Source organism: Porphyromonas canoris (assembly GCF_000769115.1).
GTDB lineage: Bacteria > Bacteroidota > Bacteroidia > Bacteroidales > Porphyromonadaceae > Porphyromonas_A > Porphyromonas_A canoris.
Genome location: NZ_JQZV01000013.1, coordinates 922,742 through 980,412, shown reverse-complemented (window position 1 = coordinate 980,412; position 57,671 = coordinate 922,742). Strand labels below are relative to the sequence as shown.

The window sequence follows — 57,671 nt, the reverse complement described above, 5'->3', positions numbered from 1 at the left end:
CTCCTTTGGTCTATTATACCCGGAGCCGGGCAGCTTTACAACAGACAGTACTGGAAACTTCCCATAATAGCCACAGCATATACGGCTTGCTATTATGCAATATCATGGAATCATGCCAACTTAACAGACTATGCTACTGCATATTCAGAGTTTAGAAGTCCTAATCCGATGGAGCATTCCACTTGGAAAGACTTTGTTCCTTTTGGACAAGATCCCGAAACATACATAACGAATCCTTCTCTCAAAACCTCTTTGGAGAACAACTTAAAACGAGGGCGAGACTTTTTTCGCCGTAATAGGGACTTGAGTATTATTGTTGCTGCTGCAGTCTATGCTTTGGTTATGGTCGATGCTTATGTAGATGCCGAGTTGTTCACATTTGATATTAGTCCGGACATTTCAATGTCTGTCCAGCCGACCGTTCAAAGACATGCTTTTTTGCCGCAGCAGTCTCTTGGCGTTGGCTTGGCATTTAGTTTTTAGTTTTCTCCAATCCTAAATCTTGTTTCAATGATTAGACCAAGATATTTACTTTTTATCAGCTTATTTTTCTTTTCGTATCTCTCTTCCAAGGCAATAGAGAGTTCGTTGGACTCTCTTGAGATTGTTACGGTGGAGGCAGATCTTGGATTATTACCGGAGAATTTAGATGAAAAAGTAGATAGTCTGATCTCTCAGAGATATACCGATTATTATAAAATTGGTAAGCCTAATACCGCATCAAAAAATCAGGTCTATCCTTCTTATCTCGCAGACTCTGTTTACATAAACCGATTGGCAGCCCTGCCAAGCAGAATACCATTGAGCTATAATAGCGTTGTCCGGGAGTGTATAGAGCTATATGTCAATAGAAGAAGGGCTTTAGTTTCCACCATGTTGCCAAAGACCGGGTTATATTTCCCCATGATAGAGGAAGTCTTCGACAAGCACAACCTGCCCCATGAACTGAAGTATCTTGCTATTGTAGAGAGCAACCTTAATCCGTTTGTCGTGTCAAGGATGGGCGCAACAGGTTTGTGGCAGTTTATGCTGAATACCGGAAAGGTTTATGGTCTTGACATCAACAGCCTGATAGATGAGCGCAGAGATCCTCGTCTTGCCACAGAAGCTGCCGCTCGTTATTTCAAGGATATGTACGAGATCTACCAAGACTGGCTGGTTGTTATCGCTTCGTACAATTGCGGTCCCGGCAATGTGAATAAAGCGATACGAAGAGCCGGAGGAAAGAGAAAATTTTGGGACATCTTTCCGTATTTACCCAGAGAAACTCGTGCTTACGTCCCCCTGTTCATAGCCGCTTACTATACGATGGAGTATTACAAGTCTCACGGTATAGAACCTCAAACGATGGATGTGGTATTGGCTACGGACACTATACATATCCGAACGAAAAGGACCTTCGAAGAGATCAGCCTCCTTTCCGGCGAGCCTGTGGACGTTATCAAATCTCTCAATCCCAAGTACAAGCACAACATTGTTCCCGGTACTTATACTACGCAGGTGCTCACTCTCCCTACTCAGGCGGCTTTGACCTTCTCTTTCAAAAGGGACTCATTGAATGCCCTGGCTCCTTTTGCAGGTAAGGGCGAGGAAGTAAAAGAGGTCGAATATAAGGAGATTTACCACACCGTAAGGAAGAGGGAGACATTTGCTTCTATCTCCCGAAAGTACGAAGTAACGGTAAGCGAGATCAAAGAGTGGAATGCCGGCATCTCTTCTCTGCGGGTCGGAACAAAGCTGCTTATAAGACTGCCTAAAGACACAGATGCCTCAAACATCACCGTAGCCGGCATAGACACCACAGAGCCACAGAAAAACAAAAAACAGCGTTCGCGTGTAACAACGGGATCGGCAAAGCGATATTATACAGTAAAGAAAGGAGATACTCTCGGAGGGATAGCCGCTAAATACAAGGGAGTAACCGTAACATCTCTCAAGCGAGCCAACGGACTCAGGAGTAACAACATCAAAATAGGTCAGAAACTAATCATTCCTTAAGAATAAAGAAGGAGCAACTACTGTTTTTAGAACGATTATTGTATGAACAAAATTCTGAAAAAAGAGTTTCTCTCTCCCCGTGTCGTCCGATTTGAAGTGGAAGCGCCCCGGATTGCGAGGTCGCGCAAAGCCGGGCACTTTGTGATTCTTCGTGTCGGAGAAAAGGGAGAAAGAATACCTTTGACCATTGCCGGAGCAGATCCGGAAGCAGGAACCATCACACTTGTGGTACAGAATGTAGGTCGCAGCTCGAAGAAGCTGTGCGAGTTGTCGGAGGGCGACTATATCCAAGACCTGGTCGGGCCTTTGGGGCAAGCCACTCACATAGAAAAGTTTGGCACCGTTGTTTGTGCCGGAGGGGGAGTGGGCGTTGCTCCGCTGTTCCCCATTGTTCAGGCGATGCACGAAGCCGGGAACAGGGTCATCGTCGTGCTGGCTGCCCGTTACAAGGAGCTTATCATCATGGAAGAGCTCATGCGCCGGCACTCGGACGAAGTGATCATCATGACGGACGACGGCTCGTACGGACAGAAAGGGCTTGTAACCGAGGGCGTCGAGCAGGTGATTCTGAGAGAGAAGGTAGACCTTTGCGTAACGATCGGGCCTGCCATCATGATGAAGTTCGTATCGCTTCTGACCAAGAAGTACAACGTCCCCACCATGGCATCGCTCAACACCATCATGGTAGACGGCACGGGGATGTGCGGAGCTTGCAGAGTAACCGTGGGCGGAAAGACACGCTTTGTATGCGTGGACGGGCCGGAGTTTGATGCTCATCAGGTAGACTTTGATGAGATGTTGCTTCGTCAGGGAGCTTACAGGGAGTATGAACAGGAGTTGAACAGCAGAGAAGATTAAGCCCTATGCCAACCGAAAAAGAGCAAATAGCAGAACGTCGGGCAGAAGAGTGGAGAGAGCTGTTGCGCAAGAGCGTCAAGGCGAAAGACCGTATCGCGACTCCTCGTGTCGTGATGCCCGCGTTGGATCCCGACATCCGGAACAAGAACAACGAAGAGGTCAATCTCGGGCTCTCTCACGAGCAGGCCGGACAGGAGTCGGTGCGCTGTCTCGACTGTGTGGATCCCACCTGCATGAACGGCTGTCCCGTGAGGATTCAGATCCCGACCTTCATCAAAAACATCGAGCGTGGGGAAGTGCTCGAAGCCGCTCGCGTTCTGCGGGAGACCACGGCTCTCCCCGGCGTTTGCGGACGTGTCTGTCCGCAGGAGAAGCAGTGCGAGTCTCAATGCTTCTACACCCTCAAGCTCAAGAAAGAGCCTGTGGCGATAGGCTACCTGGAGCGTTACGCGGCGGACTTCGAGCGCGAGCATACGCTACGCCGGCCTGCCGAAAAAGCCCCCCTTCCGAAGGGCAACGGCATCAAGGTTGCGGTTGTGGGCAGCGGACCGGCAGGGCTTTCGTTTGCCGGCGACATGGCAAAGTACGGCTACGACGTCACGGTCTTCGAGGCACTTCATGAGATCGGAGGGGTGTTGAAGTACGGCATCCCGGAGTTTCGCCTGCCCAACGACATTGTGGAGTTTGAGATCCGCAAGCTCCGCGAGCTGGGAGTAAAGTTTGAGACCAACTGCATCGTGGGCAAGACGCTCTCCTACGAAGATCTTCACCGGGAGGGCTTCAAGGGATTGTTCATCGGCAGCGGGGCAGGACTTCCGCGCTTCATGGGCATTCCCGGAGAGAACCTCGTGGGCGTCATGTCCAGCAACGAATACCTCACCCGCGTCAATCTCATGGGAGCTTTCTCCCGAACGAGCGAAACCCCCGTATCGAGAGGGCTCAGCGTTGCCGTCATCGGAGGGGGCAACACCGCCATGGACTCCGTCCGCACGGCTCTCCGTCTGGGAGCCAAGCGAGCCATGATCATCTACCGGAGAGGTCTGGACGAAATGCCTGCCCGTCTCGAAGAAGTACACCACGCACAGGAAGAGGGAGTCGAATTTCTCACCCTTCACAACCCCATCGCCTACAAAGGGGACGAAAAAGGACGCCTCACCTCCATCCTGCTCCAGAGGATGGAGCTTGGCGAGCCGGACGCATCCGGGCGCAGATCCCCCGTGCCCATCGAGGGCGACGTGGTCGAAATAGACGTGGACGAAGCCATCGTCAGCGTGGGTGTCTCTCCCAATCCGCTCATCCCTAAGAGCATACAGGGGCTCACCATCACCCGACACGGCACCATCGTCGTGAGCGAAAACAACCAAGCCGACATCCCCGACATCTTTGCCGGCGGAGACATCGTGCGTGGAGGAGCCACCGTGATCCTTGCCATGGGAGACGGCAGAAACGCAGCCAAAGGCATGCACGACTATCTGACCCGAACCTACATGGCGCATTGACGAGACCCGAAATACCGATTCTCGAAGTCCCATACTCTCCCGAAGAGTGTGGGACTTCTTTTTCCCCCCTCCCTCCCATTCTGTCCCTGAAAAGGGAATACCCAACATCTTCTTCCGCAAGGAAAAAAATTTCTGTGCGCATGAAAAAAAATTTACGTGCGCACGAAAAAAAATTTACGTGCGCATGAAAAAAAATTTCTGTGCGCACGAAAAAAAATTTCTGTGCGCACGAAAAAAAATTTACGTGCGCACGAAAAAAAATTTCTGTGCGCATGAAAAAAAATTTCTGTGCGCATGAAAAAAAATTTCTGTGCGCATGAAAAAAAATTTCTGTACGCATGAAAAAAAAATTTCTGTGCGCATGAAAAAAAATTTACGTGCGCATGAAAAAAAATTTCTGTGCGCACGAAAAAAAATTTCTGTGCGCACGAAAAAAAACCTCTGTGCGCACGTAAAAAAAACTGCTTGGGCAAGGAAAAAAAATTGTGTGGCCAAGAAAAAAAATTTTTGTGGCCAAGAAAAAATATTTTTGTGGCCAAGAAAAAAAATTTTCTTGGCCAAGAAATTTTCGCCAAATCCTCAAGGAATATAATTTGCTGTTAAACAGGAGATTACATTTTTACGATTAAGGTTGAAATAGTCGAGCCGAAAGTCGGCCTCAAAATGGGAGAAAAAGCCTCTGTTTTTCCGCTTTTTTTCGCTGTTTTCTGCCCCGATTTTCAATGCCCGGAACGCTTTGTCGGACCCTTTTTGTTCGTACTCTTTTCTTCATGAGAGTGCAGGGGGGAAGAGGCCGGGCGGTAACAATCCGGAGAAAAGCTCTCAACTCTCCGGGCGTTTGCCGCCTGTTTCGGGAGCTTGCACCCGTAACGAAAGCAACGCCGATACGTATCGTACCGACGTTGCTTTTACTTGTTTATCTGTCTGTCCCCTATTGATTTGCGGCAAACGATGCGGAGCCGTGGGGGAGAAGTGATGGCAGACGGGCTGTTCGTCCCGCCGTCATCCCATGATGATCCCCACGGTGAGCTGCGCGGCAATCACTCTGGCGAACATCGTGAGGGGGTAAACCGTGACGTAAGACACCGCAATGGTGTCGCCTTTTACGAGGGTGGAGGCGTAGTCGAGAGCTATGGGATTGGCCATGCTGCCGCATACAACTCCCGCCGTGTGGCTGAAGGAGAGCTTGAACCACTTCATGCAGATGTAGCCGATGATGAGGGGAGGCAGGACGGTGACGGCAGTGCCGAGAGCCATCCATATCAGTCCGGGACCTTGCGAAAGGGTCGCGAAGAAACCTTCTCCCGAACTGAGCCCGAGCGCAGCCATGAAAAGCACGATGCCGAAGGTGCGTATCATCAGATTGGCGCTGGAGGTGATGTAGGTGTTCAGGTGGAGCCTTACTCCGTAGGCACTCATCAGAATACCGGCAATGAGCGGACCTCCGGCGATTCCCATCTTGATCGGCGTGGAGATACCCGGTATCACGATCGGAATGGCTCCCAGCACGCACCCCAGCAGCATCCCTATAAAAAGGGTTACAAGGTAGGGTGTGTCCAGCTCTTTCAGCTCGTTGCCCATCATCCGGGAAAGCTCCTTGAGGTCGCTTTCTTTGCCCACGACGGAGAGCCTGTCGCCCATCTGCAGGCGGAGAGACGGAGAGGGGAGCAGCGTGATGCCTGCGCGGATGACGGAGGTTACGTTGATGTTCATCCTGCTTCTGAGGTCTAAGGATGCCAGACGTACGCCGTTGATCTCCTGTCTGGTTATGATGATTCTGCGAGATGCGAGCGATTCGTTGGCGGCTTCCCAGTCTATCACTTCTTCTCCGGGCCGGACTCCTTTTGCCTCTTCACCCAAAAGAAGCAGTATCTTGGGATGGTGTTCCTCTTCGCTCACGACAAGGACGTGATCGCCCGGCTGCAGCTCCGTGTCCGACTTGGGCATCATAAACCGTCCTTCCCTCCAGATCCGCGAGACCAGCATGGGTACGGTGTTGAGCGTCATGAGCTCCCTGATGGTTTTGCCTGCAACGGCGCTGTTGGTTATGAGGTACTCTTTGGTGATTGTCTTGACGGTGTCGTCTTCTTCTGCCGATGCTCCGGAACGAGGCACCTGCGTCTTGAGAATGGCTATGACGATAAAAACGCCGATCACCCCGAAAGGATAAGCTATCGCAGTGGCCATAGCCATCTCGGCAAGCGTCTTCGAGAGCACTTCCTGAGATGCTCCCTGATGTACCAATACTCCGCTGACGGCTTCCTGAGATGCCCCCAAGACCGGCATGTTGGTTACGGCTCCACTCAATACTCCCATCAGATGAGGGAGAGATTGGTTGGAGATAAGATAAAGAACCACTATCACCACAATACTCAGAACAATGATGGCTGTAGCCCAGAGATTGAGCACGATGCCTCTCTTCTTCAGAGACTCGATGAAGGCCGGACCGACCTGAAGCCCCAGCGTATAGACATAAAGGATAAGCCCGACGTTGATGGTAAAGGCAAGGATCTCAGAGTCCACTCTCAGCCCGAAGTGCGAGCAGATGATACCGATGAAGAATACCATCGAAAGCCCTAAAGACACCCCCTTGAAGCTGAACTTCCCTAAATACATCCCTATGCCGCTGACAAGGAATAAGGCTACTACTGCCTGTAAGATGGAAGGTTCGGTGAGAAAAGATATGATTTCGTCTGTCCACATATTATATATATACTACAACTTGTCTGTAAGATCTTTATTGTTGCTCTTTGGGTCTGTGATAATAGACGGCAGAGTGCGCCGGAGCACTCTCGGCATACTCTGTGGTATATGCCGTTACGGTGATCTGTATAAGCGTATCCTCCGGTATGTTGCCAAGAGGAATGGTGAGATTTTTTTCTTTTATCCCGATACGCGAAAGGTATTCGGCGGTTTCCGTCCGGACATCATTCCCATCCATGGAGATATAGATGTTGAATGTGGGAGAGTCTTTCCCTGCATAGCTCCACTCTGCCACCAGTGTATCTCCGTGCAGAGAGAAGTCCGTAATCTCCGGGACAGACTCCGGTGCTGCCGGATTGGATGATCTGAGCGGAAGAAGAGCCGGGCGAGTGAATGCTTCTTGGCGCAGATAGTTCCAAAGACCATACTTATTGTCAAACAGCTGCTCGGCTCTGAAGAAACAGATTCCTCCCACTCCGGACTCGGCTCGGCAGCTGTCAATCTGTTGTTTGAGATCTGTGTAGTCCCATCCGCCCTGACTTTTGAGCATCTTGTATGATGCAAGCCCGGCTACCATCTTCCCATCCATCTCTCTGTTCCACTTCTTGAGGTGATAGAAGAAGTCTTCTCCCTTAAAATACATCATCGGGACTACAAAGTCTATCTTCCCCGAACGCTTCCATGCCACGGGATCTTGATGGACAGACTCTTTTGCCGTCCATACATGTCCGTTGTTCTTCACACCATTGCTATACTTCCCGATAGGTGATGCACTGACTTGAATGTGCGGCTTTACGCTTTTCACTCTGTCATATATCATGGAGACTGTCCTGTGAATATTCTCCTCTCGCCATGCGGAGTGGGAAAGATTGCTTTTGGATCTTTTGTAGGAACGTTGGTCATTCAGCTTCTCAGCTCTTTCGGGATACCTGATATAGTCCAGGTGGATACCATCTATATCGTAGTTGGAAGCAAGCTCTTCTGCCAGATCTGCAAGAAATCTTCGAGCATGTTCCGAGGCCGGATCCATATAGATCTCTCCGTTGTGGCGAATGGTGTGAGCCCTGTACCTTTTTATGTAGGAGTCTTTCGGTGCGTGTCTGAATTCGGAGACATTTGCCATTTTAAGGGTAACCATCCAGGCATGACATTCCATCCCTCTGTCATGACACCCCTGTATGACATAAGCAAGAGGATCATAGCTTTTATCTTGCGACATTGCAGCCCTGAAAGGCAGCATGACCGGCTCAAACTTACTCTTGTAAATGACATCTCCCCGCCCTCTTACCTGTATAAATACGGTGTTGAAATGTGCAGACCGGAGGCTGTCGAGCATACAATCTATCTCTTGTCGTTGTAATACCGCTGTCCGAGTTTTCGGCCAATCCAGACCGTAAAGTGTCGTCAGCCAAACTGCACGCATCTCTCTTTTTGGGTACAGACTTGGTGGTTGTTCCGCAAAAGAAGGAAGCATTGTGCTTAAAACAAGGATAGCAATAAGGAGTAGAGGTCTTCCGGTCCTTATTGCCATTCTTATAAAAGTGGTGCTATTCATGGATTGTCTGATATTAGCTTGTAAAATGGATGTGGTCTATAAGCCGCACTTCGCCGCAATAGACTGTAATACATCCTACCGGTACCCGACTCTCTTCCCAGCATTTGATATCTTCGAGACTCTCTCCATCCACGATAGAGAAGTATTCCACTTTCAAGTGAGGAGTTTGGTCTATTTGCTCGATCACGGCTTTATACACCTCTTCCACAGAAGCCCCTTTGCGAAACAGCTCTACACCATGTCTAAGAGCTTTGTAGATGAATGGCGCAGATCGGCGTTCGTCTTCATTGAGCCGGGTATTGCGAGAACTCATTGCAAGTCCATCCTTTTCTCTTACTATTTCACAAGGGATGATCTCAATAGATACATCCGGCATGAGAGAGAGCATTCGGCGAATAACGGCAATCTGTTGAAAATCTTTTTCTCCAAAGTATGCTTTATCCGGCTCGACTATTCTGAAAAGTTTGGAAACCACCTCCGCAACTCCGGCAAAGTGTCCGGGACGATGCTTACCTTCCATAACCTCTGCCACTCGTCCAAGATCGAAAGGAGATTGGCGAGGTTCATCTTTAGGATATATCTCTTCCACAGTCGGAGCAAAAACATAGTCTGCTCCTGCTTCGAAGAGCAGTCTTAGATCTCTGTCAAGATCTCTCGGATAGGTCTCAAAATCTCTTGCGTTGTTAAACTGCGTAGGGTTCAGGAAGACACTGACTACCGTAATATCATTTTCGCTGATGGAGCGTTTGACCAAACTGATGTGTCCGTCATGAAGAGCACCCATTGTAGGAACAAATCCTATCTTTTTCGTCTGTTTTCTCTCTTCTGAAAGTTTCTCTTTTAGAAGCTTTATATTGTCTATTGTTACCATTCGGTGTTCGTTCTGATTATGTTTTTATTATGTCCGCAAAGTTACCCAAATAAATAGGATTTTATTCCTAAAACTCTGTCATTTGTCATATAAGAATGACGTTTTAGCGGATGATATATGACATTTTAAGATGTTATATGTTACTTTTGGCTTGGTATGTCTGCCGTTTTCTGCAGTCAGGACACTTGGGTTATGCTTTTGATTGTACTTTATCGTTCACAATAGCAAATAGTACAAAACCTAAAAAAACATATATCATGAACTGGAACAATATGACTATCAAGTCGCAAGAGATTATCCAAAAAGCCATAATGCTTGCGCAACAAGAGCATCAACAATCCATTGATCCCCTGCATATCCTTCTTGCCATAATGGAGGAAGCCGGGCATCTCTCCGGATACATATTTCCAAAGATCGGAATAGATCCGGAGACTCTCAAGAAACGAATTAAGGATAAGATAGCTTCTCTCCCTCGCGTTACAGGGGGAGCTTCGGAGCCCTATCTCTCTTCAGCTTCAAATGCAGTGCTTTCCCATGCCTCTCAACTTGCAACGGATTTCAAAGACCAATACGTTGCGGTAGAACACTTACTGCTTGCCATCCTTCAGAAAGGAGCGGATGCGGCACATCTGTTAAAGGATATGGGAGCTACGGAGCAAGCACTTAAAACAGCAATTATGGAGCTGAGAAAGGGAAGTAATATTACCTCTCAATCTTCGGATGACAACTACGATGCACTCGGCAAGTATGCTCAAAATCTCACAGAGAAAGCTCGAAGCGGTAAGCTGGATCCGGTTATCGGTCGGGATGAAGAGATACGAAGAGTGTTGCAGATCCTTTCAAGAAGAACGAAAAATAACCCTATCCTGATAGGAGAACCGGGGGTAGGGAAGACTGCCGTAGCCGAAGGGCTTGCTCACCGTATCGTTAGAGGAGATGTCCCGGAGAATCTAAAAACCAAAGAGGTATATTCTCTCGACATGGGTGCTTTGATAGCCGGAGCAAAATACAAGGGAGAGTTTGAAGAGCGTCTCAAAGGAGTGGTGAATGAAGTCTCTAAATCGGAAGGGAATATCATTCTTTTCATAGACGAGATTCACACTCTTGTGGGAGCCGGAAAGAGTGAAGGGGCGATGGATGCCGCTAATATTCTGAAGCCTGCTCTTGCTCGTGGCGAACTGCATGCGATAGGAGCAACGACGCTCAACGAGTATCAAAAATATTTTGAGAAAGACAAAGCTCTCGAAAGACGCTTCCAAATCGTAATGGTAGAAGAACCTGATGAGTTGAGTACTATCTCTATCCTGCGAGGAATAAAGGAGAAGTACGAAAATCATCATAAGATCAGAATAAAAGATGATGCCATCATAGCTGCCGTAAAACTATCTTCTCGTTATATAACAGACAGATTTTTACCGGACAAGGCAATAGATTTGATGGATGAAGCATCTGCCCGATTGAGAATGCAGATAGACTCTTTGCCGGAAGAGTTGGATGAAATCTCCAGAAAGATAAAGCAACTGGAGATAGAGCGTGAAGCCATAAAGCTCGACAACGATGAGCTCAAGATGAAAGCCATACTTGCAGAAATTGCATCTTTGAAGGAGGACGAGATGCAGTTGAGAGCACGTTGGCAGAAAGAGAAAGAGCAGATCGGAATCATCCAAGCCAACAAGGCGGAGATCGAAGAGCTTAACTACCTTGCGGATAAAGCAGAACGCGAGGGCGATTATGGTAAGGTCGCCGAAATAAGATATGGGAAAATAGAGACCAAGAAGAAGCAGATAGCGGAGGCAGAACAGGAACTGATCAAAATACAAGGAGATAACGCAATGGTCAAAGAAGTGGTGGATCAGGACGATATAGCCGATGTTGTCTCCAAATGGACCAATATTCCTGTAAGCAAGATGATGTCATCGGAGAAAGAGAAGCTGCTGCACTTGGAAGAGGAGCTGCACAAAAGAGTGGTGGGACAAGAAGAAGCTATCTCTGCCATCGCTAATGCCGTGAGACGTTCGAGAGCAGGGCTTCAAGATCCTAAGCGACCTATCGGCTCTTTCATCTTCTTGGGAACGACTGGTGTGGGTAAGACAGAAGTGGCAAAAGCTTTGGCAGAACTGCTGTTTGATGACGAAAACATGATGACACGCATAGATATGAGTGAATATCAAGAAAAGTTTTCTGCAACTCGTCTTATAGGAGCACCTCCGGGATACGTCGGATACGATGAAGGAGGACAGCTCACAGAGTCTATAAGAAGAAAACCTTACTCCGTGATACTCTTCGATGAGATAGAGAAAGCACATCCGGAAGTGTTCAATATCCTGCTTCAAGTCTTGGATGACGGACGACTGACAGACAACAAAGGACGTACCGTGAACTTCAAGAATACTATTATCATCATGACTTCTAATCTCGGATCCGATATTATCCGAGAAAGCATGGAAGAGTATGAACGTACCGGATCGGACAGAGTCTTGAAAGAGAGCAAAGAGAAAGTGTTGGCGCTTTTGAAGAGAACGATACGACCGGAGCTTCTAAACCGTATAGATGAAACAATAGTGTTTGCTCCTCTATCGCAGGAAGAGATATTTAAGATCGTCAGACTGCAACTTGAAGGAATACGGAAGATGCTCGAAGAAAATATGATAAAGATAGACTTCTCTGAAGAAGCCGTGAAAGAACTTGCTTTGGAGGGATATGATCCGCAGTTTGGAGCAAGACCCGTGAAGAGAGTGATCAAGAGAAGAGTTCTGAACGAGCTTTCCAAAGCATTGTTGAGCAACAGTTTAAGCACAGACAAAACCATTCTTGTGGATTATAAGGAGGGAGAATACGTTTTTCTTCAATCATAATTGTAACAAATGAGTTGTTGTCTTGCTTGACAGGGGAATAGAAAGAAAGCCCGGCACGAAAGTCAATGCCTGATCTCAACAAGTGATTTGGCAAGATGCTTGTCTCTTGAAATAAAATACGTTGAACCTGTTCGCAAATCTTCATGAACAGATTAAAGAGTTTCACTAAAAGCTTAAACATCTTCGAGTCGAGGCATGATTTGCGAGCTTCAAGGTTTGGTTTCTGTAAATCAGGGTGTGATTTTCACCAATCACGCCTTGATTTATAGTTTTTATCCCGTTTAGCAAAAGATTTGAACATGGTCAATTCTTTTCTTTAATAGGTTCTCGACAAGATTCAAACTCAAAATTTCATCATTGAGAACAGATCTCAGCTATCGGGCATTACTTTTACCTCACTGTCCAGATTGTTGAAACGACATTGAATAGCTATCTTTGTGAAGATATATTGATAAGAAAATGAAGTATATTCAGTACAAGTTTGAAATATCCTTTTCGAGTGAAGCGAAAGATATAGAGCGGTCTCTGATATTCGATCTTCTCTCCCAATTCCTTGCCGATGGAGGTTTTGAAAGTTTTGAACAGACGGACGAAGGCTCATTGTTGGCTTATGCTCCAAAATCTTCTTCTCTTTCGGAGGCGGTGGAGGATGCCCTCGGAGCTTTGCCGATAGATGGATTTGAAATATCTTATTCATCGGAAGAGATGGAGGATAAAAACTGGAATGAGGAGTGGGAAAAGAACTTTTTCTCTCCCATTACTGTGGCAGACTGCTACATCCGTGCTTCATTTCATACTCCATACAGCGGGACGGCTCCTTGTACAGAACTACTCATACAACCTCAGATGGCATTCGGAACGGGACATCACAGCACTACGTCCGGAATGATCTCCTTACTGAGTGAAGAGGACTTGAATGGCAAAAGTGTCTTGGATATGGGGTGTGGTACCGGGATATTGGCTATCTATACTGCTCTCAAAGGGGCTGAAAACATTACTGCAATAGACATAGATGAGTGGTGCTATCGGAATACTTTGGATAATGCCCGTCTCAACAATGTTGATAAGATTGTTGTACAGCATGGCGATGCACAACTATTGAAAGAGTCCGCCCCGGTAGATATTTTCATTGCCAATATCAACAGAAATATTATCATGGAAGATCTTTCCCTTTATATCTCTACCATAAAACCGGGTGGAGCAATCTTCCTAAGTGGATTCTATAAACAGGATGTGCCCATGATAGAAAAAGCGCTTTCCGAACATGGATTTGGGATAAGAAAGCAGATTGTAAACAATGAATGGTGCGCACTCATGGCTGCACGAAATAACTAATGACGCAAAAGATACAACAGATATGGATGATAAGTATAAGCTGATAGCCCTGGATTTGGATGGTACTCTTACCAATGACCAAAAAGAGATCTCCAAAGACACACTAAAGTATATCATAGGCATACAACAGGCAGGGCTCAAAATAGCTCTTGCTTCGGGGCGTCCCACACATGGTGTTTCTCACATCGCAAGACAGTTGAAGCTGGATGAGTTTGGAGGTTATATGCTTTCGTATAATGGCGGAAAGATCATCAGATGTTCCGATGGTAAGATCTTGGCTAACCACTGTTTGGATCTGGATCTGATCCCTGTATTGTACCAATACGCAAAGGATGCGGGGCAGTCGATTTTAACTTATACATTTGATGCTGTCATAACTGAAGATGCGGATCATGAGCTGGTAAAGCATGAATCTTTCCTTAATGGCAATATGCCTATCCGAAAGGTAACGGATTTTGTGGAAGCAGTGGTAAAACCACCTCACAAGGTTGCCATAATCGGAGAGAAGGAACCATTGGATAAGATATTTGCAGAGCTTGTTCAGATTTTAGGGCAACGAATCAATATATACAGGTCGGCAGAGACCTATCTCGAAATAGTTCCGGCTCAAATAGATAAAGGTAAAGCCCTCTCTTTTCTTTTGAGCGAACTCAACATGACACCTAAACAGCTCATCGCGGTAGGGGATAGCTACAACGATCTTTCCATGATCCAGCTTGCCGGTTTTGGTGTTGCCATGGGCAATGCAACGGAAGCAGTCAAGCAGTGTGCGCACTATATTACGAAAAGTAATAATGAAGACGGCGTTGCGCATCTTATTCAAAAGGTATTCTTTCATGCGGAAGACAAGAAAACCATAGACCTTGAGTACTTCAACTCACTCATGCAAAACACTCTGATGAGTACGCTCGGCATCAAGTGTACCCACCTGTCGGAAGGAAGAGTGGAAGCGACCATGCCGGTGGATATTCGTACCCGTCAGCCGATGGGAATCCTTCATGGGGGTGCAACGCTTGCTTTTGCGGAAACACTTGCAGGATACGGGTCTGTTTTTCTCTGTGATGAAAATGAAATACAGGTCGGTATGCAGGTAAGCGGCAACCATATATCATCCGCTCACGAAGGGGATGTGGTAAGAGGAATAGCTACCATAGTGCACAAGGGTAGAAGCTCTCACGTCTGGAATGTGGATGTTATGACCGGAACGGATAAGATTATCTCTTCTATTCGAGTAGTCAATAGCATCATAAAGCGGAGATAGTAAAGTGTAGATGTGCAGAGAATAATTGCTATTTTTGTACCTCTTAAAACATAGAAAAAAGTAACATAAAGACGATGAATAAGGATATTGCAAGTAAATATGATCCCTCATTGGTGGAGGATAAGTGGTATAAATACTGGATGGAAAATAAGATATTTTCCTCCAAACCGGACGCTCGTGAACCATACACGATAGTGATGCCTCCTCCCAATGTAACGGGTGTATTGCATATGGGACACATGTTGAACAACTCCATTCAGGATATTCTTATTCGACGTGCAAGAATGATGGGAAAGAACGCTCTATGGGTTCCCGGAACAGACCATGCCTCTATCGCCACCGAAGCAAAAGTGGTAAATAAACTGGCAGAAGAGGGTATCAAAAAGAGCGAACTTACAAGAGAACAATTCCTTGATCATGCTTGGGAGTGGACACATAAGCATGGAGGCATTATCATGGAGCAGCTCAAGAAGCTGGGTGCTTCTTGTGATTGGGACAGAACAGCCTTTACAATGGATGAAAATCGCTCTCAAAGTGTGATAGATGTCTTTGTCGATCTGTACAACAAAGGCTATATCTATCGTGGAGTGAGAATGGTCAACTGGGATCCCAAAGCTCTTACGGCACTGTCCGATGAGGAGGTAATCTACAAAGAAGAGCAGAGCAAACTTTACTACTTGAAGTATGAAGTGGTAGAGGAACCGGGAAAATACATCATAGTTGCCACCACTCGTCCGGAAACTATACTTGGAGATACTGCTGTTTGTGTACACCCGGAAGATGAAAGATACAGCTATCTGAAAGATAAGCATGTACGTATTCCTCTTGTAAATCGGGAGATACCGATAATCATGGACGAGTATGTCGAGAGAGAATTTGGTACAGGATGTTTGAAAGTAACGCCTGCGCATGATGTAAATGACTATATGTTGGGAGAGAAATATGCTCTTCCCTCCATAGATATATTCAATGACAATGGTACTTTGAACGAACATGGGCTTCAGTACAAGGGTATGGACAGGTTCGATGTAAGAAAGCAGATTGCAAAAGATCTTGCCATGGCCGGATTGATGGAGAAAGAAGAGGCATATGTTAATAAGGTCGGATGCTCAGAGCGAACACAAGTACCTATCGAGCCAAAACTTTCGATGCAGTGGTTCCTTGATATGAAGCGATTGGCTCAACCGGCTATCGAGGCTGTCAAACAGGATGATGTTCTTCTTGTACCTGCCAAATTCAAGAACACATACTTCCATTGGATGGAGAACATAAAGGATTGGTGCATCTCTCGTCAGCTTTGGTGGGGGCATCGTATCCCTGCTTACTTCTTGCCTCAAGGCGGTTTCGTTGTTGCATCATCTAAGGAAGAGGCTTTAGTCTTAGCACGTGAAAAGAGTCAGGACAATACGCTTACCCTTGAAGATCTAAGACAAGAAGAAGATTGTTTGGACACTTGGTTCTCTTCGTGGTTATGGCCTATATCGGTTTTTGGAAGCGTTATTAACCCGACGGAAAAAGAGAGAAAAGAGTTGGAGTATTACTATCCAACCTCCGACCTGGTTACCGGTCCGGACATCCTGTTTTTCTGGGTCGCACGTATGATTATGGCGGGTTATGAATACACCGGAAAGCGTCCGTTTGGTCATGTTTACCTTACCGGAATTGTGCGCGATGCTCAAGGACGAAAGATGTCAAAGTCTTTAGGCAACTCTCCTGATCCGTTGGATCTTATTGCAAAATATGGTGCGGATGGAGTGCGTATGGGACTCATGACTGCGGCTTCTGCTGGTAATGATATTCTTTTTGACGAGTCGCTTTGCGAGCAAGGGCGTAACTTCAACAATAAGATATGGAATGCCTTCCGTCTTGTTTGCGGATGGGATGTAGCGGTTGCACAAAAGCCGACAGATGCAAGTATTGCAGCCGTAAACTGGTTCCGTAATCGCCTTTCGGAAGTATCCGTAGAGCTGGCAGATCATTTTGATAAATACAGGCTGAGCGATGCTATGTTGCTTCTGTATAAACTCTTTTGGGATGACTTCTCTGCTTGTTATCTCGAACTGGTAAAGCCTGCTTACGGCTCTCCCATAGATGCTGAAACCAAACAAGCAACCTTGGACTTTTTCTCCATTTTGATGCAGTTGCTCCATCCTTTCATGCCATTTATCACAGAAGAGTTATGGCAACTCGTGGAAGAAAGAAAAGAGGGAGACAGCATCATGAAGCATCCTTTGAAGATAGATTTTACCTTTGATGCTACTCTCCTTAAAGAGGTCGAGATGGCTCGTGAACTTATCAGTCAGATCCGAAATCTAAGGGTAAAAAACAACATTTCACCTAAAGAGGCTTTATCTCTTTACGCGACACAAGCCGTTCTAAGCACGGAAGCCGTATCCATTGTTTGCCGTTTGGCAAATATCGAAAAGTATGAAGTCGGAGATAGAGAAGCCAATCCCAATGATGCTTCAATCATGATAGGCACAGCGACATTTGCCATTCCGATGGGAGGGTTTATAGATACCGAAGAGGAGCTAAAGAAGCTTCATGAGGAGGTGGCATACTACGAGAAATTTTTGCTATCGGTGAATAAAAAGCTGGAGAACGAAAAGTTTGTTGCCAATGCACCGGAACAAGTGGTGGCTTTTGAGCGAAAAAAACAGTCCGATGCCACTGAAAAATTGGAGACATTGCGCGAACGTATTGCGATGTTAGGCAAGTAAACAGAGAGAATCAATATTTCCAAATCCATTTTAATCTACACATGTTTCAGAAACTATCCCAGGCAGTAGAAGAGCTATTCAAAGAAGGACGAAAGGTATTATCGCAATCTCCGGAAGCTTCAACTCACGCAATTTTTCTCAAGCACGTTCTTCCGGAAAATGAGTTGCTCCTGTTGAACGACGAACATGAGCGCTTGGCTAAAATCCCATACGAAAGCCGGCAATTCAATGCCATGAATAAGGTCATAAAAGAGGCGGTAAAAAGGCTTCGGGATAAGGGGTTCTTCTATCAAGACTGTTTCAAAATCCCATTTTCCGTATCCATGATAGGGGAGGAGAATGAAGTGGAAAACACGTTTCTGCAATGGGATAGTGAGGTTATAAATCTGAGCACGCCGCTCATGCCCAACCTGAATAAAGAGCTGAATGAGTTTTTACGCTCTTTGGAGTTGGACTGTTAGCATTTAGTCCCGGCACATACTGATTTTAGTCGGAAAGCAAAGGATATCAATAAAAAGCCCTGTCTTGGAGGTTGGAATCCGAGACAGGGCTTTTTACATACACTATTGACCATTGCAAACATCCTTTAGAAGAGATGATTTACAATAGGTATAAAAGAAATCTTTTTGAAAGCAGAGTATGCAGAGATAAGTCGGATTTCAGTCTGAGTATCGGATACCATATCTATTTTACACTCCTCAAAAGATGGTGGTCCCATTTTGGGCATTACATTATTGCTAAAACCAAACTTTTCTAGAGGGATACCATACTCTCCCCTATCCAGATCTCCATTTCCGTTTTCATCATGGAAAATAGCTGCCGCATAGCTACCACTCTGTAAATCATTTAGTTCGATGATTTGAGAAGTACCGATGGCTGGAACGGATTTTGTCTTAAATGGCTCTATTAGAAATGTTTCCGAATTGTTGTAAAGAGCAAGCATGATGCTGCCACTCTCTGTCTCTATCCCTTTTACTCGGATAGAAAGTTTGTATTGAGCGTGGGCAGTAATGCCAAAACTTGCCAATAGAGCAAATGCAAGTAGAATTACTTTTGTTTTCATGACACTATAAAATTTAAGAGGGATAATATTATTTGATTTCTATATATTGTTTTAGAGCTTCCACGTAAGATTCAAACGCATTCCTGCCTGCGGAGGTAATCCTGCAAGATGTCCTAGGTCTTTTACCTATAAACTCTTTTCGGATCTCTATATATCCGGCTTGTGAAAGCTTGTCCAGCTGAATGCTCAGATTCCCGGAGGTTGCTTCGGTCTTCTCTTTAAGAAAAACAAAGTCTGCCTCATCTATACCCATCAAAATGGAGATGATGGCAAGACGAAGTTGGGAATGCAGTAGAGGATCTAATTCTATCATAATTCACGCTTGGATTTGGCATTGAGTAGATGGCCGGGCAATATCAACATGATGACAAAAGAGAGAGCCAAAAGAAGATTAAAGTAGTTCTGAAACAAATGAGTAGAGTGGAGCATTACAAGGATATAAACACCCAAGAGAAAAGACCCCCCCGATGTCCAAACCACCATCTTCTCTTTAAGAAGTACACCCGTAATGGCACAGCCAATGGCGACATACATTAAACTCAAAGGAGCCATAAGTCCAAAGTATATCACCTCTACGAGAGATAGGGCATAAATCAAACAGATGATAAGCAAAGAGAGAAAGAATAGTGTGTTGATGACAATCCAGACGGACTTGATGCTTTTTTCCAAATAAGAAACGACCTTGGGCGGATGCTTCTTTGAAAACAGTGCTGCAAAGAGTGAAAGTGGCAGTAGGATAAACCACAAAAGATACGACATGGGACTTGACGTGAATTTGAAACAGAAATAGACTCCAACGCCTATGATCGCAGATGCGTATCCGTAGAATAAAAACTTATTCCACTGTCCCAATCCGAGGTTTTGCTTGGTTTCTAAAATCATTTGAGAGATAAGAGCCAAGCTCTCTTTCTCATTCAACTTAACATCATTCATAACTAAAAAAAGCGATCTATCAGGGTAATACACTAAGAAAAAATACCTGTCTCCGAGAATGAAGTTGCCTGTCATAAACGATCGACAAACTTCTTTCACACTGCAAATATAAGTAGGTTTATTTTATAAACCAATTTACGCATGAAATATTTTGAGCTGAAATCTTATTGGGAACATATTAAAAAGGTCGCTTTAATATATTCAATTCTTATTGTTAAGCGGATAAGAACTATAAATCAAGGCTTAATCTGTAGAAATCTTGTCTTGATTTTTACTCATCAAGCCTTGAAGGGTAGAACTCATGCTTTGTTTTGCAGATGTTTAAGGGTTCGGTAAAGGTTTTGAATCTGTTAAACGAAACTTCTAAAAGGGTCAAACATCTTCTCTTGCGAAAAATAACAGACCCGATAAGAAGACTTTTTCTTCTTATCGGGTCTGTAACCACGCTTTTAATAGGGGAGTGGGATTAGTCTACATCTACCACTCTTGCTCTGAATTTGGAGTCAAATTCTATCTCTAATCCGTTTGAAAGGTCTATCTGATAACGGCCTCTCGACTTTTTCTCTATGTTCGTTAGATTATTATTCGGGTAATTTTTCTTCACATAGTCTTGAATAGGACGAGGAGCGATAGAGAACGGGATGGGTACTCTTTTGCTTGTAATCTCTTTCCATTCACCGTTTTTCTTGAACTCTATCTTGCAACCATTTTCCAAAATAACGTCATAAGTAGTGGTCAGGATGTCTTTGTCCACATAGGCTTGTAGCACCTCTTTGGAGCTATAATACTTTGTTATGAACTCCTTAGCTTGCTTGGGCAGATTTTCAAAAGGTATAGGTCTCTCGTTATCTGCCTTGATCTGAAATGTTGCAGCAGCTATGATGATTGCCAAAAGGGTAATAATTTTTCTCATGTTTGTAGTCTGTTTTTATGAATTACGAATTATATGACCACAAATGTAGGACTCAAATCTGAAAAGAATTTGAATTATTCAAGCTTTTCCTCTATCCCTTGTAGGAGATTTTATAGATGGATCTGGGGTATTTACCTGTTTTACTTTTTCTCACAACCGTTATGAGAACGACTCTTCCCATCGAGTCGAATTCGTATGAGATACTTTTTGCAGGAGTATGAGTATCGGTGTACTCAATGTCTTTTAGCAACTTGAAAGATCTTAAGCCGAGTTCGTCTGCAAAAAGAGCTTCGATAGAGGGAGCCGGAGACCAAATCTGGTTGAGATCCGGATAGGTATCATTATTCTCTTTATCCGTGTAAAAGAAAAATACGGAAGAATTCTCTCCGGAAGAGTTACTTGGATAATAGATCTGATCTTTCTGAATGCAGTTATCATTCGCCCAAGTACGTTCTATGGCTCTGAATGTAGGAGTCTTTTGACTTATTTGTTGTCCTGTTTTATTGTATTGAAATTTATCTGCCACTCGTCGTTCCTCCTTTCCTCCGGGAAAACATAGTGTTGTTATTTGCATAGTGGCCTTTCCGGAAGCATCAAGCACAATCTCGTGTTTTGTTGGTGCCGAAAGGTTGCTTTCAGCCTCAGGAAGGACATCTTCTTCGATGAGAATTTTGTCCTTTGAATAGCTGACAGCAGATTTTAGCACCTTTTCTCCGTTTAGCCGTTGAATATTGGTAATTTCTATTACTCGGTTATTTTCATCATACTTATAGAGGTTTTCTCCGATGGATTCTTTTTCTAAAAACCTTTCTACCTTGGATATGAGATTCTTATACGTCTTCTGTTTTATTTCCGGTCTTTTTATTTCTTTTCCATCTCCATTGCAAGAGGTCAAAATAAGGATAAGTGCAATCAATGTTGCTATCTTTCTGATCATAATCATTCTGTTATTATCTAAATACATTTGAGGAATGGGTGCAAATGTAGTCATAAAAAGCAAAAAGGGGGAAGGGATAAATAAGATTTAACAGAGAAGTGCAACTCTTGATACTTTTATGACTTTTCTACAAAAGAACAGAGTGGCAGCATCGAAAGATTCTATAATTTACTTCCGATGGGTGTGAATCTTATTACCGAAAAACCTGAGTGTATCATGCGAAAGCAAGAATGCCTTCCTACACCAAAAGAGATTTGATCTCCGCAATATCCTCTGCGATATTGGGAGCATTTGTGCTCAAAAGATTTTCTATACTCTTGCAGGCATAGATGACAGTAGAGTGATCCTGCCCTCCGACTTCTGCTCCGATAACAGAGAAAGAGCTATCTGTAAGCTCTTTGCAGAGATACATTGCAATCTGTCTGGATAAAACGATCTGACGCTTTCGGCATTTCTGCTGCAATAAATGAGGTTCTATATCGAAATGAGAGCAGACAGCTTCAACAATGTCTTGGATTGTGATAACCTTTTTCTCATACTTCACATACTGCTTCAATATCTTCGTCGTAAGCTCCATAGATATAGGCTTATGACTCATAGTATGGTGAGCGAAGAGTGTTTTAGTAACGCCTTCCAACTCTCGAACATTTTGGGAGGTTGACGCAATAATAATATCGAAGACCTCTTGAGGGAGTGAAATGTTATACTGACCCATCATGCGAGTCAGAATCTTTTTTCTAAGTTCGGTATCCGGACGCTCTATTTCAGCCGTCAGCCCCCATTTCATTCTTGTATAAAGACGCTCTTCAAGTCCGTCAAGATCTACGGCCGGGCGGTCGGATGTCATTATAATATGGCGTCCTAAAGCTCTAAGATTATTGAAAATCTGGAAAAAAGCACTCTGGGTACTTACTGCATCTCTCAACTCTTGGACATCATCCAAGAGCAGAATATCCATATTCTGATAGAATTGAATGAAGTCTTCCGGACGTTTTCTCCTGTAAGAAGCTTCTACATACTGCATTTTGAACATCTGTGCCGATACATAAACAACGCGTTTTTCGGGATAAGAGTTCAAGATAGCATTTCCTATCGCGTGCAAGATATGCGTTTTCCCAACGCCTGAAGCTCCATAAATGAACAATGGATTGAATAAAGAACTTCCCGGATTGGCTATAATGGCTTGAGCAGCATTATATACCATCAAATTTGAATCGCCATAAACATAGGAGTCAAAAGTGAGTTGAGGTTCAAGATTCGTTCTAAAGGGAGATTTTTGAGAATTGTCAGAATTTTTAACAGAAGTGCTTATGGCTTGTACATCTACCTTTTCAGCAGAATATTTGGGTACGGCAACACCCTCAAATATTTCGTATTCAAGCTCAAAATTTTCCCCAATATACTTTTCGAGAGATCTCTTAAACGGATCTTTATACTGCTTCTCTATATGGTCAAAATGAAGCTCCGAAGGTAATCTTAGCGTGAGCTTTTTACCCTCCAAACTAACAGGAACGATCGGCGCGAACCATCGGGTATAATCCGAAGGAGAGCTGATCTCTTCACTGATGTAGCTTAGACATTGCTGCCAAACTTGTTGGAGAATATGATTCATTCTTTCTATATAGTTTATCATTCGAGCCAAAACTTTTGGCTTTTAGTAAGTGCAAAGTTTGGGAAAATAAAGAAGAAAAAAAAATGACCCTTTTGTTGCTTTTTTTGATACCCCTTACTGACAAGAAATTAGGGGTAAGTGGTTGCTTTGTAGTGCTCTATTTTTCTATCTAAATGTTAAACCGTTGGGTAGCAGGTAGGTTCTCCCCAAATGTAAATAATGTTATTTTTTGCTAATATAGAGCTTCTTGTTTGATAGTCAAATAATTGAAAAATTAGGGCTATCTTTGTTACACAAATCGTTTAACAAATTACGAAACAAATATGAGAAAATCTAAGACGTTAATTGCAGTAATAGTAGTATTGGGCATTCTTGCATTTTATTTGGGAAGTCAGTATAACAGAATGGTTGTATTGGACGAAGAGGTAAAAGCATCTTGGGGACAGGTGGAAAATGTTTACCAGAGAAGAGCCGACCTTATACCTAATTTGGTCAATACCGTAAAGGGATATGCCAATCACGAAAAAAGCACTTTGGAGAGTGTGATCCAAGCAAGAGCGAGTGCCACTCAAGTCAAAGTTGATCCTGAGAACTTAACGGCTAAGGATATGGAAGAGTTCATGGCAAAACAAAGTGAACTTTCCAGTGCCTTGAGCAGGCTTCTTGTTTCAGTTGAAGCATATCCGGATCTTAAGGCAAACGAGAATTTCAAAATGCTTCAAGTGCAGTTGGAAGGGACAGAGAATCGCATTACTGTAGAGAGAGCTAGATTCAATGATGTTGTAAAGAATTATAATCAATACATCCGAAAGTTCCCCAAAAACTTGGTTGCAAGTATATTCGGATTTGGAGTAAAGCCTCTTTTTGAAGCTAAAGAAGGAGCGGATGTTGCTCCGGAAGTGCAGTTTTAATAGGGCTATCCTCTTAAGGAAATGCTAAGCATGAAGATCTAAACCTTCTTGCTTAGCATTTTTAGATATTAAACGTGCCTGTTTTTATCATATAAACCTCAATCTGACCAATGAGTTGTTTTCATTCCAAACTTAAATCTCTCTTTTTTCTGCTTCTTGTTCTGAATACATCTTTCTTGAATGCTCAAACGATAAGGAATGTTGATGATGTCAAGAATGTTCAGAAAGCGGATGCCTCTCTGTATATAACAGATGAGTCGAAGCTTTTGAGCCCTTCGGCCTATAATGAAGCCAATCAACTGATAGGTAATATCCGAGAAGAGATGGGCGTCGAGATAGCAATAGTGATATTGGAAAGCATTGATGGGCAGGATCTGCAAAGCTTTGCACACAATATCCTAAATACATGGGGAGTTGGCTCTAAGAGTGATGATAATGGGCTGGTGATACTATATGTTTACAAGCCAGAAGAGAGAGGAATATCATTTGAAGTAGGTTATGGGTTGGAGCATGTACTGCCTGATGCTCTCTGTTATATGATACAGAAAGAAGATATGATACCTTATCTAAAGGCTGGAAATCCTGATAAAGCGATAATAGAGGGAATAAAATCTATAGAAAAGAACTTGAGAGAGGAGTATGACTCCACCACAAAATCTTTTACTGTTAGGACTCCGAGTGTCTGGGATGATAAAGAACTACAGCTGTATTGGACTATCATAAAGTATGGTTTTCTTATTTCATACATTTCGGGATTTCTTTTAATGTTTCTGATAACCGGTGCCAATATCAAGGGTGGAGATGGAAGAACTCCCGTGGAGCGTTATCTGAAAGCGGAGTTGACGGCGAAAAGATTATTTCTAAGTCTGTTTGCTATACTTTTTCTTCCCGTAGTTCTTTATTATAAGTTACTTTGGATTTTCGTCTATAAAAAGAAGCTATCTTCTCAGATGCAGAAATGCGTTGCATGCCACACGGACAATAGTATTACACTTCATCGTACTCCCAATGAAGTGCTTCCGTATCTTACGACAAAGGAGAGTATCGAACAAAATATCGGATCCGTATCATACATAGCGGCAACATGCCGATTTTGTAATAATAAAGAGGTATATGGGACTCTTAAATACTCACCATACATACAATGTCCCAATTGTAAAGGTATAACAATGAGAAAAGAAAATACCTCTATTACCCCAAACTACATATATACAACATACTTCTGCTTATACTGCAAACACACCAAGGAGGATAAGGCTCCTCGATTATCCTCTGCATCTTCTGCGGCACTCGGAGCAGCAATTGGGGCTGTTGGAGGATTTAGAGGAGGTGGAGGTTCCTTTGGAGGTGGCTTCGGGGGAGGACGATCTGGAGGAGGTGGAGCAACTACTCGTTTTTAGTAGTCCCTATAACACTCATATCATCAGTAATAACTACCTTTGTGATCCGTGATTATACATATAAAACAGTTCGTTTATGAAAAATAACAACATAGATAGAAGAGTTCGAGTACGTTTTGCTCCAAGTCCGACAGGCCCTCTGCACATAGGTGGTGCCAGAACAGCCTTATATAACTATCTCTTTGCTCGTCAAAACGGGGGAGATATGATTATTCGGATAGAAGATACAGACAGCCATAGGTTTGTTCCTGGAGCAGAAGATTATATCATAGAAGCACTTCACTGGTTGGGTATAGAGATAGATGAAGGTATCGGGACTACGCCGGAAGGTCCTCATGCTCCTTATCGTCAAAGTGAGCGTCGCGATATATACAGGAACTATGTAGGACAACTCCTTTCAGAGGGAAAGGCTTATTATGCTTTCGATACCCCTGAAGAGTTGGAGAAATACAGAGCCGAAATTCCGAACTTCCAGTATGACGCCCAAAATCGTCTTTCTTTGAGAAACTCTCTATCTCTTACAGAAGAAGAGGTAAAGAAGTTGATAGCAGATGGTACTCAGTATGTCGTGCGTTTGAAGATAGAGCCGGATGTTGATATAACAGTCAATGACATCATCAGAGGAGAGGTAGTCATCAACTCTTCTGTTCTTGATGACAAAGTGTTATATAAAAGTGCAGATGATCTTCCGACCTACCACTTGGCAAATGTCGTAGATGATCATCTCATGGAGATAAGTCATGTCATTCGCGGTGAAGAGTGGTTGCCATCCTCACCTTTGCACGTATTATTATATCGTGCATTCGGATGGGAAGATACCATGCCTCAGTTTGCCCACCTGCCTCTACTGCTTAAACCTGAAGGCAATGGCAAGCTAAGCAAAAGAGATGGAGACAGACTCGGATTCCCCGTATTCCCTTTGCTTTGGACGGATCCAGTTACTCAAGCCATAAGTTCAGGCTATAGAGAAAGCGGGTATCTCCCTAATGCTGTTGTCAACTTCCTTGCTCTGTTGGGTTGGAATTCGGGAACAGATCAGGAGATATTCTCAATGAAAGAGTTGATAGACTCGTTCGATCTGAAAAAATGTTCCAAGAGTGGCGCTAAGTTTGACTACGAAAAAGGAAAATGGTTCAATCATAAATATATCCAAGAACTCTCCGGAAGAGATATTGTATTGCTTGCAAAGGCTCACATAGAAAGAGCCAATCTTCCTTATGATGAAGATAGACTGGCTGCAGCCACCGAGATCATAAAAGATCGTATAACGTTGCTTTCGGATCTCCCGGCTCTTATCTCTTTCTTCTTTGTCGCACCAACCTCTTATGACGAAAGTGCTATCAAAAAAAGGTGGAAGGAAGACACTCTTGCTCAGCTGCAAGAAGTGTACTCTTGTCTTACTTCAATAACAGATTGGAAGTCGGCTCATTTGGAAGATACGCTCAAGTCGTTCATCACTGAAAAGGGATTCAACCTCGGAGGCATTATGAATCCTCTTCGTCTTAGCCTTGTAGGAGCTCTTCAAGGACCTCATCTATTCGACATTCTTGAGTTCATTGGGAAAGATGAGACACTGGCAAGAATAGAAAAAGCGATAGATACAATAGGATCTCTCAAGCAATAATGAGTAGTGTCTTATACAATACCGGAGTAAAGGCTTACTTCACTCTTCTTCGGCTGATCTCTCCTTGGCATCCGAAAGCAAAAAAGATGATACAAGGCAGGCGGCATGCTCTTTCCGATCTTGAACAGAAGAGAAAAAAAGGAGTGCCAACGATATGGATGCATGTCTCCTCTTTGGGAGAGTACGAGCAAGGGCATCCTCTTTTGGAGCGGATAAGAAAAGATCTTCCGGAAGCAGAGGTTGTGCTGACGTTCTTCTCTCCTTCTGGATATGATGTGCGCTGTAACACGCCATTAGCCGATATTGTAACCTATCTTCCGGCAGACACATCTCCGGAGCTGAAGACCTTTATAGAGACTCTGAATCCAACGATAGCACTCTTTGTAAAGTATGAATTTTGGCTCAATACCATCTCTATATTGCATCAAAAAAGAGTTCCCGTATTCTTGGTTTCTGCCATTTTCCGCCCCAAACAGGTCTTTTTCAAATCTTGGGGAAGAGAGTTCAAAGAGGCTCTAAGGCTGTATGATCATCTTTTTGTGCAGGATGAGAACTCCTTGCAACTGCTCAAAAGCATCGGTCTAAGCAACGATAAAATTACCATAGCCGGAGATACGAGAGCAGACAGAGTGTGTCAGATAGCAGCTCAACCGAAAAAGATAAAAGAAGCCGAGTATCTCAGGGAAGATGCCAAGCGAAAAGGGCAACTTGTTTTGGTCATCGGAAGCAGTTGGGAAGAGGACGAAAAGATCATCCTGCCCTATCTTCTCACTCTTGATAATATAAGACTTATCATTGCCCCACATGAAGTTCATGAAAAGCATTTGTCCCATTTGGAAGAGCTCATCGGGAAGTCCAATCTGGTCTATCTCTCCCACAAACCATTCGAAGCAGAGATAGCCAATGCCAAAGCCCTTATCATAGATGGTTACGGACTTCTTTCTTCGCTGTACAGATATGCGGACATTACCTACGTAGGAGGTGGTTTTGGGAAAGGGATACACAACACGCTCGAAGCAATAGCATTTGGAGCACCCGTCGTGTTTGGTCCTAAATATCATAAGTTCAGGGAAGCAGTCTCTCTCCTAAAAGAAGGAGGTGGTTTCTCCATCGCATCCAAGGAGGAGGCAGACCTGCTTATGGCAAAACTCATCTCCGATAAAGATTACCGCCAAACAGCAGGAGACAGAGCTGAAAGATATTTATCCGCAAACAAGGGAGCCACAGACGCTATTTTTGCAAAGATTTCCGATACATTGGAAAACCGGTTTAACAGCCGATAAATATGATGAAAGCTATATAGGAATCAGCGGAAAGTCCATAAGGATTTCCGGAGAAAGGTTCTCGGACAGCTTCGGAAAGTGCATCAAAGAAGCTATTCCATAAAGATCAAGAAGGTCAAAAAACATTTGAGGAGACTTGTTAAAGCAACAAGCCTCCTCAAATATTTTTATCGAGCATGTAGATAAAGACTCTTTGGGAAGGGATCCATAAGAGTTACCAATCCACTTCTACATCGGTCTCATCGGGGTCATAATACTCCTCATCTTCTTCCTCTTCAAAGTAGATAGAGTCCATGTCGAAGTCATCCTCAAGGAATGATGCCGACAACCCTTCTCTCATATTCTTTCTTACAATGTTAGAGACATCGTGTCTGTTGTCCGACACAATGGCTTGCCAGATCGTATCTTTCAAAAGCTGCAATCCCTGCCCGGAAACGGAGGAGAAAAAGACGGTCTTTACTCCTTCCGGAAGATGTTCGGAGAGCATCTCTTTCAGCTCATCATCTATAAGATCGCACTTGGAAATTCCCAAGACACGATTTTTCTCAAGCAGTTCGGGGTTATACTTCTCAAGTTCGGACAGCAGGATCTCATACTCCCTGGTTATATCATCCGCATCGGCAGGGACAAGGAAAAGCAGAACCGAATTTCTCTCGATGTGTCTCAAAAAACGGAGTCCAAGCCCACGGCCTTCCGCCGCACCCTCTATAATGCCCGGAATGTCTGCCATCACGAAAGATTTGTGATCCCTGTACGAAACAATCCCCAGGCTTGGCTCCAGTGTGGTAAAAGGATAGTTTGCAATCTTGGGTTTTGCTGCAGAGACAGAAGAGAGGAGGGTACTTTTCCCTGCATTAGGGAATCCCACCAAGCCTACATCTGCAAGCAGTTTGAGTTGTAGGATAACCATTCTCTCCTGAGCCGGTTCTCCGGGTTGGGCGTAACGTGGTGCCTGGTTGGTAGGAGTCTTGAAATGAGTATTCCCAAGTCCGCCCCGACCTCCTTGCAGAAGCAAAATCACTTCATCATGATCGTTCACTTCGCAGATGTAGTCGCCTGTTTCGGCATCATACGCCACTGTTCCGCACGGCACATCTATATATATATCCGCACCGGCTTTTCCTGTGGAATTTTTGCTTGATCCCGGCTCTCCGCTTTCGGCAACCTTATGCCTGTCGTACTTCAAGTGGAGAAGCGTCCAAAAGTTACGGTTACCTCTCAGAAAGATGCTACCGCCTCTACCGCCGTCTCCTCCGTCCGGCCCCCCCTTAGGGATATATTTTTCTCTCCTGAAATGGGCAGAACCACGCCCTCCCTTTCCGGATTTGCAATAGATCTTTACGTAATCTATAAAATTGGATTCTGCCATAGGAAAAACTTCTTTTGCTCTTTATAATACACTGTCTATTGCTTCGGATATGGATGCAAAGATGTCATCCATCTCTCCCAAACCATTTATGGGAGTAAGAGTACCTTCCTTTCTGAAATACTCTTTCAGTGGAAAAGTCTGATTGTTATATACGACAAGACGAGACTTTATGGCCTCAAGGTTGTCATCGCTTCTACCGCTTATCTTTCCACGCTCCAGCAATCTTCTGATAAGCTCATCCTCCGGAACGTTAAGATCCAATACAATAGAAACCTCACAATCATGCCTTGCCAGCATACGTTTCAACGCATCGGCTTGAGGAATGGTACGAGGGAAACCATCGAAAATGAAACCTTTGACCTTGCCCAACTTCCCTTCTAAGTGGTGTTCCAACATAGCTACCACATCTTCATCAGGTACAAGGTGTCCCTCCTTTATATAGTCTTGCGCCAATATCCCAAGAGATGTTTGGTCTGCAATCTCTTTTCTCAAGATATCTCCGGTAGAGATATGTTCCAGCCCAAAAGTTTGGGCAATTCTTGCACTTTGGGTCCCTTTTCCCGAACCGGGCGCACCAAATATTAAAACATTTATCATAACAATACGTTATTCTTGTGTTTGATACAGTTCGTTTTAGTGTTGTTTGCTCTTAAAGAGCCTGTTAGTTTTATTCTATGAGTTTGTATATGTCTTTATAGAGACGTCCTCTTCCGTCATAATCCAAGCCATGACCTACGATAAAATCGGGTGGGATTTCCAAACCAAGATAGTCCGGTTTGACATCCACTACCTTCGGAGCATCCGGTTTATGCAGAAGCACAGCCAGCTTTACCTCTTTTGCTCCTCTCGATGTATAGAGAGCACGTATATGATCCAGCGTGAGACCGGAGTCGATGAGATCTTCCAATATAATGACATGACGACCTTCCACCGAAATTTGAGGCTTCATAATCTCCTGAATAGCACCTGTCGAGCGTGTCCCGCTATAAGAAGCATATTGTGCGAAGCAGAGTTGATAGTCTCCATCTATCTCTCTCATCAGCTCGGATGTAAACATAAAGGAGCCGTTGAGAATGCAGATAAAAAGAGGATTCTTATCTCCCATATCGGCAACAATCTCTTTTGCCATTCGCTTTATCTGTGGCTGGATTTCAGAGTCATGGATATAGATCGAAAAACTCTTATCGTTAAGTGTTATTTGTGCTGGCATAATTCTTAGTCCATTATAATTAAAAGGAAGAACAAAGTTAGGGAAAAATAACATAGGTGAGACATATAGAGACGATTAGCGAGTCTCTTTTTTGAAAAACAGGGTAGTGGAGAGCTTTGTAAAAGAGTTTGAATCCGGAGTATGGTAAAGCGTTAGCCCTTTTCGGGTAATCCCAAAAACAAATCTGTTTTATCCTATTTGAAAGATGATTTGAACGTTAAAAGAAGTGTTTCTAAACATTTAGAGATTTATAAATCAAGCCCTTAATTGTGGAAATCAAGCCTTGAGTAGAGGCTTTCAAGATTTGATGTGCACCAATCAAGCCTTGAAACCAAAGTCTGAATATAAATAACCAAACTATTGTTAAGCTTAAGACACTTTTTGGGAGCTATTAAAAAATAGTAGGGAAGGGGGAGATTGTAGCAGCGAAACAAACAAGAGAAAATTTCGGAATAGATTTCGTGAACCATTTATCCGTCACAATGTGCTTTACTTGTGTTGGGCACAAAATCACTATCTTTGTAAACTCAAAAGATTATACACAGATAAATATAGAACTCAATACAAAGATATGGCTCTACAATGCGGTATCGTAGGTCTTCCCAACGTGGGGAAATCTACCCTTTTTAATTGTCTTTCCAATGCAAAAGCACAGAGTGCAAACTTTCCATTCTGTACCATAGAACCCAATGTGGGAGTTATAACCGTTCCGGATCCAAGACTTAACGAATTGGCAAGATTGGTCAATCCGCAACGAATAGTTCCGAATACGGTTGAGATAGTCGATATTGCCGGGCTTGTCAAAGGTGCCAGCAAGGGAGAAGGTTTGGGGAATAAATTTCTTGCAAACATTAGAGAGACGGATGCGATTCTACATGTATTGCGCTGCTTTGACGATGATAACATAACTCACGTAGACGGCTCAGTGGATCCCATTAGAGATAAAGAGATCATCGACACAGAGCTTCAGCTGAAAGATTTGGAAACGGTAGAAAGCCGCATCTTAAAGGTTAAAAAACAAGCCCAAACAGGAGGGGATAAGCTTGCCGCACTGCAATGTTCAGTGTATGAACGCATCCAAGCCGCTCTTCTCAAAGGAGAGAATGCTCGTACCGTAACGTTCGACAGCAAAGATGAAGAGAAGATCGCATCCGAGCTTTATCTGCTCACTGCGAAACCTGTTCTCTATGTTTGCAATGTGGACGAAGGCTCTGCCGTTACGGGAAACAGCTATGTGGAGCAGGTCAAGGAGGCTGTCGCCGCCGAGAATGCACATATACTGGTTGTTGCGGCAAAGATAGAGAGCGAGATTGCCGAGCTTGAGACCTACGAAGAGCGTCAAATGTTTTTGAACGAAATCGGGTTGGAAGAGTCCGGTGTTTCCCGCTTGATAAGGGCGGCATACGCTCTTCTCAATCTGGAAACCTACTTCACCGCAGGTGTACAGGAGGTGAGAGCATGGCCCTACGTTAAAGGGTGGAAAGCTCCTCAGTGTGCAGGTGTGATACATACGGACTTCGAGAAGGGATTTATCCGGGCGGAGGTAATCAAGTATGACGACTATATCAAGTTCGGATCAGAGTCTGCCGTGAAAGAAGCCGGCAAAATGAGTGTCGAAGGCAAGGAATATGTGGTGCAGGATGGCGATATCATGCACTTCCGCTTCAACGTATAGAGTGATTCGAGAAAGTAATAATCATAAACCGGAAATATTATTTACCAACGAAAAACAGAATAGAACATGTACAACAATAACGATAGCTACAATGTATCTGCCCCTTATGGGCAAACGCGTATCCTGGATACGGTAACAATGCGCTCTATGTGGAGCAAGACTTATGGCTGGATGGCTCTGGCTCTTGTGGTGTCTGCTTTTGCTTCTTATATCTCTCTTAGCACAAGTATATTTGATGCCATAATGACCAGCAAAGGTCTGTTTTTCGGACTCATCATTGCCGAACTCGTTTTGGTCTTTATCCTTGCAAGAAGTATAGGCAAACTCAACTCCATGATATCATTTGCCCTCTTCATGGTTTATGCCCTCCTTAACGGTGTAACCCTCTCTGCCATACTCTATATGTACACTGCAACCAGCGTACTCTCTACCTTCCTGATTACGAGTGGTATGTTTGCCACAATGGCTTTCATAGGCTTCTTCACCAAGAAGGATTTGAGCAAGTTTGGTTCCATCTTTATGATGGCTCTTGTCGGACTGATATTGGCTTCTGTGGTTAATATCTTCTTGGGAAGCCCTTTGATGTACTGGATTGTAAGTGTTGCAGGAGTTATCATCTTCTGTGGGCTTACTGCTTACGATATCAATAAGTTCAAAAAACTGTTTGAAGAAGGCTCCATCCCGGATACGGAATCTGCCAATAAAGTGGCTCTTATGGCAGCATTGAGCTTGTATCTGGACTTCATCAATCTCTTTATCTATCTTCTTCGCATTATAGGTGCAAGAAGAGACTAAGCGAAATATAGCTTTGAAGCGAGAAAACTTTCTATCTATCTTTATTCTACTCATATCTTCCCATGTTCGTCCAAAGAAGATATGGGAAGATCTGCTGGGATTGGAGAGCAGAGGTCTCTCCAATAATACCTCTTCCGAAAGTAGAGAGTTTTTCATGATTCTCTACTTCTTCCCGTTTTTGACTCTTATTGCTCTTGTGGCTTTGGGTAGGGAAGTGGTAGAAGCAATTGCGGAAAGCGGATTCTCAAAAGAGATTCTTATCTATGCTTTTTTCAGAGTGGCATACTATATTGTGCTTATGCTTGCTTCCTTCTTTTACTGGAAAGCGGTAGGCTCTATTCATGGAAAAAAGTTCATTAAAGATAGAGAGCAGTCCGGTGGCTGGGATTTGCCCATAATGGCAGCCTTGACTTCGACTTGGTTGGTACTACTATTGTTTGCACTCTTTGGGCAACCGCATCTTCAAATATTGTGGTTTTTACCTTTTGTGTTTGTTGCAGGGCTTTGGGGAGCATACAATACTTTGGTTTATGGTTTGCAGATAACGCCTCCGATAAGCCGGAAAATATCTCTCTTTTTCGCTGTGGTGAATACGATGTTAATCGGTGTCGCAAGCGAAATTTTTTCTACCTTCCTGCTTTAGACCCTCGTTATGTCAAAAAAGAATACACAGAAAACAGTAAACATAAAGAATAAAAGGGCAACCTTTGACTACGAGATATTAGAGACTTTTGTCTGTGGTATAGTCTTGACCGGTACGGAAATCAAGAGTATTCGTCTGTCTAAAGCGTCTCTGGTAGATACATATTGTATAGTGGAAAGGGGAGAGGTATGGGTGAAGAATATGTACATAGCCGAATACTTCTACGGCTCGTACAACAACCATACAGAGAGAAGAGAAAGAAAACTTTTGCTCTCAAAAAAAGAGATTAAGAGCATACAGGAAGCTATTAAGAACAACGGTACCACCATTATTCCTACTCGACTTTTCATAAATGAGAGAGGACTTGCGAAGCTGGTCATTGCAATAGCCAAAGGTAAAAAGCAGTACGATAAGAGAGCATCTCTTAAAGAGAAAGATCTTCGTAAGGAGATGGATATGGTCAAGAAGAAATCTTGGTAATAGTTTAGACAGATAACAACAAAAATAAATATAGACTTTATGAGTGGTAAGGAGTTTAAAAGGACATTGGTAACATCTGCACTGCCTTATGCCAATGGACCTGTACATATAGGACACTTGGCAGGTGTTTACGTTCCTGCGGATATTTATGTTCGCTATCTTAGATCAAGGGGGAGAGAGGTCTTGTTCATAGGAGGATCCGATGAGCATGGAGTCCCCATCACAATAAGAGCTAAGAAAGAAGGTGTTATGCCACAAGATGTTGTAGACAGATATCACACTCTTATAAAAGACTCTTTCGAGGAGTTTGGTATAAGCTTCGACATTTACTCTCGTACGACGTCTAAAACTCACAGAGAACTGGCTTCGGAGTTTTTCCGAACACTCTATGATAAGGGAGAATTTTTGGAAATAGAGAGTGAACAGTTCTTTGACCCTGAAGCGGGACAGTTTCTTGCAGACAGATATATTGTGGGAGAGTGTCCTCACTGCCACAATGGTAAAGCGTACGGAGACCAATGCGAAGCATGTGGAACATCCCTTAGCCCGACAGACTTGATATCTCCACAGTCTGCAATCTCCGGAGCAAAACCTGTTCTAAAGTCGACAAAGCATTGGTATCTTCCTTTGGATAAGTACGAACCTTTCCTTAAAGAGTGGATTCTTGAAGGGCACAAGGAGTGGCGTAGTAATGTCTATGGCCAGTGTAAGAGCTGGTTGGATATGGGGCTACAGCCTCGTGCCGTGAGCAGAGACCTCGATTGGGGTATTCCTGTTCCTGTGGAAGGCGCAGAAGGGAAAGTACTATATGTCTGGTTTGATGCTCCTATCGGTTATATTTCAAATACTAAGGAGCTGTTACCGGATACGTGGGAAAAGTGGTGGAAAGACGAATCGACCAGAATGATTCACTTTATCGGGAAAGATAACATTGTATTCCACTGTATCGTATTCCCGACGATGTTGAAGGCAGAAGGCTCATACATCCTCCCGGATAATGTGCCATCAAATGAGTTTTTGAACCTTGAAGGAGATAAGATCTCTACATCGAGAAACTGGGCAGTATGGTTGCATGAATATCTTAGAGACTTCCCCGGTAAACAAGATGTACTGAGATATGTGCTTACCGCCAATGCTCCGGAGACAAAGGATAATGATTTCACATGGAAAGACTTCCAAAATCGAAATAATAACGAGCTGGTTGCTGTACTTGGGAACTTTGTTAATCGAACACTTGTGCTAACTCATAAGTATTACGATGGCATAGCTCCCACAATAGAGTCATTGCCGGAGGCGGATAAAGAGATACTTTCTGAGATTTCTAAGTATAAGGAAAAGATAGAACAGCTGTTGGAGACATTCCATATTAGAGATGCTCAACGTGAAGCAATGAATATAGCACGATTGGGTAACAAATATCTTGCAGATGCAGAGCCTTGGAAAGTGATTCGCACAGACCCGGATCGTGTCAAAGAGATTATGCACGTTGCCCTTCAGATTACAGCTAATCTGGTTATTGCTTTTGAACCATTTCTCCCTCATTCGGCAGAAAAACTTTCTCGAATGCTTCGTGTAGACCTTGCTTCTCTCGATTGGGATATGCTTGGAGCTACAGACCTTGTACCGGGAGGACATCAAATAGGAGAAGCAAATCTGCTTTTTGAAAAAATAGAAGATGCCACCATAGAAGTTCAACTCAAGAAACTGGAGCAAACAAAAGCAGACAATGCAAAAATGGAGGCTAAGCCTGAACCATTTTTACCCGATACAGACTTTGATTCGTTTATGAAAATGGATCTTCGTGTCGGTACCGTGTTGGAGTGTGAACGTATACCAAAGAGCGACAAACTGCTTCGTTTTCTCCTTGATGACGGCTCAGGTTCTCCTCGCACAATAGTTTCAGGAATCGCAGAATACTACGCCCCGGAAACTCTCATAGGACAACAAGTTTGTTTTATAGCCAATCTTCCTCCCCGTAAGCTTAGAGGAGTAGAAAGTTCGGGAATGATTTTATCTGCAGTTTCTCCTGATAAAAAACTGATTTTAATCTCTCCGAAAGAGGAAATAGCTCCCGGCTCCAAAATTTCTTAATCCTATATGATACTTTCTCCCAATAGCTCTGTTGCTGCTCTCATATCGGGTGGTGTGGATAGTTCCGTAGCACTTCACCTGCTGTGTGAAGCCGGTTTTCGTCCCCATCTTTTCTATATCCAGATTGGGATGAAAGAGAGTGGCTTTTTGGACTGCCCCTCTGAAGAGGATATTGAAATGGCTAACTGGCTTAGCCGCCACTATAATCTTCCTCTTGAGAAAGTCTCTCTGCATAAAGAGTATTGGGATTATGTCGTTTCTTACACTCTTGAAACCGTAAAGGCAGGACTTACTCCGCATCCGGACATGATGTGTAACAAACTCATTAAGTTTGGATTCTTCAATACGTATTGGGGTAAAAACTTTGATGCAATAGCCACTGGACACTATGCGGATAAAGTTATCATTGATGGGATACATCATCTTGCTACGGCCGTCGATCCGGTAAAAGATCAAACCGATTTCCTCGCTCAAATCTCGTATGAACAGCTCTGCAAGGCGTATTTTCCGTTAGGGAGATTGCCAAAGAAAGAAGTCAGACAGATTGCTGAAAAGGAAGGTCTTGTCACGGCACACCGTAAGGATAGTCAGGGAATCTGTTTTTTGGGAAAGATCAACTACAATGACTTTCTACGTCAATACCTTGGAGAAAAACCGGGAAAGATTGTAGACATAGATACCGGTGCCGTCTTGGGAGAACACAAGGGGTATTGGTTTCATACGATAGGGCAGAGGAAAGGATTGGGCTTGAGTGGTGGTCCGTGGTTTGTAGTGAGAAAGGAGGTAGAGGAAAATACTATCTTCGTAAGTCGTGGATACGATCCGGATCTTCAATATGGTAATATAGTGGATATGAATGAGGTTAATTTTATATCCATTAGTCCTTTCCCGGAAGAATCAGACTCTATACCCATTACATTTAAGGTACGGCATACACCGGAATTCACATCCGGTACACTTATTAAGGAAGATGGGTTTTATCGTGTCTATAGCCGTGAACGAATACAAGGAATAGCACCGGGACAGTATTGTACACTATATAGTCAGGATGCCAAACTTTGCTATGGATCCGGAATGATTATAGGAGGTGCAATGAAAGAATAACGCCTTCGCTATAATATGAATGCAATTAAAAGGATTGTACTGATAAGTCCGGTAATTTTAGCAGAGAATCCCAATAGGGGATTAAGACCTTTCCCTTTTCTTGAAAAGGTCGTTATCGTTCCGGTATAAAGGAAAAGAGCAATAGGGAGTAACCCGATAGTCGTAATGATATAACTCCCGGACATCACTCCTGCAACGATATAACAGACAAGAGCGAGCAGAGCATTGAACATGTATAGATAAGGTCCGGAGGCTTCTCCCATACGCACAATAAGGGTTCGTTTGCCGCTTTCCTTATCTTCCGGATAGTCTCTGTAATTATTGATTACCAAAATATTGGCGTTAGAAAAACCGATAGAAAATGCTGCAGGGATAAGATAACTTGGTAAGCTTTCTCCTATTGCATAATATCCTCCTAATACCGGAATAATCCCAAAAAACAGGATAACGGCAAGATCTCCCAAGCCATTGTAAGATAGGGGATAGGGACCGGCGGAATAAGCAATAATCCCCAAAAGGACAACTATCCCCAACAAGAGCAGCCACCAGGATGTTATAGCAGCCAACCAGATCCCTAATACAGCACATAACGATACCCAAAAGATTGATGCCAAAAGCATCCATCCGGGTGTAATATCTCCCGTAGTAATAAGTCTTTTCGGACCAAGTTTTCTTCTTCTATCTGCGCCACTGAGATAGTCAAAGTAATCATTCGTAACATTACTGGCAATCTGGGCTGTAAGAGCCACAGCAAGCACCAATAAGAAAGGTTTCAGCCGAAACAACCCATCATGAAGCAGTGCTCCGGCAATAACAATAACGGGAGCAAGAGATGCCGGTAAAGTCTTGGGACGTATGGTCTGAAACCAAATGCTTAGTCTACTCATGATAAAACAGATGGGTGCTCAATGCTTCCAAAGCCATCTCTTTGTGCTCTTTCTGCACGAGTACCGTCACATTGTAGTTACTACCTCCATAAGAAATCATTCTTACCGGTATTTCGTCCAATGCCCTTATAATAGCGGATTCAAAACCGATATTCTTCCAATTGAGATCTCCAACAATGCAGATGCTAACCATATCCGAGTCTATGGAAACAGATGCAAACTGTTTCAGTTCCGAGATAATATCTTGTAGATGACTCGCATTATCTATGGTTAGAGATACTGAAACCTCAGATGTTGTTACCATATCCACAGCCGTTTGATGCCTTTCAAAGGTTTCAAATACTCGTCTCATAAATCCGTGAGCCAAGAGCATTCTACTGCTGTTAATCTTTACAACTGTAATATTATCCTTTGCGGCTATGGCTTTAATCTTTCCCTCTTCGATAGAATTGGATATCAATGTACCGGGAGCCGAAGGATCCATGGAGTTGAGCAAGCGAACAGGTATATTACGATGCTTTGCAGGAAGAATACAAGTAGGGTGAAGGATTTTAGCACCAAAGTATGCCAGCTCTGCAGCCTCTTCAAAGTGAAGTCGGCGAACAGGATCCGTTTTCTCCACAATACGAGGATCATTATTGTGCATACCGTCGATGTCTGTCCATATCTGTATCTCTTTCGCCTCCAGAACCGCACCAATGATAGAAGCAGTATAGTCGCTACCTCCTCTTTGAAGGTTGTCTATCTCATCATAAGCGTTCTTGCAGATAAAACCCTCTGTAATATAAATATGACTTTGGGGTAGGAGAGAGAGTTGCTCTTTAAGTAGCATCTCTGTCCTTTGCATATCCGGTTCACCATACTTATCCGTTCTCATAAAGTCCAGTGCCGGTAACTTTACGGCACCTATACCCGTTTCATTCAGATGCTGACACATCATTTCCGTAGAAATTAACTCCCCTACGGCAAGTACAGCTTTCTCTTCAAATATCGTAAAAGAGTCCTCATGAAAACTCCAGAGATAGTCCATCTTTTCCTGAACAAATGTCTTTACGGCTCTTCTTAGAGGCTCTCCTTTGTAGAGAAAATCTATCTCTTGCATATATTTTGACTTCAACTCGTCAATGCAATGTTTGGCTGCATTGAGATTGCTGTCATAGTAGTGTTTGGATATCTCAACGAGTTTGTTGGTCACACCTGCCATAGCAGACAGTACTATTATCTTTTCACGGCTGTCGCTTATGAGTGTTCCAACATGTTTTATTCTCTCGGCAGAACCCACAGAGGTCCCGCCAAACTTCATTATAATTGTTTTGGCAGTGTTCATTTTGCTTATTACTGTTTCAGCTCTACTTCTTGTAAAGATTCGTGCTGTATGCTAACGATGCGTGCCGGATAGTTTTTTATCAGATTATAGTTGTGTGTAGCCATTATCACGGCTGTACCTCCGCTCGCAATCTCTTTGAATATACCGAATATCTGTTTCCCTGTCTCAGGATCAAGATTTCCGGTAGGCTCATCAGCCAATATAAGATCTGGCTTATTCAGAAGAGCTCTCGCAATCACCACTCGCTGCTGTTCACCTCCGGAGAGTTCGTGTGGCATCTTGTAGCTTTTGCTTGTCATGTCCACCTGCTCAAGCACTTCCGAGATACGATGTGCTATATCCGTTCTGTTTTTCCAGCCTGTAGCACGAAGAACAAACTCTAAGTTTGCATCGATGGATCTATCTGTAAGCAGCTGAAAATCTTGAAAAACAATTCCCAATTTTCTCCTCAAAAAAGGAATCTCTTTTCTTTTAATCTTACACAAATCATAGTTCATAAATCTTGCACTTCCGGAAGCTATATCCGTGTCTTTGTAGATAGACTTAAAAAGGGTAGACTTTCCGCTGCCAACCTTACCTATAAGGTATAGCATTTCTCCTCTGTGCACATCAAACGTTATACCGGATAATACTTCATGTCCATCTCGTTTGAGAGCAACATCTTTGTAGGATAATATGATTTCTGTAGATGACATTTTGAGTTTCTCTTCTGTGTTTGCTGTTATCTAAGCCATAATCAGTCCAAAGATAGCTCTTTTTTGCTTTATATGTTACATCTTTTTCTCTTGAGTATTTCTATTTCGATGCACTCAATTTGACATAACTATGATTATAGTAAAAATATTCAAGAGAAACAGCAGACACTTATCTTTGGCACAACAATTCCCCTAAGAATCAATATCACTTCTCTTTACTGAGTCGGAAGAGGCATATCGGGGAAACTCAAGAAAGCAAAGTGTATGATCTCGAAGATTATTCAAAACATTCTTATCAATGTATGAAATCTGATGAGATGTACCTCGTGTTGCAAACTTCATATTTGCAGTTGTCCCATTTTTCTGCCTCCATCTTTGCCACAACACCATTGTTTCTACCTGATTTACAGGCAAAATAGTACGCTTGATAGTAAATGCCCCATGACCTATAAGCAGATGACTATGCTCAAAAGAGAACCAAGACTGTCTGTAAGACAGATAAGAATAGAACACTCCGGACAAAGCCACCAAAGGGACAAAATACCAAATGATATGGCTAAGGAAATAGGCAACGACAGCAGCAAGTAAAGTTATTATCGAAGAGAAGAACAAAAGTCTTCGGAGATAAGCAGACTTCGACTTGTAGCTTCGCCCTCTACTCGGCTCATAGCCGGGAAAAATACTCTCCATAAGCGGTATTGCGACACGCTCTTTATTTATTCCATATATTTTGATATCCGACTTTTTATCTTCCTTCTTTTCGTTTGCCGACACCATTGCAGAGGCAAAATGAATGTGTACAGTCCCTAATCCGACCCACTGTTCAACAAGATTTTGTTGGAATGTACATGAGACAATCCTGTCACATGTAGAAGATTGAAAAATCTTGTTGATAAGCCCCGCACTATATTTTAGCTGCCCTCCTTTGACAGAAATGTTCAGATCATACTGCTTGAGTATAAGGAAGATAGATTGAATGAGAAAGGATGAAACAAATACTCCCAAGAAGATTATTATCCCCACTGCAAGGGTTAGATTGGAAAACCATAGCTCTACACGGTCAGACCAGATCCGGATGTAGTCTACGAGATAATCGGATATTTCATTGAAAACAGTACCGACAGCACCAGCCGCCAATATCAAACCTCTTAGAGGATTTCGGGTAAGACCCGAAATCAGAAGCTCTTTCCTCGATATTGTGTAAGAGAATGAGCCCAAAACCGGACTCTCTCCCCTTTCATTCTCCGGCAGTTCCAAGCTTTCCTCTTTCATCTCTTCTCCATCCGAATCACTCATGGAAGACTGGAAACTTGCGGCATAATCTCTCATTGCCCGTACATCTTCTTGAGGCAATACAAGCTCAACTTCTACCTGATTGGAACCAAGAGACTCAAACTGTATGACCTCCATATCCAACATCTGTAACAGAAAAGATTGACTGCTTCTCAGCTGATACACCTTCTTCAGAGGCAGGTAAAGTTCTTTCTTTTTCAGCCCCGAAATCCTTATCTGTATCTTTTCGTCTGCAATAAAATATTTTGTCGTAAAATACTTGTAAAGAGCTTGAATTAAAACAAATACAAAGAAAAAGACAATAGCATATCCCAACTTTTGCCAGACAGATAGCTCTTCGGTTGCATAAGAAAGGAGAAAATAAAAAATAAAGGGCCATGTCTTCAAGGATGCAACAAGCTCTCTTATGTATAGGACCAACAGAGAGGAAAGCCCCATTCTACGAGGCTCCGACCACAGATTTCGATTTGTATTCAAGACTCCCCTACTCTTTAGAACGTTCGACATCCGATATCTGCTCTATAATCCACTCCTTATAGGCTTCCGCTTGTTCCTTCTCAAGACCTGCAATTATAAGGTCTTCTTCTATACCTCCGGCAGCATTGAAGAGAGAAAGACGGTAAAGCCCAAAAGGTCTATCGTATAGATGTTGCGAAAGGACAACGTGTTGTAGCTTGCTATACGGAACACTCTTCTCCTTCGGCATAAATATTCCGGATCGGTAGCTAACGTCTTTATCCCTGAAAAGATACCCTTTGAATCTGTATATTTTTACCATCAACATCTGATGCACAATACCAAAGAGAAGCAGAGCGGAGCAGATACTGAGTATTATCCAAAACGGTATATCATTCTTCATAATGGCTGCAACGATCGTAGCAACAAGCAGTAAGACTATCGGCACTATGGAAGACAATCTTAATACTTTGATATACTTAGGATTAAGAGGCTTATACGCCTCTCTTTCAAGACGAGGAATGTCCGTGAGAGAAATGGGATTATTCACAAACTGAGAAGGTTTATCTACGATACTCATAAGGAGATTTGTTTAAGATGAACGAAGATAACAATTTTTAATGACTGTATTTACTCTCATGCACCATCTGCTTACAAAAATCTGTAACCGTATTTATAAACTGCTCTATTCGTTAATAAAAACCAGCCTAATGCCTTTTAGAGTTCCAAATCAAGCTCCAACTTTCATGAACCAAACTTTGATGAGCTAAAATCGAGCTTTGATTTGTTGAGATCAAGGCATGATTCGGACTTCTTACTCTATTAAACAGAAAAATTGAACCCGATAAGAGCATCTTTTGAACAGATTTAGTGGAATAAGTTGCCGATGAAAGGGTAAAAACTCATTTGGGAAATAGCCGGAGAGATCCGCTTAGAGCGCAAGGAATAAAAAAATACGACTTCTATCTTTCCTATTATTAGAGAGAAAGCTCCAAAAGAGTGCCCATGCGAGCTGATGGGTATTGCAGTAATAGAAAAATATCGTACCTTTGCGCTGGGTAAGTCCTATACGGCCAGCTCCTATTGAACTCCCCCAGGGCTTGATCGCAGCAAGGGTAGATGGTTGTAGCGGCGCGATGTAGTAAGCTTACCCGCCTGCCTCTTTAGCTCAGCTGGCCAGAGCACGTGATTTGTAATCTCGGGGTCGTTGGTTCGAATCCGACAAGAGGCTCAAGGATGACTTCATCCTTAACCGGTGTGGTAGTTCAGTTGGTTAGAATACCTGCCTGTCACGCAGGGGGTCGCGGGTTCGAGTCCCGTCCATACCGCTCAAAAACTGAGAAAGCGTCTTAATTCGTTGGAATTAGGACGCTTTTTTCTTTTTAGCTACCTTATATTTTGGATAAAAGACAAATGCCATTTACCTAATTCTATAGGGTTATGAGTATTCTTCCAAAACAGCTACATAATTTTCAGGTATATTCCCTTTCCAAAAAAATAAAAAGAAATACTCCCCCCCCTTTTTGAAAATAAAAGAAAAAATACGGACAGGAGACAAAAGCAAAGTCGCTAAATCCCCTATCCGTTTGTTTTCTTCTCCAAGCTTGTGTAATGTGCCCCTCTAACCTAAGTAGTCAAGACTTATACCCTTTTTCTCTATGAGTGCTTTCAGTATCTCCAGTTTGCGGATAACCAATGGATAGTCTGCATGAGACTTTCTCCACTCGGCTTCAGGCTTGCCTAAAAGTTCTTTGAGAAATACTTCCAAATCACGATCGGCAGGATAAAATGAGACCTTTTCTTTTTTGAAGTAATAGGACTTTAGGAATCCCAACTCCCTAATATCTTTAATATTAGGCATATTACCTTCTTCTTCCGAAAAAGCCTTGCCATAATAAGCTTTGCTAATGGCGTAAAAAGGAGCAAGAGTTTCTGCATCTGCTTGCTGTATCACTCGCATCACCAGGTTATTTAAGATTATTACTGCGAGCTTGTGTTGTTCATCATTGCTCTTAGTTCCGACATCTTTAAGACCGGCTATTGCCAATGTTTGCATTCCAAATACGGTGATATGCTTATCATCCGGCTTATCCATATTGTATGTTTTACGACTACGATCATAAGGATAAGAAGTAATGGTGTCTACCAATAACAAAGAGTACGGCATTGTGCTCTTGGCTACAAAAGAAGCTACTTTATTACGAATAAACTCGGCAGCCTGTCTATACTCGGACAATGATTGTAGATATTTCAGACGATATAGCTGTGCTTCATAGTAGTCCGTACCGGTAATGGTAACACTATAAGGGATACTGAGGACTCTTGTATGATTGGCACGACGGAGTGTATCGTTAAAAAGGAGGTATGATCCGGTCTGTTCGTAAAAAGAGCGGCGTAGATTTGCCTCCTCCGATTGGTCTGCATCATCCGGAACAAAGAGATTTATTTCGGGAACTACATCTCCGGAGAGCTGTTCTTTGCTACAACTTGCAAAAAACAGACTCAATAAAAACATAGTGAACAGGATTGTATTATTGTTATTTGGTTTCATAATTATGTATTTTTGAGGGTTTGCGATCCAAGCGAGGATTATCCTGTATTTGATCATTGATACTACGTTGCTCACGAGGCAGAGGTAGAACATATCCTTCATCTTCTTCTGCCGGAAGAGTATAGTAGTAAGTAATATTCGGCTTGCTGTTACGTCCATCTTTTTTGTATATAGTATATGTATTCACCAGCTCTTCTTTGCTTGGATAAATACTGTTAACCCTGTAACGGCGAATATCAAACCAGCGTTGTCCTTCAAAACAGAGTTCCATTCGGCGTTCTTGACGTATTGCTTGTACAAGTTCACTGCTGGCAGACATTGTAATTTCGGAGTTAGCTCCTGCTTGGTAGCGACTCTTTCTCAATTTGTTAATCAATTCGACTGCCTCGTTATTCTTTCCTTGCATAGCCAGTGCTTCTGCTAAGTTGAGATAAATCTCACCACTGCGAAGCACAAAGACGTCCGAAACTTCACTACGATTAAAGTTTTTAGGATTTGTTTTAGTTACCTGCACATAGTGTCCTCCATCCAATGCTCCTTTAGCTTGGGAGCGAATCATATAACGCTGCGCTCGAAGGTCTTTCTTGTCATACAAAGCATACAAATCTTTCGATACTGCAAAACCGCCTATAGGAGCGTTACTCATTTCAGCTGCAATGAGTCCTCCTCCCATACTAAATATCAATTCCGGATTAGATGAAGAAAAGAAATACTCCTCCGCTCCCAAGCCATTCAAATTACATAGCTGAGGGTGCAAATCCATTGCCTTTTGAGCATAAAACTCGGATTTTTTCCAGTCTTGCATATAGAGATATACACGCGATACAAAAAGGTTTATTCCGGCTTCTGATATTCTGTAAAGAGAAAGCTGTTTAACCCCTTGGCTCATCCTCAAAGCCTCATCAAGATCACTGATTATATGGTCATAAACCTCTTTGATGCTGGATCTTTGGAATTTCTTATTCTCGATATAGTGTGCTGTTTTAAGCGGAATACCGGGCTTATCCAAATTCTCAGGAGCATAAGGTTGAGCATAAAGATTTACCAAAAAGAAGTAGTAGGCAGCACGAAGAAAATGTGCTTCTGCTTTGATGCGATTCATTCGATTCTGCTCTGCTTCTGTTGTACTTTTTATGCTTGATGCTTCATTCAATACAATGTTCAAAGTGATGATGTGGTTATATACACGCAACCAATCTACACTCTCCTTATAAGAAACCAAGCCATTGAATGCCTCCCCAATATGTTGTTGCCAAGTATAATAGCCGAACATACGTGGGCGGATATTGGCTTCCGGATTGTAACGAGTAGTGCCTATCAGCTCCTGAGTCTCATCTGACATATAGTGCAAATAAGGAAAGTAAAAGTTGTCGTAACGGCGAGGAGTAGTAGGTGCCACACTCATATAGCACGCACCGATAAGCAACTCATCAAGATCATCAGCTGTACGGATATAAGCAAGGTCATTCGAGCGTTCACGAAGAAAATCTCCACAAGAAGTCGTCATTATACTTCCTGTCAGTATCAGGAACAGACCGGCAAATATATTATTAACTATACGTTTCATCTGTTTTTTATTTATAAGGTAATATTTAATTGAAGCGTGTATTGCGGACGTTCGGACAGATTTACCTCTGTAAATCCTCCTTGAACGGGAGTCTGTCCTTTAAGTTCCGGTCTTGCCAATACAAAAACATTATTGGTAGAGAAGGTAATACGTGCAGCTTCCACTCCACGATGCTGTAACCACTTAGAGGGCAGTTCGTAGGAGAGGCTAAGATCTGTACACTTCAAGTAATCGGCAGATACTACACGAATATCCGAATAGTTGTACATATCCCAGGCATTCTCTGCTATTATAGGCATTTTACCTGATGTATAGCGTGAGTAGTGTCTGTTATACTTATCCGAAACAGCAGGCACCATTTGATCAACTACTGCAGGAATGTGTGTATAAGCTTCATCTCCGGGTTTACGCCAACGATCCATAAAGATTCTATTGACATTCATTTCGGGTAAGAAGTTTTTGCTTGAGCCATAAGGTTTGAAAAGTCTTGTCTTAGCTCCAATACTATACGATAGATTGAATCGAAGCGAGAATGCACCCCAACGAACACTATTGCGGAAGCTGCCGAATGCTGTAGGATAGCGATTTCCCGACTTAGACAAGACTTCACTGAAAACTTCATAGTTTCCTTTACCATAAAATTCTTCTTTACGCTCTTCTCCATCATGGAACATCGGACCTCCATCTTCCGGATTGAGTCCACGGAAACGATAAGAATAGAATGATCCCAAAGCCTCTCCTTCCACCAAGGCGCGACCGTGCAAGAAGTCTCGAACTTTATATTGACCATATTGAGGTTTGCTGTCAAGACGATTGAAGCTCTTAGAAAAAGAGGTGGATACACGCCATGAGAAATCACGAACACGCACAGGCTCTACCGAAAGAGCAAGACTGAAACCGTGATTACGAAGATTTCCGCTATTGACAACATACGATGGAAAACCATTCACCAAATCAATGCCCAAATTCATGTAAGCATCACGGGTGTATTTGTGATAATAAGACAAAGTGGCCGCAACACGTCTTTGCCATGCAGCAATATCCAGCTCCGCACTGAAAGAGTTTGTCTTTTCCCAACGAAGATTCGGATTAGGATAACGAGCCAATATCGCCAACTTTTCATTGTAATAAGGGTCTGTGCTCAGCTTACGAATAACCGGTTCGGGCGACTGATCTCTCAACATATTACCTTGTGTGCCATAGGATGTACGCAAGTAAAGGTAATTGAACCAAGTACCATCGGCGAGGAGATGAGAGAAATCATAACTACCGGAAACAGACCATACAGGAAGAAGTCGACGATTGCTTTGACTTCCAAAACGATTAGAGCCATCGGTCCGTCCATTCAGTCCTAATGTAAGATTGTGACGAAAAGTGTACGAAATGGTTGCAAAAGCAGATGCTTGATTGAGTAAGTCGTCCGTACGTCTGGGTTGTGCCTCTTCACTTATAAGCCAAGCCTTATATGCAGGAAAGCGATCTATGTCCTCCGGAGCAACAAACTTTTCTCCATAGTCACGGAAATAGCCTCTCTGTATCTGCTTCATGCCTCTGGTATGAATGCTTTCAGCAGCAGTTCCTACTTGTATGTTCAACATATCTTCATTGTCGAATGTACGAGAATAGTTCAACATCAATCTTCCGGAGAGAGACTGATAACGCTCTTGAAAGTGATTGAGTTCTCCTCCGTATGGCAGTTCACTATGTTCCAAAGCAACCTTATTGAAAGGTTTTCCATAATCTGTCCATCTCTTATCTGCCACGTAATAAGTTTTATCATCGTGGTGCTCTTCCCCGTTTGTATTGGAAGTAGCATAGGTCAATAAAGCTGAAGCCGATAGTCGATCAGAGAGCTTGAGGTCATACGCCACACTCAGAGAAGTGTTAAAGTGGTCTTGCTTATATCCACTATGTTCGAGTTCGTTTAGGATATTAAAATTATAGTTATATCTGTCATCCCCTCGTCTATAAAAAGAGTATGCACCATCCTCTCCATAAGTGGGGATGGTACGTGCTGTATTATAAGCATAGTCTACCGGATTGATTGTAGAAGCATTATAACGACGCGACTCTACGCCCGTTCTCATCCAAACACTTAACTTGCTCTTGTTACTGAGATCTGCAATCACTTTAAGGTTACCTGTTGTACGCTGAGTTCTATTGCTTCTAACAACTCCGTTGCTAAGATTATACCCTAAAGAAGCATAGTAATTTAGATTTTCAGAAGTTCCTGATACAGAGAGGTGGTGATCTGTAGAAAGAGCATCACGCATCAATAGAGAGAACCAGTCGGTATTCAGAGACTCTATGCTCTGCACACGACTATTGAACTCTTCAAAACTGATCTCCTTATTATATAACTTCTTAACCAAGTGTTCGTATCCCACTTCGTACATATCAACAGGAAAATAGTAGTTGGATTCTACCAGTTCACGAGAAAAATTGACTCGCTCTCTTGAGTTCATCAAGTTGATATCCCTGTCTGTGTATCTTGGACGAAGAGACAGACTGCTACTTCCTGAATAGTTAATGCGTAACTTTCCATATTGCCCTTTTTTGGTAGTAATCATAATAACGCCATTGGCGGCTTGTACCCCATAAAGAGCTGTAGAGGCAGCATCTTTAAGGACATCTATACGCTCTATATCAGATGGGTTGATACCTGCGATAGCATTACCTACTCGATTGATAAAGTCAGGATCATTGATATCTTCTGCCGGAATTGTTACAGGATCTCGGACTACCACACCATCTACCACCCATAAAGGTTCACGTACTCCTAAAATAGTACTGGTACCACGTATTCGCAAACGAGGAGACGTGCCTATATCACCGGCCGAAGGCATAACAAGCATTTCAGGGACTAATCCTTCCAAACTCTTATCTATGGTACTGACACCGGGAAGAACAATCTCTGAGCCTTTAAGAGCGGTGGCAGCTCCTGTCCATCTACGTTTGTTTATTGTCTGAAAACCGGTTACCACAACATCTCCCAACTCGGAAGAGTCGTCTTCAAGAATAAAAGAAAGCTGTTTTTCTCCCTCATATAATAGTTTCAAAGGTTTCATTCCCACATAGGAAACAGCCAGAGTTATTTTTTCTTTGACATCCGGAATACGAATCAGACAGGAACCATCTTCACCTGTTACAGCCGTAGCTCTCCCATTAACATAAATAGTAGCTCCAATAGCCGGAGAGTGATCTTTAAATCGAACCTTACAACGCACAGAGCGCGCTACAGGTTTAGTTGTGATAGTTGTTGTCTTGCTCTGTCCTTCAGCAGGGGTGGAAAGAGAAATAGAAGAAGCAAAGAACAATACCACAGAGAAAACTTTACAGACCCAAGGTCGTATGTCTCTTAACATAAATAATTGATACAATTAAAATGACACAAAATGTAAAGTTCTACAGATTTAGCTTCATAAATCTGTAGAACCATTTTTAGAAAAGTCTTGCAAAGGTAGGTATTAATACCTAAAGGTACAGGCTCTATTCCTTGAAAAGATAATTATCAATATCCCAAAACCTTTAGTGCTTTGCGAAAAAAGATTAGGTACTTTCCACAAAAAGATTAGGTACTTTCCCCGAAAAGATTAGATACTTTCTCCGAAACCTTTAGTGCTTTTCCCCGAAACCTTTAGTGCTTTTCCCCGAAACCTTTAGTGCTTTCCTCCGAAACCTTTAGTGCTTTTCTCCAAAACCTTTAGTGCTTTTCTTCAAAACCTTTAGTGCTTTTCTCCAAAACCTTTAGTGCTTTTATCCAAAACCTTTAGTGCTTTTATCCAAAACCTTTAGTGCTTTTATCCAAAACCTTTAGTGCTTTTCGGCAAAACCTTTAGTGCTTTTCGGCAAAACCTTTAGTGCTTTTCTCCAAAACCTTTAGTGCTTTTCTCCAAAACCTTTAGTGCTTTCTCTCAAAACCTTTAGTGCTTTCTTCAAATACCATTTTCTTAAACAACTTAGATCAATAGAGATCAGTCTCTCCATTTAGCAGAAGTAGGAAATGCTCTTAAAATAAATACCTACATTTGTGATAAAATCAACTTAAACCATATTGAACATTGAAAACATTAGTAGTAGTAGGACATCCACATCTTGAAAAGTCTGTTATAAACAGGGCATGGTGTGAGTACATTCAAGCTAATAGTGAAGAGCTGAATGTGATGATACGAGTCCTTTCGGAGCATTGTGAAGAGAAGGGCTTTGATATAAAAAAAGAGCAAGAGATATTGTCGGAATATGATAGAATCATTTTGCAGTTTCCATTGTATTGGTACATGGTACCATCCATTATGAAAGAGTGGATGGACACCGTTTGGTGCGAAGGTTGGGCATACGGAGAAAACGGAGATAAGATGGAGGGAAAACTTATAGACGTGGCTGTAAGTACCGGTGCTCCGGAGTTCGTTTTTGATGCAGGAATATCATTAGAGACTTATCTTAGCTTTGTCAAAGGTTCCGCAGGTTTTGTCAGAGCTAAGTCCGGACGCATTTTTGCATTATATGGAGCGGAGGTAAATATGACTCCTGAGCGTTTGCAAAAAAGTTGTGAAGACTATGCCGAATTTATAAAGTCATAACGAGAAATAGTTTTGTTTGGCTATGCATGAAAGCATCTACATAGTTTCTCTTCCATCAAATCATGTTGAATATCTAAATTCTTTTCCTAAAAAGGGAGAGGACAGAGATATATTCTTCTGCTCAGATCCTCCAAATGCTAAATTGGGATCTGGAGGAGGTTCGGTATATGCCATAATGCAAGCTCGTGATAAGAGGGGAAAGTTATATCACAGAGAGATTGTGATAAATAGTGATGGCGAAAGTAGAAGACTTCCTGCCTACTCGGTACAAGGAAAGGTGATGATGCCTCTTCCCGGGAAAGTTTATAAAACACTTTTAGACATCCAGGTAGAAACGATAGACTCTTTTTTAGAGTCCGATACAGATGGGTTTTATCGCACAGCTATTTCATGTGGTGATGTGCTATTGGATCTAAAGCAAGTTCCCTTTATTCCACACTATGATCTATTGTGTATAGGTGTAAAAGGCGAGTTAGAGAAAGCTTCAAAACATGGAGTTTTTATTGTTTCTCAAAATGCAGATATTTTCTCTATTCCGATACAAGTCTTACAAAAGCCTTTAGTGCAACAACTTGAGATGCTTCAAGAAAAATTTGAGATTGCAATAGACTCTGGACTTTGGTTGCTTTCCCAAAAGGCTTCAGACCTTCTATTCAAGAGTAGCAGAGGGAAAGGAAGAGAACTAAATTATTTTGATTTATATTCCTCTTTCCCGGATATAATAAAAAGGCATAAACTCTCAATAGGTGTAATGTATGATTCTTCCGACTCTTATTTCTATCACTTCGGATCCAGTAAAGACTTGCTAAGATCTGCAAAATCCCTAAACTTGGATATAAAGGAATCTTGCTGGATAGATTGCTCAGAACTAAATGATAAATGGATTCTGAAAGGAGATAATATCCTTACTCATATTCCAAAAGAAATGAAAGGTTGGGAGCTTCCGAATGGTGTATGTTTGGATTTTCTACCTTTGAAAAACGGTCTAAAGTGCCTTAGAGTATATGGCATAGATGATTTGTTCAGAGGAACAGCCACAGGTGAGACTTCTTTTGTAAATGCCCCATTGTCTGAGTTTGCCCAAATGACAGGTCTATCTATAACTACTGATATTTATGAACTACCTCTCTTCCCTTGTTCTGAAGATATAGATGTACTTGCCTTTGTGGGAGAATGGTTATCCCAATGGCATCTATACTACCTCAAAAGCAATAACAAAGAGGTTTTAGAAACATATAAAAAAATCCCCAAGATTTCTGCCAAAGAATTGGGAAGTATGACCGACTTTGAAGAACTATATAGAGAATGAAGAACAAAAAAGTTCCCCGTAAAGAAATATTGGGAACAAATTTGAATTTGAAAAGATCCGGTGATATCAGATCACAAATAGTAGCTCCCTACTTTAAGCAAACTCTCTACCCAAGTAGAAAGGTCTTTATGGATCAAATTGTGTGGAGCAGGTCTCCTGTGAGAATTGATTTGGCAGGGGGATGGACAGATACACCTCCTTATAGCATGACAGATGGAGGACGTGTCATAAATATGGCTATAAATGTCAATGGTCAAGAGCCTCTTCAGGTCTTTGTAAAACCAACACCAGAACTTCATATAATACTACGCTCTATAGACGCCGGACTAGATGAAAAAATCACCACTTTGGATATGTTGGAGGAATTTGACAAAGTTGGTTCTCCATTCAGTATTCCTAAAGCAGCTCTATGTTTGTGTGGTTTGAGCCCAAAGTTCAATAGTCATATCTTTAAGTCTTTAGAGGAATATCTGAAACAGCTTGGGTATGGAATAGAGCTGACCATGCTTTCTTGTATTCCAGCAGGATCAGGGCTTGGTACAAGTTCTCTTCTATGCTCTGCATGTTTGGGAGCTCTCAGCAATTTCCTTGGATTTGAATGGAGCCTTGAAGAAATCGCTCAAAGGACTCTTGCCGTAGAACAACTGCTAACTACCGGAGGCGGCTGGCAAGATCAATTTGGAGGAATGTATGGAGGAATAAAGGTTATAGAGTCTGAAGCATCTATTTTACAACAGCCATATGCCACAACACTGCCAAATACACTTTTCACTGACCCTCTCTATGGATCCTATCACATGCTATATTACACAGGCATAACAAGAACAGCAAAAAATATCTTAGTTGAGATCGTAAATAGAGTGATTGATCAAGATATTCAGACATTAGATATACTAAGAGAGATCAAGACCCATAGCTACGCAGTAGAACACGCTATAAAAAAGGGAGATATAACAACGTATGGAAGTCTTCTGAAAGAGGCATGGGAGCTTAATAAGAGATTAGATTCCGGTGTATCTACTCCCGAAATAGAATACCTGATTTCTGCGATAGATGATTGGGCTTTAGGCTATAAGTTACCCGGAGCAGGAGGTGGCGGTTACTTGTACATCGTGGCAAAAGACCTGACAGCAGTAAATATGATAAAGGAAACACTAGAGAATGATTTCATAAAGAAGAAAAATGCACGCTTAAGTGAAATGTCTCTTTCTCTAAAAGGTCTTCAAGTAACTTCTTCTTAAAAGAAATAATTTGCATTAGTATATGGGTAAGAACGTGGATAAAGTAATATTCCTATGTAAAGAGTGTGGAAATGAGTTTTCCAAATGGTCCGGCAAGTGTCCTATGTGTGGTGCATGGAACACTTTATCTGAATATAAAGTAAAGGACACCCCTCATGTACTTAGAGGTATATCTCCCAATAAAGAAAATAGTTCTTTTAAGATACTAAAAGAAGTCTCAGGCAAAGAGGCTGGAAGGTTGGATCTAAAAGACAAAGAATTAAATAGAGTTCTCGGAGGAGGTTTGGTAAAAGGATCTATTGTACTTATTGCAGGCGAGCCCGGTATCGGTAAAAGTACTCTTATTCTTCAATCTTTACTAAATACTAAAGAGATACGTACATTGTATGTATCCGGCGAGGAAAGTGAAAGACAAATAAAGCTGAGGGCTGACAGAGTGGTAGCAACCATCCCACACGAAAACTTTTTAATCTACTGTGAAACTCACTTAGAAAAGATATTAGATGTCTGCAAGGAGGCTTCTCCAGATCTTATAGTCATAGATTCTATTCAGACAATATTTACAGAACAAATAGACTCATCTCCCGGAAGCCTTACCCAAGTACGAGAGTGCGCAACAAGACTTATGACTTATGCAAAGAATACAGACATTCCAATTTTATTTATTGGGCATATTACCAAAGATGGTAGCATTGCCGGTCCGAAGATATTGGAACACTTGGTCGATACGGTATTGCAATTTGAAGGAGACACCAATTACCAATATAGGCTATTAAGAGCTAATAAAAATCGCTTTGGTAGCACATCCGAAATTGGGATATATGAGATGCGTCAAAATGGTTTGAGAGGTGTTGAGAATCCATCAGAGCTTTTGATAACAAGAAGAGAAGAACAACTTAGTGGTATTTGTGTAGGATGTGCCATGGAAGGAGCCAGACCAATTCTAATAGAAATACAATCTCTTGTCAGTTCTGCTGTTTATGGCACACCTCAAAGATCCTCTACAGGAGTAGATGGAAAAAGAATGAATATGCTACTTGCCGTATTGGAAAAACGTGCAGGATTTAAGCTCATACAGAAGGATGTATTCTTAAATATCACGGGGGGACTTAAGTTATCGGACACGGCATTGGATCTCTCTATTCTTGCAGCCGTGCTTTCATCCAATCTTGATCTTCCTATCCCAACCAACATCTGCGTTGCGGGAGAAGTTGGTCTTAGTGGAGAAATACGTCCTATTAGTAGAATAGAGCAAAGAGTTGGTGAAGCACAGAGGATAGGATTTGAGACAATCATAATTCCAACTCAAAACTTGCAAGGAATAGACTTGAATAAATATAAGATCAAGGTTGTAGGAGTAAGCCGGGTAGATCAGGCTTTTAATTTCTTATTTCGTGGAAGGTAAACTAAAACTAGTAGGTATTAGTTTTCACACTACTCACAAAGTCCAATTCACCTAAGGCTTTATTTACTTCATAGCTAACTTTATCTCCACTTGATTTGGCTTCTATATAAATATGTCCGGTATCGTTTTTGAAATTAGAGTCTAATGATACATTAGAGATCGAAACTTTCATGCAGGAAAGGAGTCCTTTAACTGCATTTATATCGGGCAGAGCCGTTGTCGTATCTATATTTATACCAAGGTTCTTCTGTCTCAAACCGAGTTTTTCTTCAACATATCCCATAACTACTAAAACAAAGAGCACCAGCAAGGTAACAATGGCAGATGTCATATACATACCGGCTCCTATGGCTAAGCCCAATGCGGAACAAACCCATATTCCGGCTGCAGTAGTAAGCCCTTGAACATTATCTCCACGCCCTCTAAGTATTGCTCCAGCCCCTAAAAAACCCACACCCGACAGCACCTGTGCTGCTATTCTGGCGGGATCCCCCATTCCGGAGATGTCCGGAAGATAAATAGATATAAGCATGGCAACAGTACTACCAACTGTAATAAGGGTAAATGTCCTAAGACCAGCTCTTTGATAGCGCACCTGACGATTATATCCTATAAGCATACCGACAACTACGCTATAAAGCAATCGAACTACAACATCAACAGGTTGAAGTCCTCCATGATAAATACAGGATAGATCAAAAAACTCCGAAAAACTCATGTTGTCATACTCTTTTATAAATCATCCAATAGTAGATAATTCAAAAGTAGTGCTTTTTTTTTATTGGGCATCTGTCGAAGTAAATACCTCAAAGGAATTATCCGAATAATAGACATATATTTTGGATATTCTTCTTTCGGATTTTTTATTTGCATTTTGCTCCTCTTTTATTGTAGCAGATAGATTCTGCACAGATTCACTCAAATTGGAAAACTTCTGCGTGATTTCTAAAAGTTTCATTGAAAAACTCTCATTAGGAACACCTTGTTCCTCTTCGGAAGGTTCTATTTGGAATAAATCAGGCTGCAAATAGGGTGTCTTCAATATTTCTCCTTTTCCGGAAATAATCCATTCTACATTGTATTTTGGAAAACTTGAGATCAATTTTTCAATTATTTGAACTCCAGGATTATTTCTTCCCCTCAAAATATGATTGAGAGTGGCTCTATTGATCTCTAATTTTTCAGCAAATGCCGCTTGGGAAAGCATTTCTCTTTCCATGATAGTATTTATCCTGTCATTGATAGTTTGGTCCATGCTTTTATGTTTTTAAGAAGAAAAAATCCTATTATCCATTTCTATACAACAATCTATTTGTTTAGAAATGCGTTCTCGTCTATTTTTGTTTACGCATCTACAAATATAGAAAATTAAATATAGACATCTATTCTATTGACAATATATTTATGTTCTCATACTCCCAATCTTAAAAGAAAACACCTGCAAACTGCATAGATATGATTATAATAATTAAGATTTTCAATGAGTTAATATTTTGATCGTAGCTGAAAGCGCAAGAATGATATGTATCTATAAACATTCCCACTCTACTCCAACATATCATTACAGATAATATTTATAACAATCTGATATACAAATAAAAAAGGCAACATAATACGAAGTTGTAAAACTTAAAATGGCTCATTGTAAAACTATGGGTAAGATATCTAAATCCATATGTGATGAATAATATCAGGCTATTATAATATACGTTCTGGAAATAAGAATAGAACATTTCTATACAACACAGATCTCGAGAATATACAAAACAAGACATTTCTCTATATAGAATTGTATCTACTCGTTGCGCTACATCCATCTTTCAAAAGATGTATTATTGCTATCTTTGTTGGTGTGCAAAATTTCTAATAAGAAGAAAGAATATCTGCGACAGCTATGCAGTTAAAAGAAATAGACATAAGCAACTATAAAAACATTAAGCAGGCTCATTTGACCTTCTCTCCCAAAATAAACTGCTTGATCGGACTCAATGGTATGGGGAAAACGAATTTGCTGGATGCCATATACTATCTCTCTTTTCTTAGAGGGCATTTTTATCTTCCGGATCACATGGTTATTTGTCATAATGAGTCTTTCTGTCTTCTCGATGCACATTATCTAAGGAATAAAAATGAAGAGCATATAGTATGCAGTATCCGTCCGGGGCATCAGAAAGTATTCAAAAGGAATAAAAAGGCTTATACCCGATTGAGCGAGCACATCGGAAAGCTTCCTGTCGTGATGATTTCTCCGAAAGATTTTGATTTGGTACATGGAGGAAGTGAAGAGCGAAGAAAATATTTAGATACTCTTATTTCTCAGGAAAAGCCTAAGTATCTTGAAGCTCTCATCGCTCATAAGAGACTGTTAGAACAAAGGAACAGCATCCTAAAGAGTGCTTCTCCCAACGTAGAAATATTAGATATACTCGAAGAGCAGCTCGCCCAAGAGTCTGCACTTATACAAAAAGACCGGACAGACTGGATAGAGAGAATCGCTTCTCATTTCAGCTCTTTCTATAACGAAATATCGGGTAGCAAGGACAACGTCTCGCTCTCCTACCTGCCATCTATTGAGGATTACAGCGTAGAAGGAATCCGAGCTACTCTTCGCGATAACAGACAGAAAGACTTTGTACTCGGCTACACCTCTCAAGGCATTCAC

Annotated in this window: 47 protein-coding genes and 2 tRNA genes (2 of these 49 running past the window's edge); 27 read left to right on the top strand and 22 right to left on the bottom strand. The window is 42.4% G+C overall.

Going from position 1 to position 57,671, the window contains the following annotated elements; translation table 11 throughout:
- From HQ43_RS09175 to HQ43_RS09155, 5 genes are all read left to right on the top strand, one after another.
- Window positions 1-483 carry the 3' portion of a DUF5683 domain-containing protein gene (locus tag HQ43_RS09175; RefSeq protein ID WP_036792928.1) on the top strand. The gene continues 195 nt to the left of window position 1, outside the view, so the window shows 483 of its 678 coding nt (coding positions 196-678); its start codon lies off the left edge, out of view; it ends in the stop codon at window positions 481-483.
- Between the two features lie 27 nt (window positions 484-510).
- A complete protein-coding gene (locus HQ43_RS09170) occupies window positions 511-1,998 on the top strand; it encodes a lytic transglycosylase domain-containing protein (RefSeq protein ID WP_081964600.1) in 1,488 nt (495 codons plus the stop codon).
- A gap of 42 nt (window positions 1,999-2,040) precedes the next feature.
- Window positions 2,041-2,856 (top strand): sulfide/dihydroorotate dehydrogenase-like FAD/NAD-binding protein, encoded by an 816-nt coding sequence (locus HQ43_RS09165; RefSeq protein WP_036792529.1) that lies wholly within the window; start codon window positions 2,041-2,043, stop codon window positions 2,854-2,856.
- A 5-nt stretch (window positions 2,857-2,861) separates the two neighbouring features.
- The gene (gene gltA / locus HQ43_RS09160) at window positions 2,862-4,355 is read left to right on the top strand and encodes an NADPH-dependent glutamate synthase (protein WP_036792526.1); all 1,494 of its coding nucleotides are present in this window, start codon (window positions 2,862-2,864) and stop codon (window positions 4,353-4,355) included.
- 316 nt (window positions 4,356-4,671) lie between these two features.
- On the top strand, window positions 4,672-4,947 hold the full coding sequence (locus HQ43_RS09155) for a hypothetical protein (protein ID WP_036792523.1): 276 nt from the start codon (window positions 4,672-4,674) through the stop codon (window positions 4,945-4,947).
- Between the two features lie 410 nt (window positions 4,948-5,357).
- Here the strand turns inward: HQ43_RS09155 and HQ43_RS09145 are convergent, their stop codons facing one another.
- The 3 genes from HQ43_RS09145 to panC are packed head-to-tail and all read right to left on the bottom strand — an operon-like array spanning window position 5,358 to window position 9,484.
- Entirely contained in the window at window positions 5,358-7,058 is a 1,701-nt protein-coding gene (locus tag HQ43_RS09145; protein ID WP_036792517.1) for a putative transporter, read from the bottom strand.
- Window positions 7,059-7,092: 34 nt separating this feature from the next.
- Entirely contained in the window at window positions 7,093-8,589 is a 1,497-nt protein-coding gene (locus tag HQ43_RS09140) for a glycoside hydrolase family 10 protein (protein ID WP_052103182.1), read from the bottom strand.
- Between the two features lie 37 nt (window positions 8,590-8,626).
- Window positions 8,627-9,484 (bottom strand): pantoate--beta-alanine ligase, encoded by an 858-nt coding sequence (gene panC / locus HQ43_RS09135; RefSeq protein WP_036792514.1) that lies wholly within the window; start codon window positions 9,482-9,484, stop codon window positions 8,627-8,629.
- Window positions 9,485-9,741: 257 nt separating this feature from the next.
- On the opposite strand from panC, the gene clpB reads away from it, so the two are divergent.
- From clpB to HQ43_RS09575, 5 genes are all read left to right on the top strand, one after another.
- Window positions 9,742-12,339, top strand: a complete 2,598-nt coding sequence (gene clpB, locus HQ43_RS09130; protein WP_036792921.1) for an ATP-dependent chaperone ClpB — start codon at window positions 9,742-9,744, stop codon at window positions 12,337-12,339.
- 459 nt (window positions 12,340-12,798) lie between these two features.
- A complete protein-coding gene (gene prmA, locus HQ43_RS09125) occupies window positions 12,799-13,674 on the top strand; it encodes a 50S ribosomal protein L11 methyltransferase (RefSeq protein WP_052103181.1) in 876 nt (291 codons plus the stop codon).
- A gap of 22 nt (window positions 13,675-13,696) precedes the next feature.
- Window positions 13,697-14,935 carry a Cof-type HAD-IIB family hydrolase gene (locus tag HQ43_RS09120; RefSeq protein WP_036792917.1) on the top strand — a complete coding sequence of 413 codons (1,239 nt, stop codon included), beginning with the start codon at window positions 13,697-13,699 and terminating at the stop codon, window positions 14,933-14,935.
- Between the two features lie 74 nt (window positions 14,936-15,009).
- On the top strand, window positions 15,010-17,655 hold the full coding sequence (locus HQ43_RS09115; protein WP_036792512.1) for a valine--tRNA ligase: 2,646 nt from the start codon (window positions 15,010-15,012) through the stop codon (window positions 17,653-17,655).
- 41 nt (window positions 17,656-17,696) lie between these two features.
- Window positions 17,697-18,116, top strand: coding sequence for a hypothetical protein (locus HQ43_RS09575; RefSeq protein ID WP_052103180.1), 420 nt, complete (start codon window positions 17,697-17,699; stop codon window positions 18,114-18,116).
- A 125-nt stretch (window positions 18,117-18,241) separates the two neighbouring features.
- Here the strand turns inward: HQ43_RS09575 and HQ43_RS09105 are convergent, their stop codons facing one another.
- The 6 genes from HQ43_RS09105 to dnaA form a co-directional block, all read right to left on the bottom strand.
- Entirely contained in the window at window positions 18,242-18,718 is a 477-nt protein-coding gene (locus HQ43_RS09105; protein WP_052103179.1) for a DUF2141 domain-containing protein, read from the bottom strand.
- 28 nt (window positions 18,719-18,746) lie between these two features.
- A complete protein-coding gene (locus tag HQ43_RS09100; protein ID WP_152567515.1) occupies window positions 18,747-19,034 on the bottom strand; it encodes a winged helix-turn-helix domain-containing protein in 288 nt (95 codons plus the stop codon).
- Window positions 19,028-19,651 carry a hypothetical protein gene (locus tag HQ43_RS09095; protein WP_036792508.1) on the bottom strand — a complete coding sequence of 208 codons (624 nt, stop codon included), beginning with the start codon at window positions 19,649-19,651 and terminating at the stop codon, window positions 19,028-19,030. The genes HQ43_RS09100 and HQ43_RS09095 overlap by 7 nt, the downstream gene beginning before the upstream one ends.
- Window positions 19,652-20,117: 466 nt before the next feature.
- Window positions 20,118-20,564: a PepSY-like domain-containing protein gene (locus HQ43_RS09090; RefSeq protein WP_036792505.1), complete on the bottom strand. Its 447-nt coding sequence runs from the start codon at window positions 20,562-20,564 to the stop codon at window positions 20,118-20,120.
- 91 nt (window positions 20,565-20,655) lie between these two features.
- The gene (locus HQ43_RS09085; protein ID WP_152567514.1) at window positions 20,656-21,501 is read right to left on the bottom strand and encodes a hypothetical protein; all 846 of its coding nucleotides are present in this window, start codon (window positions 21,499-21,501) and stop codon (window positions 20,656-20,658) included.
- 238 nt (window positions 21,502-21,739) lie between these two features.
- Complete coding sequence (dnaA, locus tag HQ43_RS09080) at window positions 21,740-23,113, bottom strand: chromosomal replication initiator protein DnaA (protein ID WP_036792908.1); 1,374 nt, start codon at window positions 23,111-23,113, stop codon at window positions 21,740-21,742.
- 323 nt (window positions 23,114-23,436) lie between these two features.
- Between dnaA and HQ43_RS09075 the strand changes: the two genes are divergently transcribed.
- The 4 genes from HQ43_RS09075 to HQ43_RS09060 all read left to right on the top strand — a co-directional run bounded on the left by HQ43_RS09075 (window position 23,437) and on the right by HQ43_RS09060 (window position 28,331).
- Window positions 23,437-24,024 carry a LemA family protein gene (locus HQ43_RS09075; protein WP_036792495.1) on the top strand — a complete coding sequence of 196 codons (588 nt, stop codon included), beginning with the start codon at window positions 23,437-23,439 and terminating at the stop codon, window positions 24,022-24,024.
- Between the two features lie 110 nt (window positions 24,025-24,134).
- On the top strand, window positions 24,135-25,424 hold the full coding sequence (locus HQ43_RS09070) for a TPM domain-containing protein (RefSeq protein ID WP_036792493.1): 1,290 nt from the start codon (window positions 24,135-24,137) through the stop codon (window positions 25,422-25,424).
- A gap of 76 nt (window positions 25,425-25,500) precedes the next feature.
- Window positions 25,501-27,048, top strand: a complete 1,548-nt coding sequence (gene gltX, locus HQ43_RS09065; RefSeq protein WP_036792488.1) for a glutamate--tRNA ligase — start codon at window positions 25,501-25,503, stop codon at window positions 27,046-27,048.
- Complete coding sequence (locus HQ43_RS09060; RefSeq protein WP_036792485.1) at window positions 27,048-28,331, top strand: 3-deoxy-D-manno-octulosonic acid transferase; 1,284 nt, start codon at window positions 27,048-27,050, stop codon at window positions 28,329-28,331. Before gltX ends, HQ43_RS09060 begins: the two co-directional genes overlap by 1 nt.
- A 214-nt stretch (window positions 28,332-28,545) precedes the next feature.
- Here HQ43_RS09060 and obgE read toward each other — a convergent pair whose 3' ends face one another.
- The 3 genes from obgE to HQ43_RS09045 all read right to left on the bottom strand — a co-directional run bounded on the left by obgE (window position 28,546) and on the right by HQ43_RS09045 (window position 30,910).
- Entirely contained in the window at window positions 28,546-29,700 is a 1,155-nt protein-coding gene (gene obgE, locus HQ43_RS09055) for a GTPase ObgE (RefSeq protein ID WP_036792477.1), read from the bottom strand.
- Between the two features lie 21 nt (window positions 29,701-29,721).
- Window positions 29,722-30,297, bottom strand: coding sequence for an adenylate kinase (locus HQ43_RS09050; protein WP_036792475.1), 576 nt, complete (start codon window positions 30,295-30,297; stop codon window positions 29,722-29,724).
- Window positions 30,298-30,367: 70 nt separating this feature from the next.
- Entirely contained in the window at window positions 30,368-30,910 is a 543-nt protein-coding gene (locus HQ43_RS09045; RefSeq protein ID WP_036792472.1) for a phosphoribosyltransferase, read from the bottom strand.
- 571 nt (window positions 30,911-31,481) lie between these two features.
- Here HQ43_RS09045 and ychF point away from each other — a divergent pair.
- The 6 genes from ychF to mnmA all read left to right on the top strand — a co-directional run bounded on the left by ychF (window position 31,482) and on the right by mnmA (window position 37,698).
- Window positions 31,482-32,585, top strand: coding sequence for a redox-regulated ATPase YchF (gene ychF, locus HQ43_RS09040; RefSeq protein WP_036792470.1), 1,104 nt, complete (start codon window positions 31,482-31,484; stop codon window positions 32,583-32,585).
- A gap of 66 nt (window positions 32,586-32,651) precedes the next feature.
- Complete coding sequence (locus HQ43_RS09035; RefSeq protein WP_052079317.1) at window positions 32,652-33,380, top strand: Bax inhibitor-1/YccA family protein; 729 nt, start codon at window positions 32,652-32,654, stop codon at window positions 33,378-33,380.
- 13 nt (window positions 33,381-33,393) lie between these two features.
- Window positions 33,394-34,023 (top strand): hypothetical protein, encoded by a 630-nt coding sequence (locus tag HQ43_RS09030; protein WP_152567512.1) that lies wholly within the window; start codon window positions 33,394-33,396, stop codon window positions 34,021-34,023.
- Window positions 34,024-34,032: 9 nt separating this feature from the next.
- Complete coding sequence (gene smpB / locus HQ43_RS09025; RefSeq protein WP_036792465.1) at window positions 34,033-34,503, top strand: SsrA-binding protein; 471 nt, start codon at window positions 34,033-34,035, stop codon at window positions 34,501-34,503.
- Window positions 34,504-34,542: 39 nt separating this feature from the next.
- Window positions 34,543-36,594: a methionine--tRNA ligase gene (gene metG / locus HQ43_RS09020; protein WP_036792462.1), complete on the top strand. Its 2,052-nt coding sequence runs from the start codon at window positions 34,543-34,545 to the stop codon at window positions 36,592-36,594.
- 6 nt (window positions 36,595-36,600) lie between these two features.
- Window positions 36,601-37,698 carry a tRNA 2-thiouridine(34) synthase MnmA gene (gene mnmA / locus HQ43_RS09015; RefSeq protein WP_036792460.1) on the top strand — a complete coding sequence of 366 codons (1,098 nt, stop codon included), beginning with the start codon at window positions 36,601-36,603 and terminating at the stop codon, window positions 37,696-37,698.
- An 8-nt stretch (window positions 37,699-37,706) separates the two neighbouring features.
- Here the strand turns inward: mnmA and menA are convergent, their stop codons facing one another.
- The 5 genes from menA to HQ43_RS08990 all read right to left on the bottom strand — a co-directional run bounded on the left by menA (window position 37,707) and on the right by HQ43_RS08990 (window position 42,936).
- Window positions 37,707-38,585: a 1,4-dihydroxy-2-naphthoate octaprenyltransferase gene (menA, locus tag HQ43_RS09010; protein ID WP_036792457.1), complete on the bottom strand. Its 879-nt coding sequence runs from the start codon at window positions 38,583-38,585 to the stop codon at window positions 37,707-37,709.
- A complete protein-coding gene (locus HQ43_RS09005) occupies window positions 38,578-39,912 on the bottom strand; it encodes an aspartate kinase (RefSeq protein WP_036792454.1) in 1,335 nt (444 codons plus the stop codon). The genes menA and HQ43_RS09005 overlap by 8 nt, the downstream gene beginning before the upstream one ends.
- Before the next feature lie 8 nt (window positions 39,913-39,920).
- Window positions 39,921-40,607: a cell division ATP-binding protein FtsE gene (locus tag HQ43_RS09000; protein ID WP_036792451.1), complete on the bottom strand. Its 687-nt coding sequence runs from the start codon at window positions 40,605-40,607 to the stop codon at window positions 39,921-39,923.
- A gap of 192 nt (window positions 40,608-40,799) precedes the next feature.
- The gene (locus tag HQ43_RS08995; RefSeq protein WP_161781547.1) at window positions 40,800-42,377 is read right to left on the bottom strand and encodes a PH domain-containing protein; all 1,578 of its coding nucleotides are present in this window, start codon (window positions 42,375-42,377) and stop codon (window positions 40,800-40,802) included.
- 7 nt (window positions 42,378-42,384) lie between these two features.
- Window positions 42,385-42,936 (bottom strand): PH domain-containing protein, encoded by a 552-nt coding sequence (locus HQ43_RS08990; protein WP_036792446.1) that lies wholly within the window; start codon window positions 42,934-42,936, stop codon window positions 42,385-42,387.
- 577 nt (window positions 42,937-43,513) lie between these two features.
- Between HQ43_RS08990 and HQ43_RS08985 the strand changes: the two genes are divergently transcribed.
- Together HQ43_RS08985 and HQ43_RS08980 are read left to right on the top strand one after the other, a co-directional pair.
- Window positions 43,514-43,587, top strand: a tRNA-Thr gene (locus tag HQ43_RS08985).
- 23 nt (window positions 43,588-43,610) lie between these two features.
- A tRNA-Asp gene (locus HQ43_RS08980) sits at window positions 43,611-43,684 on the top strand.
- Between the two features lie 293 nt (window positions 43,685-43,977).
- On the opposite strand, the gene HQ43_RS08975 is transcribed toward HQ43_RS08980, so the two are convergent.
- From HQ43_RS08975 to HQ43_RS08965, 3 genes are read right to left on the bottom strand one after another with little or no spacing between them, the layout of a single operon-like run.
- A complete protein-coding gene (locus HQ43_RS08975; protein ID WP_152567511.1) occupies window positions 43,978-44,907 on the bottom strand; it encodes a hypothetical protein in 930 nt (309 codons plus the stop codon).
- Window positions 44,894-46,474, bottom strand: coding sequence for a RagB/SusD family nutrient uptake outer membrane protein (locus tag HQ43_RS08970; RefSeq protein WP_052103178.1), 1,581 nt, complete (start codon window positions 46,472-46,474; stop codon window positions 44,894-44,896). Before HQ43_RS08970 ends, HQ43_RS08975 begins: the two co-directional genes overlap by 14 nt.
- 11 nt (window positions 46,475-46,485) lie before the next feature.
- Window positions 46,486-49,839, bottom strand: coding sequence for a SusC/RagA family TonB-linked outer membrane protein (locus HQ43_RS08965; protein ID WP_081964592.1), 3,354 nt, complete (start codon window positions 49,837-49,839; stop codon window positions 46,486-46,488).
- A 696-nt stretch (window positions 49,840-50,535) separates the two neighbouring features.
- Between HQ43_RS08965 and HQ43_RS08960 the strand changes: the two genes are divergently transcribed.
- Genes HQ43_RS08960 through radA form a run of 4 tightly spaced genes read left to right on the top strand, consistent with a single transcriptional unit; the run spans window position 50,536 to window position 55,009 of the window.
- On the top strand, window positions 50,536-51,054 hold the full coding sequence (locus tag HQ43_RS08960) for an NAD(P)H-dependent oxidoreductase (RefSeq protein WP_036792439.1): 519 nt from the start codon (window positions 50,536-50,538) through the stop codon (window positions 51,052-51,054).
- A 22-nt stretch (window positions 51,055-51,076) separates the two neighbouring features.
- Window positions 51,077-52,363 (top strand): fucose pyrophosphorylase domain-containing protein, encoded by a 1,287-nt coding sequence (locus HQ43_RS08955; RefSeq protein ID WP_036792437.1) that lies wholly within the window; start codon window positions 51,077-51,079, stop codon window positions 52,361-52,363.
- Window positions 52,360-53,604, top strand: coding sequence for a GHMP family kinase ATP-binding protein (locus HQ43_RS08950; protein WP_052103177.1), 1,245 nt, complete (start codon window positions 52,360-52,362; stop codon window positions 53,602-53,604). The genes HQ43_RS08955 and HQ43_RS08950 overlap by 4 nt, the downstream gene beginning before the upstream one ends.
- Window positions 53,605-53,626: 22 nt before the next feature.
- Window positions 53,627-55,009: a DNA repair protein RadA gene (radA, locus tag HQ43_RS08945; protein WP_036792434.1), complete on the top strand. Its 1,383-nt coding sequence runs from the start codon at window positions 53,627-53,629 to the stop codon at window positions 55,007-55,009.
- A 7-nt stretch (window positions 55,010-55,016) separates the two neighbouring features.
- Here the strand turns inward: radA and HQ43_RS08940 are convergent, their stop codons facing one another.
- On the bottom strand, window positions 55,017-55,727 hold the full coding sequence (locus HQ43_RS08940; protein ID WP_052089654.1) for an MgtC/SapB family protein: 711 nt from the start codon (window positions 55,725-55,727) through the stop codon (window positions 55,017-55,019).
- Window positions 55,728-55,787: 60 nt separating this feature from the next.
- The gene (locus tag HQ43_RS09570; RefSeq protein WP_052103175.1) at window positions 55,788-56,264 is read right to left on the bottom strand and encodes a helix-turn-helix transcriptional regulator; all 477 of its coding nucleotides are present in this window, start codon (window positions 56,262-56,264) and stop codon (window positions 55,788-55,790) included.
- Between the two features lie 639 nt (window positions 56,265-56,903).
- Here HQ43_RS09570 and recF point away from each other — a divergent pair.
- Window positions 56,904-57,671, top strand: partial view of a DNA replication/repair protein RecF gene (gene recF, locus HQ43_RS08930; RefSeq protein ID WP_036792432.1) — the 5' portion only. The gene runs 348 nt beyond the window's last position; the window shows 768 of its 1,116 coding nt (coding positions 1-768); the start codon lies at window positions 56,904-56,906; its stop codon lies beyond the right edge, outside the window.

What these genes read in the sequence shown, in the direction of transcription:
- dnaA (WP_036792908.1), bottom strand. Translation starts at nt 23,113, where the DNA reads ATGAATCATATTCTCCAACAAGTTTGGCAGCAATGTCTAAGCTACATC.
- HQ43_RS08965 (WP_081964592.1), bottom strand. Translation starts at nt 49,839, where the DNA reads ATGTTAAGAGACATACGACCTTGGGTCTGTAAAGTTTTCTCTGTGGTA.
- obgE (WP_036792477.1), bottom strand. Translation starts at nt 29,700, where the DNA reads ATGGCAGAATCCAATTTTATAGATTACGTAAAGATCTATTGCAAATCC.
- HQ43_RS09075 (WP_036792495.1), top strand. Translation starts at nt 23,437, where the DNA reads ATGAGAAAATCTAAGACGTTAATTGCAGTAATAGTAGTATTGGGCATT.
- HQ43_RS08940 (WP_052089654.1), bottom strand. Translation starts at nt 55,727, where the DNA reads ATGAGTTTTTCGGAGTTTTTTGATCTATCCTGTATTTATCATGGAGGA.
- prmA (WP_052103181.1), top strand. Translation starts at nt 12,799, where the DNA reads ATGAAGTATATTCAGTACAAGTTTGAAATATCCTTTTCGAGTGAAGCG.
- HQ43_RS08970 (WP_052103178.1), bottom strand. Translation starts at nt 46,474, where the DNA reads ATGAAACGTATAGTTAATAATATATTTGCCGGTCTGTTCCTGATACTG.
- gltA (WP_036792526.1), top strand. Translation starts at nt 2,862, where the DNA reads ATGCCAACCGAAAAAGAGCAAATAGCAGAACGTCGGGCAGAAGAGTGG.
- HQ43_RS09035 (WP_052079317.1), top strand. Translation starts at nt 32,652, where the DNA reads ATGTACAACAATAACGATAGCTACAATGTATCTGCCCCTTATGGGCAA.
- radA (WP_036792434.1), top strand. Translation starts at nt 53,627, where the DNA reads ATGGGTAAGAACGTGGATAAAGTAATATTCCTATGTAAAGAGTGTGGA.
- HQ43_RS09120 (WP_036792917.1), top strand. Translation starts at nt 13,697, where the DNA reads ATGGATGATAAGTATAAGCTGATAGCCCTGGATTTGGATGGTACTCTT.
- HQ43_RS09145 (WP_036792517.1), bottom strand. Translation starts at nt 7,058, where the DNA reads ATGTGGACAGACGAAATCATATCTTTTCTCACCGAACCTTCCATCTTA.
- gltX (WP_036792488.1), top strand. Translation starts at nt 25,501, where the DNA reads ATGAAAAATAACAACATAGATAGAAGAGTTCGAGTACGTTTTGCTCCA.
- HQ43_RS09060 (WP_036792485.1), top strand. Translation starts at nt 27,048, where the DNA reads ATGAGTAGTGTCTTATACAATACCGGAGTAAAGGCTTACTTCACTCTT.
- menA (WP_036792457.1), bottom strand. Translation starts at nt 38,585, where the DNA reads ATGAGTAGACTAAGCATTTGGTTTCAGACCATACGTCCCAAGACTTTA.
- HQ43_RS09155 (WP_036792523.1), top strand. Translation starts at nt 4,672, where the DNA reads ATGAAAAAAAATTTCTGTACGCATGAAAAAAAAATTTCTGTGCGCATG.
- HQ43_RS09095 (WP_036792508.1), bottom strand. Translation starts at nt 19,651, where the DNA reads ATGAATGATGTTAAGTTGAATGAGAAAGAGAGCTTGGCTCTTATCTCT.
- ychF (WP_036792470.1), top strand. Translation starts at nt 31,482, where the DNA reads ATGGCTCTACAATGCGGTATCGTAGGTCTTCCCAACGTGGGGAAATCT.
- HQ43_RS09575 (WP_052103180.1), top strand. Translation starts at nt 17,697, where the DNA reads ATGTTTCAGAAACTATCCCAGGCAGTAGAAGAGCTATTCAAAGAAGGA.
- HQ43_RS08990 (WP_036792446.1), bottom strand. Translation starts at nt 42,936, where the DNA reads ATGAGTATCGTAGATAAACCTTCTCAGTTTGTGAATAATCCCATTTCT.
- clpB (WP_036792921.1), top strand. Translation starts at nt 9,742, where the DNA reads ATGAACTGGAACAATATGACTATCAAGTCGCAAGAGATTATCCAAAAA.
- HQ43_RS09045 (WP_036792472.1), bottom strand. Translation starts at nt 30,910, where the DNA reads ATGCCAGCACAAATAACACTTAACGATAAGAGTTTTTCGATCTATATC.
- HQ43_RS09070 (WP_036792493.1), top strand. Translation starts at nt 24,135, where the DNA reads ATGAGTTGTTTTCATTCCAAACTTAAATCTCTCTTTTTTCTGCTTCTT.
- HQ43_RS09050 (WP_036792475.1), bottom strand. Translation starts at nt 30,297, where the DNA reads ATGATAAATGTTTTAATATTTGGTGCGCCCGGTTCGGGAAAAGGGACC.
- HQ43_RS08975 (WP_152567511.1), bottom strand. Translation starts at nt 44,907, where the DNA reads ATGAAACCAAATAACAATAATACAATCCTGTTCACTATGTTTTTATTG.
- HQ43_RS09090 (WP_036792505.1), bottom strand. Translation starts at nt 20,564, where the DNA reads ATGAGAAAAATTATTACCCTTTTGGCAATCATCATAGCTGCTGCAACA.
- smpB (WP_036792465.1), top strand. Translation starts at nt 34,033, where the DNA reads ATGTCAAAAAAGAATACACAGAAAACAGTAAACATAAAGAATAAAAGG.
- HQ43_RS09105 (WP_052103179.1), bottom strand. Translation starts at nt 18,718, where the DNA reads ATGAAAACAAAAGTAATTCTACTTGCATTTGCTCTATTGGCAAGTTTT.
- HQ43_RS09085 (WP_152567514.1), bottom strand. Translation starts at nt 21,501, where the DNA reads ATGATCAGAAAGATAGCAACATTGATTGCACTTATCCTTATTTTGACC.
- HQ43_RS09000 (WP_036792451.1), bottom strand. Translation starts at nt 40,607, where the DNA reads ATGTCATCTACAGAAATCATATTATCCTACAAAGATGTTGCTCTCAAA.
- HQ43_RS09170 (WP_081964600.1), top strand. Translation starts at nt 511, where the DNA reads ATGATTAGACCAAGATATTTACTTTTTATCAGCTTATTTTTCTTTTCG.
- mnmA (WP_036792460.1), top strand. Translation starts at nt 36,601, where the DNA reads ATGATACTTTCTCCCAATAGCTCTGTTGCTGCTCTCATATCGGGTGGT.
- HQ43_RS09165 (WP_036792529.1), top strand. Translation starts at nt 2,041, where the DNA reads ATGAACAAAATTCTGAAAAAAGAGTTTCTCTCTCCCCGTGTCGTCCGA.
- HQ43_RS09005 (WP_036792454.1), bottom strand. Translation starts at nt 39,912, where the DNA reads ATGAACACTGCCAAAACAATTATAATGAAGTTTGGCGGGACCTCTGTG.
- HQ43_RS09115 (WP_036792512.1), top strand. Translation starts at nt 15,010, where the DNA reads ATGAATAAGGATATTGCAAGTAAATATGATCCCTCATTGGTGGAGGAT.
- panC (WP_036792514.1), bottom strand. Translation starts at nt 9,484, where the DNA reads ATGGTAACAATAGACAATATAAAGCTTCTAAAAGAGAAACTTTCAGAA.
- HQ43_RS09140 (WP_052103182.1), bottom strand. Translation starts at nt 8,589, where the DNA reads ATGGCAATAAGGACCGGAAGACCTCTACTCCTTATTGCTATCCTTGTT.
- HQ43_RS08950 (WP_052103177.1), top strand. Translation starts at nt 52,360, where the DNA reads ATGAAGAACAAAAAAGTTCCCCGTAAAGAAATATTGGGAACAAATTTG.
- HQ43_RS09570 (WP_052103175.1), bottom strand. Translation starts at nt 56,264, where the DNA reads ATGGACCAAACTATCAATGACAGGATAAATACTATCATGGAAAGAGAA.
- metG (WP_036792462.1), top strand. Translation starts at nt 34,543, where the DNA reads ATGAGTGGTAAGGAGTTTAAAAGGACATTGGTAACATCTGCACTGCCT.
- HQ43_RS08955 (WP_036792437.1), top strand. Translation starts at nt 51,077, where the DNA reads ATGCATGAAAGCATCTACATAGTTTCTCTTCCATCAAATCATGTTGAA.